The organism is Kribbella sp. DT2, assembly GCF_049844575.1.
GTDB lineage: Bacteria > Actinomycetota > Actinomycetes > Propionibacteriales > Kribbellaceae > Kribbella.
The window spans coordinates 1,552,221-1,606,931 of record NZ_JBNCLH010000001.1 but is presented as its reverse complement, the minus strand read 5'-3'; the positions used below and the strand labels follow the sequence as shown (position 1 = coordinate 1,606,931).

At 70.0% G+C, this 54,711-nt stretch carries 58 protein-coding genes and 1 pseudogene (2 of these 59 running past the window's edge); 29 read left to right on the top strand and 30 right to left on the bottom strand.

From position 1 onward, the window contains the following. The 10 genes and pseudogenes from ACLQ2O_RS07610 to ACLQ2O_RS07565 form a co-directional block, all read right to left on the bottom strand. Positions 1 to 768 carry the start of a complex I subunit 4 family protein gene (locus tag ACLQ2O_RS07610; protein ID WP_425828624.1) on the bottom strand. 783 nt of this gene lie to the left of the window's left edge, so the window shows 768 of its 1,551 coding nt (coding positions 1-768); the start codon lies at positions 766 to 768; the stop codon falls past the left edge of the window. Next, complete coding sequence (locus tag ACLQ2O_RS07605) at positions 765 to 2,528, bottom strand: NADH-quinone oxidoreductase subunit L (RefSeq protein WP_425828622.1); 1,764 nt, start codon at positions 2,526 to 2,528, stop codon at positions 765 to 767. The genes ACLQ2O_RS07610 and ACLQ2O_RS07605 overlap by 4 nt, the downstream gene beginning before the upstream one ends. Next, on the bottom strand, positions 2,525 to 2,842 hold the full coding sequence (gene nuoK / locus ACLQ2O_RS07600; RefSeq protein ID WP_425828620.1) for an NADH-quinone oxidoreductase subunit NuoK: 318 nt from the start codon (positions 2,840 to 2,842) through the stop codon (positions 2,525 to 2,527). The genes ACLQ2O_RS07605 and nuoK (ACLQ2O_RS07600) overlap by 4 nt, the downstream gene beginning before the upstream one ends. Beyond that, on the bottom strand, positions 2,842 to 3,342 hold the full coding sequence (locus tag ACLQ2O_RS07595) for an NADH-quinone oxidoreductase subunit J family protein (RefSeq protein ID WP_425828618.1): 501 nt from the start codon (positions 3,340 to 3,342) through the stop codon (positions 2,842 to 2,844). Before ACLQ2O_RS07595 ends, nuoK (ACLQ2O_RS07600) begins: the two co-directional genes overlap by 1 nt. Before the next feature lie 149 nt (positions 3,343 to 3,491). Next, positions 3,492 to 3,707, bottom strand: a pseudogene (locus ACLQ2O_RS07590) (4Fe-4S binding protein); the annotation flags it as partial. A gap of 209 nt (positions 3,708 to 3,916) precedes the next feature. Continuing rightward, positions 3,917 to 4,429: a hypothetical protein gene (locus tag ACLQ2O_RS07585; protein ID WP_425828616.1), complete on the bottom strand. Its 513-nt coding sequence runs from the start codon at positions 4,427 to 4,429 to the stop codon at positions 3,917 to 3,919. An 87-nt stretch (positions 4,430 to 4,516) separates the two neighbouring features. After that, positions 4,517 to 5,704 (bottom strand): RNA polymerase sigma factor, encoded by a 1,188-nt coding sequence (locus ACLQ2O_RS07580; RefSeq protein ID WP_425828614.1) that lies wholly within the window; start codon positions 5,702 to 5,704, stop codon positions 4,517 to 4,519. Continuing rightward, positions 5,694 to 6,038, bottom strand: a complete 345-nt coding sequence (locus ACLQ2O_RS07575; RefSeq protein WP_425828612.1) for a YciI family protein — start codon at positions 6,036 to 6,038, stop codon at positions 5,694 to 5,696. The genes ACLQ2O_RS07580 and ACLQ2O_RS07575 overlap by 11 nt, the downstream gene beginning before the upstream one ends. A gap of 42 nt (positions 6,039 to 6,080) precedes the next feature. Further along, positions 6,081 to 7,244, bottom strand: coding sequence for a sensor histidine kinase (locus ACLQ2O_RS07570; protein ID WP_425828610.1), 1,164 nt, complete (start codon positions 7,242 to 7,244; stop codon positions 6,081 to 6,083). Next, positions 7,241 to 7,897, bottom strand: coding sequence for a response regulator transcription factor (locus tag ACLQ2O_RS07565; RefSeq protein WP_425828608.1), 657 nt, complete (start codon positions 7,895 to 7,897; stop codon positions 7,241 to 7,243). The genes ACLQ2O_RS07570 and ACLQ2O_RS07565 overlap by 4 nt, the downstream gene beginning before the upstream one ends. Before the next feature lie 131 nt (positions 7,898 to 8,028). On the opposite strand from ACLQ2O_RS07565, the gene ACLQ2O_RS07560 reads away from it, so the two are divergent. Genes ACLQ2O_RS07560 through ACLQ2O_RS07545 form a run of 4 tightly spaced genes read left to right on the top strand, consistent with a single transcriptional unit; the run spans position 8,029 to position 11,451 of the window. Next, positions 8,029 to 8,544 (top strand): hypothetical protein, encoded by a 516-nt coding sequence (locus tag ACLQ2O_RS07560; RefSeq protein WP_425828606.1) that lies wholly within the window; start codon positions 8,029 to 8,031, stop codon positions 8,542 to 8,544. After that, a complete protein-coding gene (locus tag ACLQ2O_RS07555) occupies positions 8,541 to 9,590 on the top strand; it encodes an efflux RND transporter periplasmic adaptor subunit (protein WP_425828604.1) in 1,050 nt (349 codons plus the stop codon). The genes ACLQ2O_RS07560 and ACLQ2O_RS07555 overlap by 4 nt, the downstream gene beginning before the upstream one ends. Then, positions 9,587 to 10,252 (top strand): ABC transporter ATP-binding protein, encoded by a 666-nt coding sequence (locus tag ACLQ2O_RS07550; protein WP_425828602.1) that lies wholly within the window; start codon positions 9,587 to 9,589, stop codon positions 10,250 to 10,252. Before ACLQ2O_RS07555 ends, ACLQ2O_RS07550 begins: the two co-directional genes overlap by 4 nt. Next, complete coding sequence (locus ACLQ2O_RS07545) at positions 10,249 to 11,451, top strand: ABC transporter permease (RefSeq protein WP_425828600.1); 1,203 nt, start codon at positions 10,249 to 10,251, stop codon at positions 11,449 to 11,451. Before ACLQ2O_RS07550 ends, ACLQ2O_RS07545 begins: the two co-directional genes overlap by 4 nt. Before the next feature lie 23 nt (positions 11,452 to 11,474). On the opposite strand, the gene ACLQ2O_RS07540 is transcribed toward ACLQ2O_RS07545, so the two are convergent. After that, entirely contained in the window at positions 11,475 to 12,425 is a 951-nt protein-coding gene (locus ACLQ2O_RS07540) for a complex I subunit 1/NuoH family protein (protein ID WP_425828598.1), read from the bottom strand. A gap of 80 nt (positions 12,426 to 12,505) precedes the next feature. On the opposite strand from ACLQ2O_RS07540, the gene ACLQ2O_RS07535 reads away from it, so the two are divergent. The 3 genes from ACLQ2O_RS07535 to ACLQ2O_RS07525 are packed head-to-tail and all read left to right on the top strand — an operon-like array spanning position 12,506 to position 14,364. Then, positions 12,506 to 13,696 carry an NAD(P)H-binding protein gene (locus tag ACLQ2O_RS07535; RefSeq protein WP_425828596.1) on the top strand — a complete coding sequence of 397 codons (1,191 nt, stop codon included), beginning with the start codon at positions 12,506 to 12,508 and terminating at the stop codon, positions 13,694 to 13,696. A gap of 36 nt (positions 13,697 to 13,732) precedes the next feature. Further along, positions 13,733 to 13,954, top strand: a complete 222-nt coding sequence (locus ACLQ2O_RS07530) for a FitA-like ribbon-helix-helix domain-containing protein (protein WP_425828594.1) — start codon at positions 13,733 to 13,735, stop codon at positions 13,952 to 13,954. After that, a complete protein-coding gene (locus ACLQ2O_RS07525; protein ID WP_425828592.1) occupies positions 13,951 to 14,364 on the top strand; it encodes a PIN domain nuclease in 414 nt (137 codons plus the stop codon). Before ACLQ2O_RS07530 ends, ACLQ2O_RS07525 begins: the two co-directional genes overlap by 4 nt. Here the strand turns inward: ACLQ2O_RS07525 and ACLQ2O_RS07520 are convergent. From ACLQ2O_RS07520 to ACLQ2O_RS07510, 3 genes are all read right to left on the bottom strand, one after another. Then, complete coding sequence (locus ACLQ2O_RS07520; RefSeq protein WP_425828590.1) at positions 14,355 to 15,299, bottom strand: NADH-quinone oxidoreductase subunit C; 945 nt, start codon at positions 15,297 to 15,299, stop codon at positions 14,355 to 14,357. The two genes, ACLQ2O_RS07525 and ACLQ2O_RS07520, sit on opposite strands and share 10 nt — an antisense overlap. Continuing rightward, entirely contained in the window at positions 15,296 to 15,859 is a 564-nt protein-coding gene (locus ACLQ2O_RS07515; protein ID WP_425828589.1) for an NADH-quinone oxidoreductase subunit B, read from the bottom strand. The genes ACLQ2O_RS07520 and ACLQ2O_RS07515 overlap by 4 nt, the downstream gene beginning before the upstream one ends. A gap of 208 nt (positions 15,860 to 16,067) precedes the next feature. Then, positions 16,068 to 16,814, bottom strand: a complete 747-nt coding sequence (locus ACLQ2O_RS07510) for an SDR family NAD(P)-dependent oxidoreductase (RefSeq protein ID WP_425828588.1) — start codon at positions 16,812 to 16,814, stop codon at positions 16,068 to 16,070. A 134-nt stretch (positions 16,815 to 16,948) separates the two neighbouring features. Here ACLQ2O_RS07510 and ACLQ2O_RS07505 point away from each other — a divergent pair, with 134 nt between their 5' ends. The 10 genes from ACLQ2O_RS07505 (at position 16,949) to ACLQ2O_RS07460 (ending at position 25,954) form a co-directional block, all read left to right on the top strand. After that, on the top strand, positions 16,949 to 17,287 hold the full coding sequence (locus tag ACLQ2O_RS07505) for a hypothetical protein (RefSeq protein ID WP_425828586.1): 339 nt from the start codon (positions 16,949 to 16,951) through the stop codon (positions 17,285 to 17,287). Between the two features lie 69 nt (positions 17,288 to 17,356). After that, positions 17,357 to 18,823: a purine-cytosine permease family protein gene (locus ACLQ2O_RS07500; protein ID WP_425828584.1), complete on the top strand. Its 1,467-nt coding sequence runs from the start codon at positions 17,357 to 17,359 to the stop codon at positions 18,821 to 18,823. Between the two features lies 1 nt (position 18,824). Further along, positions 18,825 to 19,370 carry a cysteine hydrolase family protein gene (locus ACLQ2O_RS07495; RefSeq protein ID WP_425828582.1) on the top strand — a complete coding sequence of 182 codons (546 nt, stop codon included), beginning with the start codon at positions 18,825 to 18,827 and terminating at the stop codon, positions 19,368 to 19,370. Then, positions 19,367 to 20,086, top strand: coding sequence for a GntR family transcriptional regulator (locus ACLQ2O_RS07490; protein WP_425828580.1), 720 nt, complete (start codon positions 19,367 to 19,369; stop codon positions 20,084 to 20,086). The genes ACLQ2O_RS07495 and ACLQ2O_RS07490 overlap by 4 nt, the downstream gene beginning before the upstream one ends. Then, on the top strand, positions 20,083 to 21,081 hold the full coding sequence (locus ACLQ2O_RS07485; RefSeq protein ID WP_425828578.1) for an ADP-ribosylglycohydrolase family protein: 999 nt from the start codon (positions 20,083 to 20,085) through the stop codon (positions 21,079 to 21,081). Before ACLQ2O_RS07490 ends, ACLQ2O_RS07485 begins: the two co-directional genes overlap by 4 nt. Further along, positions 21,078 to 21,932 (top strand): PfkB family carbohydrate kinase, encoded by an 855-nt coding sequence (locus tag ACLQ2O_RS07480; protein WP_425828576.1) that lies wholly within the window; start codon positions 21,078 to 21,080, stop codon positions 21,930 to 21,932. Before ACLQ2O_RS07485 ends, ACLQ2O_RS07480 begins: the two co-directional genes overlap by 4 nt. Before the next feature lie 208 nt (positions 21,933 to 22,140). Further along, positions 22,141 to 22,296 carry a hypothetical protein gene (locus ACLQ2O_RS07475; RefSeq protein WP_425828574.1) on the top strand — a complete coding sequence of 52 codons (156 nt, stop codon included), beginning with the start codon at positions 22,141 to 22,143 and terminating at the stop codon, positions 22,294 to 22,296. 246 nt (positions 22,297 to 22,542) lie between these two features. Then, entirely contained in the window at positions 22,543 to 22,674 is a 132-nt protein-coding gene (locus ACLQ2O_RS07470) for a hypothetical protein (RefSeq protein WP_425828572.1), read from the top strand. A 14-nt stretch (positions 22,675 to 22,688) separates the two neighbouring features. Further along, on the top strand, positions 22,689 to 22,856 hold the full coding sequence (locus ACLQ2O_RS07465; RefSeq protein ID WP_425828570.1) for a hypothetical protein: 168 nt from the start codon (positions 22,689 to 22,691) through the stop codon (positions 22,854 to 22,856). A 182-nt stretch (positions 22,857 to 23,038) separates the two neighbouring features. Beyond that, a complete protein-coding gene (locus ACLQ2O_RS07460; protein ID WP_425828568.1) occupies positions 23,039 to 25,954 on the top strand; it encodes a helix-turn-helix transcriptional regulator in 2,916 nt (971 codons plus the stop codon). Positions 25,955 to 25,967: 13 nt separating this feature from the next. Here ACLQ2O_RS07460 and ACLQ2O_RS07455 read toward each other — a convergent pair whose 3' ends face one another. Further along, positions 25,968 to 26,240: a hypothetical protein gene (locus tag ACLQ2O_RS07455; protein ID WP_425828566.1), complete on the bottom strand. Its 273-nt coding sequence runs from the start codon at positions 26,238 to 26,240 to the stop codon at positions 25,968 to 25,970. A 338-nt stretch (positions 26,241 to 26,578) separates the two neighbouring features. On the opposite strand from ACLQ2O_RS07455, the gene ACLQ2O_RS07450 reads away from it, so the two are divergent. Next, entirely contained in the window at positions 26,579 to 27,529 is a 951-nt protein-coding gene (locus ACLQ2O_RS07450) for an ornithine cyclodeaminase family protein (protein ID WP_425828564.1), read from the top strand. 405 nt (positions 27,530 to 27,934) lie between these two features. Here ACLQ2O_RS07450 and ACLQ2O_RS07445 read toward each other — a convergent pair whose 3' ends face one another. Together ACLQ2O_RS07445 and ACLQ2O_RS07440 are read right to left on the bottom strand one after the other, a co-directional pair. Further along, the gene (locus tag ACLQ2O_RS07445) at positions 27,935 to 28,291 is read right to left on the bottom strand and encodes an NADH-quinone oxidoreductase subunit A (protein WP_425828562.1); all 357 of its coding nucleotides are present in this window, start codon (positions 28,289 to 28,291) and stop codon (positions 27,935 to 27,937) included. 10 nt (positions 28,292 to 28,301) lie between these two features. Then, the gene (locus ACLQ2O_RS07440; RefSeq protein ID WP_425828561.1) at positions 28,302 to 29,120 is read right to left on the bottom strand and encodes a hypothetical protein; all 819 of its coding nucleotides are present in this window, start codon (positions 29,118 to 29,120) and stop codon (positions 28,302 to 28,304) included. A gap of 276 nt (positions 29,121 to 29,396) precedes the next feature. Here ACLQ2O_RS07440 and ACLQ2O_RS07435 point away from each other — a divergent pair, with 276 nt between their 5' ends. Together ACLQ2O_RS07435 and ACLQ2O_RS07430 are read left to right on the top strand one after the other, a co-directional pair. Then, positions 29,397 to 31,340 carry a 2-oxoacid:acceptor oxidoreductase subunit alpha gene (locus ACLQ2O_RS07435; protein ID WP_425829091.1) on the top strand — a complete coding sequence of 648 codons (1,944 nt, stop codon included), beginning with the start codon at positions 29,397 to 29,399 and terminating at the stop codon, positions 31,338 to 31,340. 94 nt (positions 31,341 to 31,434) lie between these two features. Continuing rightward, positions 31,435 to 32,514: a 2-oxoacid:ferredoxin oxidoreductase subunit beta gene (locus tag ACLQ2O_RS07430; protein ID WP_425828559.1), complete on the top strand. Its 1,080-nt coding sequence runs from the start codon at positions 31,435 to 31,437 to the stop codon at positions 32,512 to 32,514. On the opposite strand, the gene ACLQ2O_RS07425 is transcribed toward ACLQ2O_RS07430, so the two are convergent. From ACLQ2O_RS07425 to ACLQ2O_RS07410, 4 genes are read right to left on the bottom strand one after another with little or no spacing between them, the layout of a single operon-like run. Continuing rightward, a complete protein-coding gene (locus tag ACLQ2O_RS07425) occupies positions 32,511 to 32,717 on the bottom strand; it encodes a hypothetical protein (RefSeq protein ID WP_425828557.1) in 207 nt (68 codons plus the stop codon). The genes ACLQ2O_RS07430 and ACLQ2O_RS07425 overlap by 4 nt on opposite strands. Before the next feature lie 8 nt (positions 32,718 to 32,725). Beyond that, positions 32,726 to 33,973 (bottom strand): DUF445 domain-containing protein, encoded by a 1,248-nt coding sequence (locus tag ACLQ2O_RS07420; protein WP_425828555.1) that lies wholly within the window; start codon positions 33,971 to 33,973, stop codon positions 32,726 to 32,728. Between the two features lie 35 nt (positions 33,974 to 34,008). After that, entirely contained in the window at positions 34,009 to 35,223 is a 1,215-nt protein-coding gene (locus ACLQ2O_RS07415; protein ID WP_425828553.1) for an MFS transporter, read from the bottom strand. Continuing rightward, positions 35,220 to 36,185, bottom strand: a complete 966-nt coding sequence (locus ACLQ2O_RS07410) for a hypothetical protein (RefSeq protein ID WP_425828551.1) — start codon at positions 36,183 to 36,185, stop codon at positions 35,220 to 35,222. Before ACLQ2O_RS07410 ends, ACLQ2O_RS07415 begins: the two co-directional genes overlap by 4 nt. A gap of 93 nt (positions 36,186 to 36,278) precedes the next feature. On the opposite strand from ACLQ2O_RS07410, the gene ACLQ2O_RS07405 reads away from it, so the two are divergent. Further along, the gene (locus ACLQ2O_RS07405) at positions 36,279 to 37,430 is read left to right on the top strand and encodes an alpha-hydroxy-acid oxidizing protein (RefSeq protein ID WP_425828549.1); all 1,152 of its coding nucleotides are present in this window, start codon (positions 36,279 to 36,281) and stop codon (positions 37,428 to 37,430) included. Then, positions 37,427 to 38,083 carry an HAD family hydrolase gene (locus ACLQ2O_RS07400; protein WP_425828547.1) on the top strand — a complete coding sequence of 219 codons (657 nt, stop codon included), beginning with the start codon at positions 37,427 to 37,429 and terminating at the stop codon, positions 38,081 to 38,083. The genes ACLQ2O_RS07405 and ACLQ2O_RS07400 overlap by 4 nt, the downstream gene beginning before the upstream one ends. On the opposite strand, the gene ACLQ2O_RS07395 is transcribed toward ACLQ2O_RS07400, so the two are convergent. Next, positions 38,084 to 38,851 carry a D-Ala-D-Ala carboxypeptidase family metallohydrolase gene (locus ACLQ2O_RS07395; protein ID WP_425828545.1) on the bottom strand — a complete coding sequence of 256 codons (768 nt, stop codon included), beginning with the start codon at positions 38,849 to 38,851 and terminating at the stop codon, positions 38,084 to 38,086. Positions 38,852 to 39,062: 211 nt separating this feature from the next. Here ACLQ2O_RS07395 and ACLQ2O_RS07390 point away from each other — a divergent pair, with 211 nt between their 5' ends. Both ACLQ2O_RS07390 and ACLQ2O_RS07385 read left to right on the top strand, forming a co-directional pair. After that, positions 39,063 to 39,593 carry a SigE family RNA polymerase sigma factor gene (locus ACLQ2O_RS07390; RefSeq protein WP_425828543.1) on the top strand — a complete coding sequence of 177 codons (531 nt, stop codon included), beginning with the start codon at positions 39,063 to 39,065 and terminating at the stop codon, positions 39,591 to 39,593. Next, positions 39,590 to 41,005 (top strand): hypothetical protein, encoded by a 1,416-nt coding sequence (locus ACLQ2O_RS07385; RefSeq protein ID WP_425828541.1) that lies wholly within the window; start codon positions 39,590 to 39,592, stop codon positions 41,003 to 41,005. The genes ACLQ2O_RS07390 and ACLQ2O_RS07385 overlap by 4 nt, the downstream gene beginning before the upstream one ends. 2 nt (positions 41,006 to 41,007) lie before the next feature. Here the strand turns inward: ACLQ2O_RS07385 and ACLQ2O_RS07380 are convergent, their stop codons facing one another. Continuing rightward, positions 41,008 to 41,760, bottom strand: coding sequence for a sugar phosphate isomerase/epimerase family protein (locus tag ACLQ2O_RS07380; RefSeq protein WP_425828539.1), 753 nt, complete (start codon positions 41,758 to 41,760; stop codon positions 41,008 to 41,010). Positions 41,761 to 41,877: 117 nt separating this feature from the next. Here ACLQ2O_RS07380 and rarD point away from each other — a divergent pair, with 117 nt between their 5' ends. Together rarD and ACLQ2O_RS07370 are read left to right on the top strand one after the other, a co-directional pair. Further along, positions 41,878 to 42,786 carry an EamA family transporter RarD gene (gene rarD / locus ACLQ2O_RS07375; protein WP_425828537.1) on the top strand — a complete coding sequence of 303 codons (909 nt, stop codon included), beginning with the start codon at positions 41,878 to 41,880 and terminating at the stop codon, positions 42,784 to 42,786. An 86-nt stretch (positions 42,787 to 42,872) separates the two neighbouring features. Continuing rightward, positions 42,873 to 44,942 carry a PhoX family protein gene (locus ACLQ2O_RS07370; RefSeq protein ID WP_425828535.1) on the top strand — a complete coding sequence of 690 codons (2,070 nt, stop codon included), beginning with the start codon at positions 42,873 to 42,875 and terminating at the stop codon, positions 44,940 to 44,942. Positions 44,943 to 45,218: 276 nt separating this feature from the next. Here the strand turns inward: ACLQ2O_RS07370 and ACLQ2O_RS07365 are convergent, their stop codons facing one another. Beyond that, on the bottom strand, positions 45,219 to 45,974 hold the full coding sequence (locus tag ACLQ2O_RS07365) for a DUF899 family protein (protein WP_425828533.1): 756 nt from the start codon (positions 45,972 to 45,974) through the stop codon (positions 45,219 to 45,221). Between the two features lie 45 nt (positions 45,975 to 46,019). Here ACLQ2O_RS07365 and ACLQ2O_RS07360 point away from each other — a divergent pair, with 45 nt between their 5' ends. The 3 genes from ACLQ2O_RS07360 to ACLQ2O_RS07350 all read left to right on the top strand — a co-directional run bounded on the left by ACLQ2O_RS07360 (position 46,020) and on the right by ACLQ2O_RS07350 (position 47,924). After that, entirely contained in the window at positions 46,020 to 46,502 is a 483-nt protein-coding gene (locus tag ACLQ2O_RS07360; RefSeq protein ID WP_425828531.1) for an RrF2 family transcriptional regulator, read from the top strand. A 66-nt stretch (positions 46,503 to 46,568) separates the two neighbouring features. Beyond that, on the top strand, positions 46,569 to 47,024 hold the full coding sequence (locus ACLQ2O_RS07355; RefSeq protein WP_425828529.1) for a cupin domain-containing protein: 456 nt from the start codon (positions 46,569 to 46,571) through the stop codon (positions 47,022 to 47,024). A 282-nt stretch (positions 47,025 to 47,306) separates the two neighbouring features. Beyond that, positions 47,307 to 47,924: an AAA family ATPase gene (locus tag ACLQ2O_RS07350; RefSeq protein ID WP_425828527.1), complete on the top strand. Its 618-nt coding sequence runs from the start codon at positions 47,307 to 47,309 to the stop codon at positions 47,922 to 47,924. Between the two features lie 16 nt (positions 47,925 to 47,940). Here ACLQ2O_RS07350 and ACLQ2O_RS07345 read toward each other — a convergent pair whose 3' ends face one another. The 6 genes in view from ACLQ2O_RS07345 to ACLQ2O_RS07320 are tightly spaced (at most 11 nt apart) and all read right to left on the bottom strand, a layout consistent with a single transcriptional unit that may run on beyond the window. Further along, a complete protein-coding gene (locus tag ACLQ2O_RS07345) occupies positions 47,941 to 48,963 on the bottom strand; it encodes a polyprenyl synthetase family protein (protein WP_425828525.1) in 1,023 nt (340 codons plus the stop codon). Then, positions 48,960 to 50,561, bottom strand: a complete 1,602-nt coding sequence (gene nuoN, locus ACLQ2O_RS07340; protein ID WP_425828523.1) for an NADH-quinone oxidoreductase subunit NuoN — start codon at positions 50,559 to 50,561, stop codon at positions 48,960 to 48,962. Before nuoN ends, ACLQ2O_RS07345 begins: the two co-directional genes overlap by 4 nt. Next, entirely contained in the window at positions 50,558 to 52,081 is a 1,524-nt protein-coding gene (locus tag ACLQ2O_RS07335; RefSeq protein WP_425828521.1) for an NADH-quinone oxidoreductase subunit M, read from the bottom strand. Before ACLQ2O_RS07335 ends, nuoN begins: the two co-directional genes overlap by 4 nt. After that, positions 52,078 to 53,949 carry an NADH-quinone oxidoreductase subunit L gene (gene nuoL, locus ACLQ2O_RS07330; protein WP_425828519.1) on the bottom strand — a complete coding sequence of 624 codons (1,872 nt, stop codon included), beginning with the start codon at positions 53,947 to 53,949 and terminating at the stop codon, positions 52,078 to 52,080. Before nuoL ends, ACLQ2O_RS07335 begins: the two co-directional genes overlap by 4 nt. Positions 53,950 to 53,960: 11 nt before the next feature. After that, positions 53,961 to 54,260 carry an NADH-quinone oxidoreductase subunit NuoK gene (gene nuoK, locus ACLQ2O_RS07325; protein WP_077019076.1) on the bottom strand — a complete coding sequence of 100 codons (300 nt, stop codon included), beginning with the start codon at positions 54,258 to 54,260 and terminating at the stop codon, positions 53,961 to 53,963. After that, positions 54,257 to 54,711, bottom strand: the 3' portion of a protein-coding gene (locus ACLQ2O_RS07320) for an NADH-quinone oxidoreductase subunit J (protein WP_425828517.1). The gene runs 391 nt beyond the window's last position; only the last 455 of its 846 coding nucleotides appear in the window; its start codon lies beyond the right edge, outside the window; it ends in the stop codon at positions 54,257 to 54,259. Before ACLQ2O_RS07320 ends, nuoK (ACLQ2O_RS07325) begins: the two co-directional genes overlap by 4 nt.

Here is a 54,711-nt window from a genome sequence, read left to right as displayed (position 1 = left end):
GTGCAGCGGCCAGAGCGGCATCTTCACGGCCAGGCCGAGCGTGATCAGGATCGCCGCGGCCAGCGCCGTACCGTGCCCGCCGGTGACCGGGAACTGACCGAGCAGCTCGAGGTCGAAGGTGCCCGCGGTGCGGTAGAGCAGCAGGAAGCCGACCAGCATGACGGCTGAGCCGAGCACGGTCATCAGCACGAACGTGGTCGCCGCGCGGCGCCGTCCGGCCGGGTCGTGATGGTCGCCCCAGACGTCGATGACGAGCCACATCGGGATCAGCACGACCTCGAAGAACAGGAAGAACAGGATCAGGTCGGCGGCCGCGAAGGTGCCGATCACGCCGGTCTCGATCACCAGCAGCAGCGCGATCAGCGAGCGGGTGCGGCCGACGCGTGGGGTGATCCGCAGGGAGTAGAAACAGCAGAGGAAGACCAGGAGCGCGGTCAGCATGATCAGCGGCAGCGAGATGCTGTCCACGGCGAGGTGGAAGCGCACGTCGAGCGCGGGGATCCAGGTCAGGTCGGTCTCGGCGAAGGCGTAGAGCCGGCCGGGCAGATCACCCCGGTCGTTCGGGTCGGCGAAGGTTGCCTCGAGTGTGAACGGACCGCTGGGGTTCTGGAAGTTGATCCACAGCACCACCGAACCGATCAGCACCAAACCCGAGATCACCGAACCGTACAGCGCCGCGATCCGGTCGGCGGTCGACGACGGCAGGGACCACAACGCCAGAGCCGCGAGCACCGGCAACGCCAGGATGCTCAGCAGTACGCCGTTCACGCGCCGATCACCCCCGCCAGGATCGCCAGCGCGATCACCCCGGCGACCGCCAACGTCAGGTAGGTCTGCACGTTGCCCGTCTGCAGCAACCGGAACCCCTGCGACGCGAGCGTTCCCGCCCGCCCGATCCCGCGCACGTACCCTCCGACGACGTCCCGGTCCCCCAGAACGGCGAGCTTCGCGAACCACCGCACCGGCACGACCACAGCCTTCCCGTACGCCGTGTCGACGCCGAACTCCTGCTCCAGCACCACCGGCCGCGGATCAGCTCCGCGCTGCCACAGCGAGTACGCCGGGAGCGCGCCGAACACTGCCAGCGCCGTCGTCAGTCCCGCAACCGGCCAGCTCACGTGCACGCCGTCGGCGTACCCGAGCCCGATCGCGCCGACCGCCAGCAGCACCAACGGCCCCAGCATCAGCCAGGACCCGTCACGCAGCTTCGAGGTATCGGGATCTTCCGCGTCGGCCATCGCGTCGTCGTCCTCGAACGCGCCGAGCGCACCGGCCAGCGCAGGCGTCCGGAAGAAGATCCACAGCCACAGCCGCACGCAGTAGAACGCGGTCATCGCGGCGGTCAGGCAGACCGACACCAGCACGATCCAGCCCACCGTCGACCCGTCCCGAGCGTGGTGCCAGGCGGCCTCGACCACCGAGTCCTTGGAGAAGAACCCAGCGAACCCCGGTACGCCGGCCAGCGCCGCGAGCCCGATCGTCATCGTCACGAACGTCACCGGCATCGCCTTGCGCAGCACACCGCGACGCGTGTACCTCCGCAGTACGACGAACGCCGCGCTGCCGACCTGGTGCAGCAGCACGCCGGCGCAGAGGAACAGCAGCCCCTTGAACGCGGCGTGCGTGACCAGGTGGAACAGCGCGGCGTGCCGGCCGTCCACCGTCCCGAGCGAGAGCCCGGCGAACATGATCGCGAGCTGGCTGACCGTCGACCAGGCCAGAACGCGCTTCACCTCGACCGCGGCCATCGCGCAGAGCGCCGCGAACAGCATCGTCACGCAGGCGACGACGGCCAGGATCCTCAGCGTCGTCTCGGCCGCGACGAACACGTCGTACAGGCGGGCGATCAGGAAGACACCGGCCGCGACCATGGTGGCCGCGTGGATCAGGGCGCTGACCGGGCTCGGACCGGGCATCGCGTCCGGGAGCCAGGTCTGCAGCGGGACCTGCGCCGACTTGCCGACCACGCCGACGAGCAGCAGCACGGTCCCGACCGTCAGCGCCGTCGGGGAGATCGAGCTGCCGCTGAGCTCGGAGATCCGGAAGGTCCCGGCGCCGAGGCCGAGCACGAAGATGCCGAACAGGAAGCCGACGTCGCCGAGCCGCGTGACCAGGAACGCCTTCATCGCGCCGGCGCGGGCGTCGCGGCGCTCCCAGTAGTGACTGATCAGCAGGTACGAGCAGGCGCCCATGACCTCCCAGCCGATCAGCAGCAGGAACAGGCTGTCGGAGATCACCACGGTGACCATCGCGGCGGTGAAGAGCGTGACGAGTGCCGTGTACGACGCGACGCGCTCGTGCAGGTAGCTGATCGAGTAGACCTGGACACACGTCGAGACCACACCGACGACGGCCAGCAGCAGCACGGTCAGGTCGTCGGTGCGGACGTCGAAGGTCCAGAACGCGGCGCCGACGCCGGTGCCCGGGAACGAGGTGACCTGCGGGTCGACGCCGTACAGCAGGATCGCGCTCAGGATCAACAGCAGCGAGAAGCCGACGCCGAGCACGCGCCAGGTGGTCGCGATCACTGCTCGACCCCCTCGCGCAGGTCGCGCGCGGCATCCGCGTCGACGTGCCCGTGGCCGCGGAACAGCAGCAGCACGATCGCGAGGCCCAGCCCGATCTCGGCCGCGGCGATGGTGATCACGAAGATCGCCAGCGTCTGACCGGTGGCCAGGCCGTCGAGGCGCCAGGCGTCGAAGGCGACCAAGTTGAGGTTGACGGCGTTGAGCATCAGCTCGAACGACATCAGCACGGTGATCGCGTTGCGGCGCGCGAGCACGCCGTACACGCCCAGGCAGAACAGGACGACCGCGAGCAGCAGCGGGAGAACGAGGGGCATCAGTTCTCCTTCTTGCCCGAGCGCTGCGACAGCACGATCGCGCCGATCAGAGCAGCCAGGAGGAGAACGGACAGTACTTCGAACGGCAGCACCCAGGTCCGGAACACGGCGTTCCCGATCGCTTCGGCGGATCCGTCCGGTACCGGCTTGATCTTTTCGTTGCCAAAAGCAACGACTACGCCGGCGCCGAGGACGAGCGCCAGTACGCCGGCGACGACCGCGGCGAACGGACTGCGGTGCGTGGTCAGCGCCGGCAACGGGTTGGTCGGGGCCTTGGTCAGCATCAGCGCGAAGAGGACCAGGACGACGATCGCGCCGACGTACACGAGGATCTGGACCAGTGCGACGAGCTCCGCGTGCAGTGCGCCGAAGCAGCCGGCGACGGCGCCGAGCGCGACCACCAGCCAGAGCGCTGCGTGCACGATCCGGCGCGACGTGACGACCATGATGCTCGCGAACAGCGCCACCGCCCCCGCGATGGCGAAGAGCGCTGTGGTCACTCGTCGCTCCCCGGCTCGATCACCGGCTCGACGACGCTCGGCCCCGGGTCGATCGGCTGCGGCGCGGGCACGGTCCACATCCAGTCGCGCAGCTTGTCCTTCTCGTGGGTCAGGTTGCGCAGCTCGGTCTCGGCGTACTCGAACTCCGGCGACCAGAACAGCGCGTCGAACGGGCACGCCTCGATGCAGATCCCGCAGTACATGCAGAGGCTGAAGTCGATCGCGAACCGGTCCAGCACGTTCCGGCTGCGCTCGCGGGCCTGCTCACCGACCGACGGCGCGGTCTCGGTGTGGGAGTCGATGTAGATGCACCAGCTCGGGCACTCGCGCGCGCAGAGCATGCAGGAGGTGCAGTTCTCCTCCATCAGCGCGATCACGCCCCGGCTGCGCGGCGGCAGCTCCGGCTGCACGTCCGGGTACTGCTCGGTGACGGCGCGGCGGGACAGTGTCTTCGCGGTGACCTTCAGACCGTCGATCAGACCCTTGCCAGGTACAGCCACGCCTCCTCCTCCGTCCGTAGGGTTTCTGAACGCTGACACTAACCGGTCTCAGCCGGTTACGCCGCGCGCAGCCGTCAGAGATCCCGCTCGAGCCGAGCCGCGACCTGCCGGTACCGGCTCACCGGCACCAGATGAACCCCTTCGAACGCGCCACTGTCCCGAATCCTGAGGACCTGCTCACAGGCCGCCTCGACCCCCGCGTCCGGGTCCCGGTCGACGGCCTCGACCAACGCGTCGGGGATCGCCAGCTGCGGCAGAGCGGTGAGCTGGCTCGTCCGGGCGCCCTCGCTCGGGTCGTCGCCGTGGACGAAGAGGAACTGCTCGACGCCGTACGCCGCCGCCGTCAGCAGGTCGCGGCGCAGGCCGAGCAGGTTGCGGTCGCGGGAGTTCAGGCAGGCGATGCCGCGGGCGCCCATCGCCTGGACCTCGTTCGCGACCGCGACGCTCGACACGGTCGCGCGGCCGATGTGGTTGTCGGGGATCAGGAAACCGTCGGCGATCGGGCTCATCACACCGATCTGGTGCCGGACCTTCTTCAGGTCCGGCCGGGTCGGCGGCTCCACCTCGCAGATCAGCTCGAAGCTCATAGCCGCCGACCCTACTGGCTCGGCCCTTGGTGAAGGCCGGGTTGTCCACAGCTCAGTACCAGTCGTTGTCGCCGTTCATGAGGCCACTCATCGGGCGGCCAGGCGGTACCGGAGGAACGCTTGCTCGGCCGCGTTGCCGGTCAGGTCGAGGGCGGCCTGCCAGGCGGCTCTGGCCTCGGCCGGGCGCTGGAGGCGCTGGAGGAGGTCGGCGCGGATGGCGTGGAAGAGGTAGAAGCCGCTGAGGTCCAGAGCGTCGACCAGGGCGAGTGCCTCGGCTGGGCCGTTCAGCTCGGCTACGGCGACCGCCCTGTTGAGCGCCACGACCGGTGTGGGGGCCAGGGTCAGCAGGTGGTCGTAGAGCTGGACGATCTGGGACCAGTCCGTCGGCGGGTCGCTGTGGACGGCGTTGATGGCTGCCTGGAGCTGGTAGGGACCTGGTTGGTCGCGGCGCAGGCAACGGCGTACCAGGTCTTGGCCCTCGGCTATGAGCTGCTGGTCCCACAGCCGGCGGTCCTGCTCGGGCAGGGGGATCAGTCGGCCGTCCACCTGTCGGGCCGGCGTGCGGGAGTGCTGGAGGAGCATCAGGGCCAGCAGGCCGGCCGCCTCGGGCTCGTCGGGCATCAGCTCGACCAGGAGCCGGCCGAGCCGGATCGCCTCGGTGCAGAGGTCGGTGCGGATCAGGTCGTCGCCGGACGAGGCGGCGTACCCCTCGTTGAAGACCAGGTAGACCACGGCTAGGACGCCGCGGACCCGCTCGGGCAGGTCGGCGTCGTACGGGATCCGGTACGGGATGCCGGCCGTGCGGATCTTCGCCTTCGCCCTGACGAGTCGCTGGGCCATCGTTGGCTCCGGGACGAGGAAGGCGTGGGCGATCTCCGCCGTACTGAGTCCACCGAGCAGGCGAAGCGTCAGCGCGACCCTGACGTTCAAGGCGAGCGCCGGGTGGCAGCAGGTGAAGATGAGCCGCAGGCGGTCGTCGTGCACCGGGCCCTCCTCCACTGGTTCGGCCTGGGCATGCAGCAGCGCCGCCTGGGCGTACTTGTCCTCGCGCGCCGCCTCCCGGCGGAGGCGGTCGATCGCGCGGTTGCGGGCGGTCGTGATGATCCACCCGGCCGGGCTGGGCGGCAGGCCCTGCTCCGGCCAGCGCTCGAGCGCGGTGGTGAACGCCTCCTGAACGGCGTCCTCGGCGATGTCCAGGTCCCCGAACGAGCGCGCCAGTACGGCGACCGCCCGCCCGTGCTCGCGCCGGAACACCGCGGCGACGTCAACCGGCAAAGGGACGGACCTCCACCGGAAGGGCGATCAGGATCTTCGCCAGCCGGCGCGCCCAGACCAGTGCGGCATCCAGGTCCTCCACGTCGATCACCGTGAACCCCCCGACGTGTTCCTTGCCTTCGGTGAACGGCCCGTCGGTCACCAGCAGCTCGTCGCCCTGCTGCTGCACCACGGTCGAGGACTCCGGCGGGTGCAGCCCCGCGCTGAAGACCCAGGCGCCTGCAGTGCGCAGGTCGTCGTTCCACACCGACAGCTGTTCCATCACCGGCGCCAGAAACTCGTCGTCCGGCACCACGCCGTCCGGCTGGTAGATGCTGAGCAGGTACTGCGTCATCTCGACCTCCTGGTGAGTGCTGTACCCACTACACGAACAGCATCAGCCCGGATCGACAGGTAGCGACACCACGATCTTCAGCCCTCCGCCGTCGCGCGGAGCGGCCTGCACAGTCCCACCGTGCGCCTCCGCCACCGACCGCACGATCGACAGCCCCAGCCCGGCCCCCTGCGCCCCGACCATCCTGTCCGCCCCCAGCCGCCGGAACGGCGTGAACAGCCCCTCCACCTCGTACGGCGGAACGTCCGGCCCGGTGTTGCTCACCTCCACCTCGACCCGCCCGCCCGCCGCTTCCCTGCTGGTCACCCGCACCCACCCGTCCTCCACGTTGTGCCGGACCGCGTTCTCCACCAGGTTGTGCACCAGCCGCTCGAGCAGCAACGCGTCACCGACCGTCGGAGCATCGTCCGCCTCGGCAGTCACCCGTACGCCGGCCGCAGTCGCCTCACGCGTCAGCTGCGCGACGACGTGGCTGATCACGTCGGCCAGGTTGACCGGGTACACCGCGGCCAGCTGCTTCTCCGAGTCGGCCAGCACCAGCAGCCCGCTGATCAGCTGCTCGTGCCGGGCGTTGAGCTCCAACAGGCTCTCGCCGAGCTGCTGCACGTCGGCCGAGGCCGTCTTGCGGTGCATCGCGATCTCGACCAGCGCGCGGCCGAGCGTGAGCGGCGTACGGAGCTCGTGGGAGGCGTTCGCGACGAAGCGGCGCTGGCCGTCGAAGGACTGGTCCAGCCGCTCGACCATGGTGTCGAAGGCGTCGGCGAGGTTCTTCACCTCGTCGTCAGGGCCGTCGAGAGCGATCCGTTCGTGCAGGCCGCGACCCGCTGCGGGCGCCGCGGCGATCCGGCGGGCGGTGTCCGTGACCCGGTGCAGCGGGGCGAGGACGCGCCCCGCGACGATCCAGCCGAAGCCGGCTGCCAGGCTGCCGACGAGGACCAGCGCGATGCTGCCCTGGACCAGCAGGGACTGCGTGGCCGCGGCCTTCACGTCCCGGCGCTGCTCGTCCACCAGCCGCTCGATCTCCGGACTGTCCAGCGCGCCGCCTGGCGTCGTACTGGCACCAGACTGGAAGGTGCCCTTGATCAGCACCCGCTGGTCCTTGCCGAGCTCCTGGCTGAACAGCAGGTAGGTCACCCCCAGCAGCAGCACCCCGGCGACCATGAACAGCCCGCCGTAGATCAGCGTCAGCCGCGTCCGCAGCCTCATGGGATCCGGTACCCGACGCCGGTCACGGTCTCCACCACACCGGGCTCCCCCAGCTTCCGCCGGAGCTTGAGGATCGTCAGCCGCACCGCTCCGGTGAACGGGTCCACGTGCTCGTCCCACGCCTTCTCCAGCAGTTGCTCGGCCGACACCGTCGCTCCATCCGCTCTGAGCAGCTCAGCCAGTACGGCGAACTCCTTCTTCGACAGCGGGACGTAGCGGCCGTCCCGGAACACCTCATGGCGTGCCGGGTCCAGCGTCAGCCCGGCTCTCCGTAGTACTGGCGGGTCAGCCGGTCTGCTGCGACGCCCTAGCGCCAGCACCCGGGCTGCCAGCTCGGTGAAGGCGAACGGCTTGGTCAGGTAGTCGTCGGCGCCCAGACCGAGCCCTTCGACCCGGTCGGTGACAGCTGCTGCTGCCGTGAGCATCAGGACCCGGGTCGGCGAGCCGGACTCGACCAGCTGGCGGCAGACGTCGTCGCCGTGCACGACCGGGATGTCCCGGTCCAGCACCAGTACGTCGTACTCGTTGATGCCCAGGCGCTCCAGCGCGGCAGCGCCGTCCCCGGCGACATCGACCGCGTGGGTCTCGTCGCGCAGCCACTCGGCGATCGCTGCCGCCAGCAACGGTTCGTCCTCGACCACCAGTACCCGCACGCCTCGCCGCCTTCCGTTCTCGCCATCATCCCCGACCGCGTGTTTCCTCCGCGTTGGCGGACGCGGAAACGGTCGGGAAACGGGCTGCTGGCTTGGCTGGTGGAGACCGAACCACCTGTTGAGGAGAACTCATGAAACGACTGTCTGTGCTGGCTGCTCTGCTGGTACTCGCCCTGACCGGCTGCGGATCCGATCCGGAGACCGGCGAGGTCGCATCCGGCGGGACCTCCTCCTCGGAGCCGAGCACCAGTGCCGGCGCCGAGGCCGCGCCGGAGAACCTGAGCCAGGACGAGAAGGGTGTGAAGTTCGCCCAGTGCCTGCGCGAGCACGGCCTCGACATCGCCGACCCCGAACCGGGCAAGGGGATCCAGCTCAAGGTCGGGCCCGAGTCCGGGCTGAGCCGCGAGCAGGTCGATCAGGCGATGGAGGACTGCCGCAAGTACAACCCGCAGGGCGAGAGCGGGCCGAACCCGCAGCAGGAGGAGAACGGCCGCAAGTTCGCCGAGTGCATGCGCAAGAACGGCGTCGAGAAGTTCCCGGACCCCAAGCCCGGGCAGCGCGGCATCATGATCGACCAGGAGACCGGCAGCGACCCGGACCTCGAGAAGGCGCAGGCCGCCTGCCAGAGCATCCTGGCCGGCAAATGAGGGCTCGGACGACCTGGACGGCGGCCGCCGTACTGGCTGCTGGTGGGGTGCTCAGCGCCTTACTGCTCACCAGGACCGACAGCAGCCAGGCCGCTGACCAGGCTGAGCCGCTGAGCACGGCCAAGGTCACTCAGCAGACGTTGAAGGACACGGAGTCCGCCGATGGTGAGCTGGGCTACGGGACGGCGAGCACTGCGGTGGGGCGGCGCGCTGGGACGGTGACCGCGTTGCCGGAGAGCGGGCAGCTGCTCCACCGGGGGCAGACGCTCTACTCGGTCGACAACTCGCCTACGTCGTTGATGTACGGCGCGCTGCCGGCGTACCGGCGGCTCGGTGTCGACAGTGAGGGGCAGGACGTGCTGCAGCTCGAGCAGAACCTTGCGGCTCTTGGGTACGACGGGTTCACGGTGGACGACGAGTACACCGCCAACACTGCCGAGGCTGTCGAGGAGTGGCAGGAGGACCGGGGGCTGTCGGAGACGGGGGCTGTTGAGCTGGGGCAGGTGGTGTTTGCTGCCGGGCCGGTACGGGTGGACAGCGTCACCGCTCGGGTGGGTGCTCCGATCGGGCCCGGGCAGACCGTGCTCACCTACACCGGGACGCGGAAGGCTGTGACCGTCCGGCTGGAGGCTGCTGACCTGCGGCTGGCCAAGAAGGGCGCTGCGGTGAGTGTTTCGCTGCCGGACGACAGCGCGGTGCCGGGCAAGGTCGAGAAGGTGTCGAGGGTGATCGTGCCGGCCACCGGGCAGGACCAGGAGCCGACCACCGAGCTCGAGGTGATCGTTGCCATCGACAACCAGAAGGCGCTGGCCGCGTACCCGACGGCGGCCGTCGACGTGAGCTTCGTCGCCTCGGAACGCCGGAACGTGCTGACCGTGCCGGTCGCTGCGCTGCTCGCGTTGAGCGAGGGCGGGTTCGGGGTGGAGGTGAGCGACGCCTCCGGTTCGCGCTACGTGCCGGTGAAGACGGGGTTGTTCGCCGGCGGCCGGGTGGAGATCTCCGGTGGCGGGATCAAGGCCGGGGACGCCGTGGGGGTGCCGAAGTGATCGCGCTCGACGAGGTGACGAAGGTCTACCCGGGCGGCGTCACGGCGCTCGGCGGGGTGACGCTGCGGATCGCCCCCGGCGAACTGGTCGCGATCGTCGGGCCGTCCGGGTCCGGCAAGTCGACGATGCTCAACGTGCTCGGCACGCTCGACCGGCCGACCTCGGGATCTGTCCGGCTCGACTCGTACGACGTCGCGCAGCTGTCCGACGCCGGCTTGTCGGCGCTGCGGGCGAGCCGGATCGGTTTCGTGTTCCAGCAGTTCCACCTGGCGTCCGGCGTACGGGCGATCGACAACGTCGCCGACGGGCTGCTCTACTCCGGCCTCCGCTCCCGCGAACGCCGCCACCGAGCCGCCGCCGCGCTGGACCGCGTCGGCCTCTCCCACCGCGTCGACCACGAGCCCCACGAGCTCTCCGGCGGCGAGCGCCAACGAGTAGCCATCGCCCGAGCCGTCGCCGGCGACCCCGCGATCCTCCTCGCCGACGAGCCCACCGGCGCTCTCGACTCCCACTCCGGCGCCGGCGTCATGCACCTCTTCCACACCCTCAACCAGGCCGGCACCACGGTCGTCGTCATCACCCACGACCGAGACATCGCAGCCTCTCTCCCCCGCCAGATCCACATGCGGGACGGCCACATCACCGAGGAGGTGAACCGATGAGGGAGGTACTTCGGCCGGCCCGGTTGTGGCCTGGGGACGTGCTGAAGGTGGGAGCTGTCGGGTTGAGGACCCGGCCGCTGCGGGCGTTCCTCTCCGCGCTCGGGATCGCGATCGGGATTGCCGCGATGGTTTCCGTGGTGGGGATCTCCTCGTCGTCGCGGGCCGAGCTGGATGCGACGTTGGACGCTCTCGGCACCAACCTGCTGACCGTAGAGCCGGGGACGCGGTTGACCGGTGAGCAGGCGGAGCTGCCGATGGCGGCCGAGGGGATGGTCGGGCGGATCGGACCGGTCAGGGCGCAGTCGGCGATCGGGCGGGTGGACGACGCGAACGTGTACCGGACCGGGAAGATCCCCGTCGTCGAGACCAACGGCATCGTCCCGTACGCCACCCGCACGGATCTGCTCGACACCATCGGCGGCACGATCCGCAGCGGCAGGTGGCTCGACGCCGCGACCGGCGCCTACCCGGCGACCGTGCTCGGCGCGGCGGCGGCCGAGCGGCTCGGGATCACCCGTGCGGGACCGGACACCCAGATCCTGATCGGCGACGAGTGGTTCACCGTGCTCGGCGTACTGGCTCCGGCCGCGCTCGCTCCTGAGCTCGACTCGGCGGCGCTGATCGGCTGGCCGGCGGCGGGCAGCACGCTCGGCTTCGACGGGCACCCGACGAAGATCTACACCCGCTCGGCCGAGCAGCAGGTGGAGGCCGTTCGCGAGGTCCTCGGCGCCACCGCCAACCCCGAGGCGCCGAACGAGGTCCAGGTCTCCCGCCCTTCAGACGCACTCGCCGCGCAGCAGGCCGCGGGCGAAGCGTTCACCGGGCTCCTGCTGGGGCTCGGCGCGGTTGCACTGCTCGTCGGCGGGGTCGGCGTCGCCAACATCATGGTGATCTCGGTGCTCGAACGCCGCGCGGAGATCGGCCTGCGCCGTTCGCTCGGCGCGACCCGCGGGCAGGTGCGGACCCAGTTCCTCACCGAGTCCCTGCTGCTGTCCGCCCTCGGTGGACTCGGCGGCGCCGCGCTCGGCAGCGGAGTCACCGCCGTCTACGCGGCGTACCAGGGCTGGCTGACGGTAATCCCCCTGTGGGCAGTCACCGGCGGCATCGCGGCCACGCTCGTGATCGGTGGGGTCGCCGGCCTCTACCCGGCGATCCGGGCGTCGAGGCTCTCCCCGACGGAGGCACTCGCCACACCCTGAAGCCAGTACGCCGTACGCCCGACTCAGAGGAAGACGACGACGCCGATGCCGGTGAGTGCGAGCTGGATCAGCGCCACCGGCACCAGGCCCTGCCAGGCCAGCTTCTGCAGCTGGTCGGCGCGCAGCCGCGGGAACGCGACGCGCACCCAGATCACCACCAGCGAGACGATCGCGATCTTCAGCAGCGCCCAGATCCAGCCGATCGAGTCCGGCCCGGGGCCGCTCCAGCCGCCGAGGAACAGCACGGTCGTCAGCGCCGCGAGCACCACGATCCCGGCGTACTCGGCGAGCAGGAACAGCGCAAAGCGGAGACCGGTGTACTCCGTGTAGGGCCCGAAGATCACCTCGGAGTCCGCGACCGGCATGTCGAACGGCGGCCGCTGCAGCTCGGCGAGCCCGGCGATGAAGAAGACGACGAGACCGGGCAGCTGCCAGAGCAGCCACAACGGGTTCCACTCCTCGACGATCCCGGTGAAGCTCAACGTCCCGGCCGCGACCGCGACGCTCGCGGCCGACAGCACGAACGGCAGCTCGTAGCTCATCAGCTGCGCCGCGACCCGCAGGCCGCCGAGCAGGCTGTACTTGTTGCCGCTGGCCCAGCCGGCCATCAGCGAACCCAGGACGCCGATGCTCATCACCGCGAGCACGAAGAACAGGCCGGCGTCGAGATCGGCGCCGACGATGCCCGGCGCGATCGGGATCGCGGCAAAAGCCGCCATGTACGGCAGGATCGCGACGACCGGCGCCCACTCGAAGACGTGCTTGTCCGCGGCGGCCGGGGTGACGCTCTCCTTCTGGACGAACTTGACCCCGTCGGCGACCAGCTGCGCCCAGCCGTGGAAGCCGCCGGCGTACATCGGCCCGAGCCGCGACTGCATGTGCGCCATCACCTTGTGCTCGGCCTGACCGACCACCAGCGGCGCGACGAGGAACGCGACCAGTACGCCGACGACCCTCAGTACGAACTCGAGCATGTGCGCACCCTATCGACTCCGACTTGACCTCAACCATCGTTCAGGTCCGAGGCTGGGGGAAACCAAGCGAAGGAGTGGACATGATTCTGGTCACCGGAGCCACCGGGAACACGGGACGGCACGTCATCGACGGGCTGCTGGCAGCGGGCGCCGACGTCCGGGCGCTGGTCCGGCAGCCGTTGCTGGCCGGACTGCCCGCGGGGGTCGAACTGGCGGTGGGCGACATCACCGACCCGGAGGCCGTACGGAAGGCCGCGGCGGGAGCCGAGGTGGCGTTCCTGCTGTGGCCGTCGTACAGCGCGGAGGGTGCGGCGCCGGTTGTCGCGGCGTTGACCGAGCAGGTTTCGCGGGTGGTCTACCTGTCGGCGCTGAACGTGGACGACGACCAGCCGGCCGAGCAGAACGGGGTGTGGGGTCAGGTCGAGGAACTGATCGTCGAGTCGGGGGCCGACTGGACGTTCGTGCGGCCGGGCGGGTTCGCGGCGAACACGCGGGAGTGGGCCGAGGAGATCCGGTCGGGCGGGGTCGTCACGATGCCGTCACCGAAGGCCGGGCGGTCGCTGATCCACGAGCGGGACATCGCGGACGTGGCGGTGCTCGCGTTGCTCGACGCGGCCCACAGCGGGAAGAAGTACGTGCTGACCGGGCCGGAGGTGCTGACGCAGGAGGAGCAGGTCGCGGCGATCGGCGCGGTGATCGGGAAGGAGCTCCGGGTCGAGGAGCAGTCGGCCGAGCAGGCCCGCGAGGCCATGTTCGCGGCCGGCGCGGATCCGGTGTTCGTCGACTCGGGTCTGCGGTACTGGGAGTCGCTGGTCGACACACCTGAGCCGGTGCACTCGACGTACCGCGAACTGACCGGACGCCCCGGCCGGACCTACCAGGAATGGGTCCGCGAGCACGCGGACGAGTTCCGGGTGCTGTCGACGGAGGAGGTCGCGGAGGAGTTCGTCGGGGCGTTCCGGAGCGGCGAGTTCGCGCGGGCGGGCAAGGTGCAGGCGGCGGACGTCGTACGGGTGTCGCCTTCGGAGTACGAGGGTGAGCTGGTCGGGCAGCTCGCGATCATGGAGAACGCGGTGCGGACGCTGGAGGGACACGAGATCAGCCGGGTCGACATCCTCGGCCCGCTGGTGTCGCCCGATCACTTCGCGGCGCGGTTCACGTTCCACTTCGCCGGCGACGAGCCGGAGACGACGAAGCTGTCGCTGTACACGGTCACTGCCGGGAAGATCACCCGCGAGGAGGTCTTCTACTTCACCGAACCGGTCAGCTGAGCTGGTGATATCATCAGATATCAAAAGGAGGTCTCCATGAGTGATGTTCTGATTCGGGACGTACCGGACGACGTACTGGCGGCGATCGACAGCCGGGCTCATCACCTGGGCATGTCGCGCAACGAGTACCTGCGGCGTCGGCTCAGCCAGGAGGCCGTCCGGACCGATGAGACGGTGACCGCGGCACACCTGCGCCGGTTCGCCCACTCCGTTCGGGATCTCGGCGACCGTGAGGTCATGGATCAGGCCTGGTCGTGACTGACACACGGTGGCTGATCGACAAGTCTGCGCTGGTACGGCTCGGCGACGGACCACAGATCGAGCAGTGGGCGAACCGGATCGATCGCGGACTCGTGCACATCGCCACGGTGACGCTGCTCGAGGTGGGCTTCTCGACCCGCTCGACCGAGGAGCACCGGCTGACGCTGCGGCACCCACCGATCTCGTCGATGCCCGTCGAGAATTCCACACCTGCCATCGAGGCACGGGCGGTCGCCGTTCAGGCGTTGCTCGCCGCGGACGGACAGCACAGGGCTCCGTCGGTTCCTGACCTGTTGATCGCGGCGACCGCCGAGCTCGCCGGCTTGACCGTCTTGCATCTCGACAAGGACTTCGAGCTGATCGCCGGTGTCACCGGCCAGCCGGTCGAGCGACTTCCTCAGGCTTGACCGTCGGCCCGGTCCGAGCTTTTCCCTTCGGCCGGATCGGCGTCCGCGGGCGCCTCTGTCCGCACCGCAGGCTCCGCTGGCTCGGCCTGCGGGGTCGGCTCGACTGCGGCTGCCGGTTCGGCCCGAGGTGCCGGCTCGGCGGCGGGTGCTGGTTCGGCGGCCGGAGTCGCGTCCGCGGGCGGAGCAGGCGTCGCGTCCGTGGGCAGGGTGGGCTCGGCGGGCGGGGCTGGCTCTGCTTGTTTGCGGGCTCGGCGTTCGCCGGGGGCTCCTCGGCGGGGGCGGGCCGGGGTAGCCGCCGCTTGGGCGGGGGCCAGGGGGTCCGGGTCGGGGGAACCGGGAGGGCGCGGGCCCCAGGTCTCGGGGTCGGGGACGCCCGGCGGGAGCGTGCGGCGGCGGGAGGGGGCTCCGGTCTTGGGAGCGGCGTGGTCGGACTCGCCGGGTTCCTTGGCGCCGGGCCAGGGCTTGGCGACGCGCGACGCCAGGACGAACTCCTTGCGCAGCGGGTTGCCCTCGAACTCGTCGGGCAGCAGCAGCGGGACGAGGTTCGGGTGCCCGGCGAAGTCGATGCCGAACATCTCGTGGGTCTCGCGCTCGTGCCAGTTCGCGCCGGCGTACACCTCGGACAGCGTCGGCAGCGCGGCGTCCGCGCGCGGGATCAGCGTCCGGACGAGCAGGTGGTCGACGTGCGCCCCGCCCCAGAAGTCGGCCAGGTGCGTCACCAGCCGGAACCCGTCGGTCAGCTCGTCGCTCGCGGTGAGGAAGTCGAAGAAGATCAGCCCGACCTCGTCGCGCAGCAGCTCGTGCGCGGCGACCCACGCCTCAGCCGGTACGTCGACCGTCGGTACGCCGAAACTGTCCGACCCGGTCGCCGCGATCCCGGCCTCGGTCAGCGCGGTCAGCACATGGTCTGGCGCCTTGCCCGACTGATCACTCACTGAGGCTCCACCAGCCCGCGGGTCAGCACCTGCGCGTTCGGCTCGTACCGGCTGGTGACGTTCTCCCCCGCGATCTTCTCCTGCAGCTTCAGGATCCCCTGCAGCAACGCCTCCGGCCGCGGCGGGCAGCCGGGCACGTACACGTCCACCGGGATGATCTGGTCGACGCCCTTGGTCACGCAGTACGAGTCCCAGTACGGGCCGCCGGAGTTCGAGCAGGAACCGAAGGAGATCACGTACTTCGGCTCCGGCATCTGGTCGTACAGGCGCTTGATCGCCGGCGCCATCTTGTCCGTGACCGTGCCCGAAACGACCATCAGGTCGGCCTGCCGCGGACCGGGCGCGAACGGGATCACGCCGAGCCGGATGAAGTCGTGCCGTCCCATCGACGCCGCGATGAACTCGATCGCGCAGCAGGCGAGCCCGAAGTTGAACACCCAGAGCGAGTACTTGCGGCCCCAGTTCAGCAGGTACCGCACCGGCTCGGGCGCCAGCCTCGCGAGCGCACCCACAGCCGGCCGCACCGTCGGCATCGGCAGGTGGACCGCTTCATCAGCCATGGCGTCAGCCTAGTCTCAGAATCCTTTCGGCGAGCACCCCGACGGTCGGCATCGATCCGTACGACGGCTCGCCCGGGCCGGCGACGGCGCGACCCCGCCACCACCACGTCAGCCGATCAGCGGCGCGGCCCCGCCACCGCGTCAGCCACTCAGCGGCGCGGCCCCGCCACCGCGTCAGCCGATCAGCGGCGCGGCCCGGCCGCCGCCATCAGCCGATCAGGTGCCCCGGTCCGGTCGTGAGGCCGCCCTCGACCGGCAGCGTGATCCCGGTGATCCAGCCCGCGTCGGCCGACGCGAGGAAGGCGACCGCGGCGGCGACGTCCTCCGGCTGCCCGACCCGGCGCAGCGGGTAGATCGACTTCAGCTCCTCGAGCACCCGCGGGTCCTTGAAGGCCCGCGTGGCGATCGTCGCGGGCGCGACGACGTTGAATCGCACCCCGGTCGGCCCGTGCTCGGCCGCGAGGTTGGCGACCAGGCTGATCAGTCCCGCCTTCGCCGCGGCGTACGGATTGGTGCCCATGGCCACAACTCCGCTGATCGACCCGACCAGGACGACGGCACCCTCGGTGGACACGAGATGCGGCAGCGCGGCCTCGATGCACCGCACCGCGCCCGTGAACGTGAAGTCGTACTGCCGGGCCCACTGTGCGTCGCCCGGCTCGACCGCCTCCCGGTTCGCCAGGTTGTGCCCGGCGACCTGCGCCAGTACGTCGAGCCGCCCGAACCGCTCGACCGTCGCCGCGACCGCCGCGTCCACGGACGCCCGGCTGGTGATGTCGCACTCGACCGCGATCCCCGGCGTACCCAACTCACCGACCACCTGCTCGGCCGCCGCCAGGTCGACATCCGCCACAGCAACCGACGCACCCTCCGCCGCCAGTCGCACGGCCGTCGCCCGCCCGATCCCGTGCGCGGCACCGGTGACGATCGCAACCTTGCCCTCGAACCGATCCACAGCAACTCCCTCTCCAGCGTCCGACCCCAGACGCTAGGAGCTAGACCCCGCTCCAGGTCAAGCAAGAGCCCGGCGGATTGCCCGTTTCGTGCCAGGGCGATCACCACCGCCCGACAGCTTCGACGATGACCGGCATGAGCACCGTCCGCCGGCTCAGCCCGGCGATCTTCGCGCTCCTGCTCACCCTCGGAGCAGGCGCCTGCACTGTCGACCGCCCACAAGCCCGCCCGTCGGCGACGCCGAGCGCGTCCCCAGGACCACCCGCCGCACCCTGTGCGGAGCTCACCCGGCTGAACGCGGCGCTGGAGGCCTACCAGCGCGACACGCTCGAGGCCTGGGAACCGGCGTTGCCGGGCGAGGTCGAGGACGCGGTCGACGCGACGCTGAACAGCGAGGCCTCAGCGGCGGGGCGGGCCGCGCTCGAGCTCCGGCCGAAGCTGTCGGCGACAGGCGCCGTACGCCTGATTCCTTGACCGCGCCCACCCGTCGACCTAGCCTCGACTGGACAGGACTGGACAGGTTCACTCAGGTGGGAGACGGCTGTGGCCGAGCAGGTGGACGTGGGGGTTGAGCCGAGGGCGCTCGCGGTGGAGAGCAACGGGCTGAACGTGATCGACGACGCCGAGCGGAAGGGGCGGCCGAGTCAGCTGTTCTGGCCGTGGTTCGGGGCGAACGTGTCGGTGCTGGGGCTGAGCTACGGCGCGTTCGCGCTCGGGTTCGGGATCTCGTTCTGGCAGGCGGTGGTCGCGGGCGTGGTCGGGATCGTGTTCTCGTTCCTGCTCTGCGGCCTGGTCGCGCTGGCCGGCAAGCGCGGGTCGGCGCCGACGCTCGTGCTCAGTCGGGCGGCGTTCGGGGTCCGGGGCAACAAGCTCCCGTCGCTGGTGTCCTGGCTGCTGACCGTCGGCTGGGAGACCGTGCTGACGATCCTCGCCACGCTCGCGACGGCGACGGTGTTCGAGCGTCTCGGCTGGGGCGGCGGCGCGGTCACCAAGGTGATCGCGCTGGTTGTCGTCGGCACCTTGATCGTTGCCTGCGGCGTCCTCGGCTTCGACCTGATCATGCGGATGCAGACGATCATCACGGTCGTCACCGGCGTACTCACGGTCGTCTACATCGCCCTGGTCGCCGATCAGGTCAGCTGGACCACCGTCTCGGCACTGCCCGGCGGATCGAGCCAGGAACTGATCGGTGCCCTGGTCTTCCTGATGACCGGCTTCGGCCTCGGCTGGGTGAACGCCGCGGCCGACTACTCCCGCTACCTTCCCCGTACGGCGTCCAGCCGCGGCGTCGTCGGCTGGACCACCTTCGGCGCGGCACTCGCGCCGATCGTCCTGCTGATCTTCGGTCTGCTGCTGGCCGGCTCGTCCACCGACCTGAGCGCGGCGATCGCCGGCGACCCGATCGGAGCGCTCGCCGAGGCGCTGCCGACCTGGTTCCTGGTCCCGTTCGTCATCGTCGCGGTGCTCGGCCTGGTCGGCGGCGCGGTGCTCGACATCTACTCGTCCGGCCTGGCCCTGCTGTCGCTCGGCGTACCGGTCCCCCGGTACGTCGCGGCGTTCATCGACGGGCTCGTGATGATCGCCGGCACGATCTACGTGGTCTTCTTCGGCGACCAGTTCCTGCTCGAGTTCCAGGGGTTCCTGATCACGCTCGGCGTCCCGGTCGCGGCCTGGTGCGGCATCATGCTCGCCGACGTCGCGACCCGGCGCGGCGACTACGCCGAGGCCGACCTGTTCGACCGGCGCGGCCGGTACGGCGACGTCCGGTGGTTGCCGATCGCCACCATGATCGTTGCCACCGGCATCGGCTGGGGCCTGGTCACGAACGGCAACGCGAGCTGGCTGACCTGGCAGGGCTACCTGCTCGACCCGTTCGGCCTCGGCGGCAAGCAGGGCTCGTGGGCGTTCGCGAACCTCGGCGTCCTGGTCGCGCTGGCCGGCTCCTTCGTCGTCGCGCTGATCGGCTGGTCCGTCGGCCGGCGTCGCGCCGTACGGGCGGAGGTGGACTGAGATGGTGCTCGCGCTCATCGACCTGCAGAAGATCTTCGCCGAGCCGGAGAGCGGCTGGGCGACACCGGACTTCCAGCGGGTGATCAAGCCGACGCAGGAACTGGTCGAGCTGTTCGCGCCGCAGGTGATCTTCACGCGTTTCGTCGCGCCGGTCGGGGAACCGACCGGTTCCTGGATTCCGTACTACGAGCAGTGGCCGTTCGCGCTGCAGCCGCCGGACTCGTACGCGTACCAGCTGGTGGACGAGTTCCGCGGAGCACCGACGCTCGACAAGCCGACGTTCAGCAAGTGGGGGCGCGAGCTCGCGGATGCCGTCGCGCCAGACGGGCGGCTGGTGCTCGCCGGCGTGACGACCGACTGCTGCGTGCTCACGACGGCACTCGCGGCTGTGGATGGCGGGGCGCGGGTGCAGGTGGTCGAGGACGCCTGTGCCGGTGTCGACGAGGAGAGTCATCGGAAGGCGCTCGACATCATGCGGCTGTACGCGCCGATGCTGGAGATCGTCACCGTCGACCAACTGCGCTCCGCGGGCGGTCTCGGCCAGTGAGTCCGGGCGTCACCCTCAAGCACGAGCGGATCGCGGCGATCCTGGCCCGGGAGATCAAGTCCGGCCGGGTCGGACACGGCCAGCAGTTGCCCGGCGAGGTCGAGCTGGCCCGGCGGTTCGCCGTCAGCCGGAACACGGTCCGCTCGGCACTCGCCGTACTGACCGCGGACGGGCTGATCACGACGCGGACCGGGAAGGGCTCGTTCGTGCTGTTCGACGGGCGGCCGCTCGACGATCCGCTCGGCTGGACGCACGCGCTGGCCGAGCAGGGGGTCGAGACCCAGGTCCGGATCCTCCGGCTGGAGCTGGACCAGGACCCGGAGCTGGCGGAGCAGCTGGAGCTGGGCTCGCCGGACGTGATCGTCGTCGAGCGGATCCGGTCGCTGGTCGACGGCGAGGCGATCTCGCTGGAACGGAGCCTGCTGCCGGCGATCGAGCAGCTCCGCGATCTGCCTTCGCGCGGGCTGGACGACGGCTCGATCATCTCGACGCTGACGCGGGCCGGGCTGCACCTGACGCAGGGCGAGCAGAGGCTACGGGCGCGGATGCTCTCGCCGGACGAGGCAGCGCTGCTGGGGCGACCGGAGAACACTTGGTTTCTGCACAGCCGGCGTACGAGCTGGACGGCGGACAACCAGTTTGCCGAACAGGTGGACAGTTTGCTGGATCCGCGGCACTTCGAGCTGAACCTGACCTACAGCGAGACGCCGCGATGACTTCGACGGAGTCGCGAGCGGTGGGGGCCCTGTACGGGCTCGCGATCGGGGACGCGCTCGGGATGCCGACGCAATCGTTGCCCAGGGCCCGCATTGTCGCGCTGTACGGCGAGGTGGTGGACGGGCTGCACCCCGCGCCCGACGACCAACCACTGGCCGCGGGGATGCCGGCCGGAGCGATCACCGACGACACCGAGCAGGCGATCCTGCTGGGTCGCTTGGTGGTCGAGGGCAACGGCCTGGTGGACGGGCACGAGCTCGCCCGCCGCCTGCTCGCGTGGGAGGACGACATGCGAGCGCGGGGTTCGCTGGATCTGCTCGGCCCGTCGACCAAGCGCGCCCTCGACGCCCTGCTGGCCGGCGGGGACATCAAGGAGACCGGCCGCTACGGCACCACCAACGGCGCCGCCATGCGCATCACGCCGGTCGGCATCGCTTCGACCCCGGACCTGCTGCTCGACCGAGTGATCGCCGCCAGCGCGCCTACGCACAACACCGGCCTGGCCCTGGCCGCCGCAGCCGCAGTCGCCGCAGCCGTCAGCGCTGGAGTCGACGGGGCCACGGTCCGCGAAGCAACCAGCGCCGCCGCCGTCGCCGCCCGCGAGGCCGCCGCATACGGCTACTGGGTAGCCGGCGGAGACGTCTCGCGCCGCATCGAGTGGGCAGTCACCGCGCTCGCCGCACACGGGGAGGCTGCACCGGGGCCGGGGGCCGCGGCTGAGTTGGTGTACGAGCTGGTGGGGACGAGTTTGGCTGCTCAGGAGTCGGTGCCGGCGGCGTTTGCTGTGGCCAACGGGTTCGGGGATCCGTGGGACGTTGTGCGGGTGGCCGCCTCGGTGGGTGGTGACACCGACACGATCGCGGCGATCGCGGGGGCTGTGGTCGGGGCGTGTCACGGGGTCGATGCGTTTCCGGCCGACGTACGCCGTACGGTCTCCGAGGTCAACCGGCTTGACCTCGAGGGCCTGGCCGTTGAGCTGCTGATGGTCCGATGAGGCTGCTGCACCTGGGCAACGTCGTGGTCGATCTCGTGCTGACCGTCGACGCGCTGCCCGAACGCGGCGGGGACGTGCTCGCGGGGTCGTCGATGCGGGCGACCGGCGGCGGGTTCAACGTGATGGCCGCGGCAAGCCGGTTGGGGCTGGCGACGTCGTACGGCGGTGTGCTCGGGACCGGACCGTACGGCGACCAGGCGCGCGACGACCTGCGGCGCGAGGGGATCGACTTTCCTCAACCGCCACATCCGGAGCTGGACACCGGTTTCGTCGTCGCGCTTGTCGACGCCGGCGGTGAGCGCACGTTCGTCACCAGTCCCGGCGCCGAGGCGACGCTGACCACCATCCCCGAGACAACCGACGACGACCTCGTCTACGTCTCCGGCTACAGCCTCCTCCACGAACTCAACCGCGCCACGCTCGTACAGCACCTCCCCCACCTCCGCGGCACTGTCTTCTTCGACCCCGGCCCGCTGGTCAGACAGATCCCGCCCGCAGCACTCCAGACAGCCCTCACCCGAGCCGACTGGCTCAGCTGCAACGCGAGAGAGGCAGCAGCCCTCGAGGACCTGCCGGGCCGCACGCACGTGCTCGTACGCCGAGGAGCCGACGGCTGCTCGCTTAACAACCAACTGGTTGGTGGCTTCCGGGTCGATGCGGTGGACCTCAACGGCGCCGGCGACGCGCACTCGGGAGCGTTCCTCGCCGCACTCGCCGCCGGGATCGACCCGCTGGACGCAGCCCGCCGCGCGAACGCGGCCGCTGCCCTCGCCGTCACCCGCCGCGGCCCGGCGACCGGCCCGACCCAGGCCGAGCTCGACGCCTTCCTCACCCGCCCGACCGACGCCTGAGCGCCGCCTTCCCGGCGCCGAGGCGACGAGTTGCCCGGGGGCGACGGCTGAGCGGCACCCGAGCGCCCGGTGTGGCGCCTGAGCGGCGTACTAAGGCACCCGAGCGCGGCCTAAGGGTCCCGGGCGCCTCGCCTAGGGAGTAGTGCGGATGTGCGGTCGGTCCTCAGAGGCGGAGTGTCGGGGTATCGACGAACCCCGGAGGACCAGCATGTACAGCACCGACTTCGTACGAGCTCAGATCTCCTACCGCCAGGAGTTGCTGCGGCGGGAGTACCAGCGGCCCAGCCTGTTCCGGCGCCTACGCCGTACGCCGGTGGCGCCCGTGCCGCGGGCGCGGTTGGTGCGGGCCCGGCACGCGATGTGAGGGCACGGTCCCCGCCTGACCACCCCTTCGACCCCAGCGCGACCGAGGTTCTCCGGAACCCGGTCGCGCTGGTGCGTTCCCGGCCCGGTTTCCGCCCTCTAGGGATCCCGTACGGGATCCCTACGCCCGCCTAGGGACCCCCACCCCCAGGGATAGGGAGGAAGCCCGATGTGCCGGGTCTCCTCAGACGCGCAGATTAGGGCCATCAACAACGAGTCGAGGAAGCAACAGCCCAGGAGGCACCCGATGTACACCACCGAGTCGGTCAAGGCAGAGGTCAGCTACCGCAAGGAGCGCCTCACCCGCGACTTCCGCCGCGCGAACCGGAGCACCCGGGCCCGCCGGCACCTCGCCCACCTGTTCACCCGAAACGTCTGAGAGGAGGAGACACCATGTTGTTCACGACTCAGCAGTCCGTCCAGGCGGAGACCGCCTACCGGCAGGAGCGCCTCAAGCGCGACTTCCAGGCGACCAGCCGCAAGCACCGCAAGGCCCCGGCCCAGCAGAAGCAGACCTCGCGGAACGCGCGCCGCTTCCTGCGACCCACTCCGGCCGCATGACCGCCGCGCACGCCGTCCCTGACCCGCAATCCGCGGTCAGGGACGGCGTTTCACTTTCCGGCGAAAGCAGCGCTGGTACGGCGTACAAGAACCGCACGGACGGTCACCGCGCGGAGATTCTGCGCTCAGGCGACGGTCGTGGGCCGGGCTGCCGTCGATTTGTGTCGGCTCCAGGGGCGAAGATGGACGACGTGCCCTGGACCTCGACACCTCTCGTCGGCCGCTCGACCGAGATGGCCGCCATGCTCAGCGCCGTCGACGACGCGAAAACGCGGCGTGCCGGCGCCATTCTGCTGTCCGGTGACGCCGGCGTCGGCAAGACCCGGCTGCTGGACGAGGTGGCCACCGGCGCGCACGAGCGCGGGTTCGGCGTGCTCGTCGGGCACTGCACCGACTTCGGCGACGCCGGCCTGCCGTACCTGCCGTTCAGCGAGATCTTCGGTCGGCTCGCGGGCGAGCGCCCCGACCTGGTCGAGAGCGTGCTCACCAACTTTCCGGCGATCGGCCGGCTGCTGCCGACGCACCGGCTGATCGGCGCGCAGCCGGTCCCGCAGGACGGGCCGCTCGACCGCGCCGCGCTCTTCGACGCCGTACTGGGCGCCCTGACCGCGCTGTCGACCAGCGAGCCGCTGCTGGTGATCGTCGAGGACACCCACTGGGCCGACGACTCGACCCGGGACCTGATCGGTTTCCTGCTCACCCGCCTGACCTCGCAGCGGCTCGCGCTGATCGTGTCGTACCGCAGCGACGACCTGCACCGCCGTCATCCGCTGCGCCGCCCGATCGCCGAGTGGTCGCGCAACCCTCGCGTACGACGGGTCAGCCTCAACCCGCTCGACGCGACCGAGTCCCGCGCCCTCCTGAACGCGCTGGTCACCGAGCGCCTGCCGGAGGACGAGGAGCGGCGCATCCTGGACCGTGCGGGCGGCAACGCCTTCTTCACCGAGGAGCTGGTCGCCGCGGCCTCGATGGGCGACGGCAGCGCCGTACCGCCTGACCTGGCCGACCTGCTGCTCGTCCGGCTCGACCCGCTGTCCGAGGACGCCCGCCAGGTCGCCCGGGTGATCGCTGTCGCCAGCCGCCGCGTCTCGCACCAGCTGCTCACGGCGGTCGCAGGGCTGCCCGACCGCGAGCTGGAGACCGCGCTGCGCGAGCTGATCGACGCGCACATCATCGAGCACCCCGGCAACGCGAACTACTACTTCCGCCACGCCCTGCTGGCCGAGGCCGTGTACGACGACCTCCTGCCGGGCGAGCGGGTCCGCCAGCACTCGGCGTACGCGAAGGCCCTGCAAGACCAGACCGTCGCCGGTACGGCGGCCGAGCTGGCCGGGCACGCGACCCGCTCCCACGACCTGGTCACCGCGTTCGAGGCGCGGGTCCGGGCCGGGCAGGAGGCGATCTCGGTCGCCGCGCCGCAGGAGGCGCTGAAGCACTACGAGATGGCGCTCGAGCTGTTCCCGAGCGACTCGGCGCTGAGCTCGATCGACAAGACCTGGCTGATCGTGGAGACCGCGCTGGCCGCGACCCTCTCCTCGCAGCACCTGCGCGGGCTGAAGCTGCTGCGCAAGGCGCTGGCCGACCTGCCGCCGGACGCCCCGAAGCTGCAGCGGGCCGAGCTGCTGCTGCCGCTGACCGACATCGCGCTGGTGATCGACCAGGACCAGGAGGCCAACGAGGCGATCGCGCAGGCGTTCCGGCTGGTCGCCGACGAGCCGTCCAGTGTCTTCAAGGCCCAGGTGATCGCGCTGTACGCCCGGGTCTCGGACGCGCTCGGCCGCCCGATGGAGGCGGAGCGCTGGGCCCGTGAGGCGCTGCAGATCGCCCGCGAGGTCGGGCAGGAGTCCGCCGCGGGCGATGCCGGGATCACGCTGGCCCAGCTGCGCAAGCGCGCCGGCGACCCGGTCGCCGCGGCGAAGCAGCTGGAGGAGGCCGCCGTACGGGCTCAGCTGGCGGGTGACGCGGCCGCGGAGGTCCGCAGCCGGTACCTGCTGGGCGCGAACCACTTCGACCTCGGCGACCTGACCAACGCCAAGTCCGCCTTCCTGTTCGCCGCGCAGCGCGCCCGCGAGCTCGGGCGGCAGTGGGCGGCGTACGGGTTCGACGCGCGGCGGATGCTGGCGTTGACCCAGTTCACGCTCGGCGAGTGGGACGACATGCTGGAGACGGTGCGGACCGACTCGATGACCCCGGCCGCTGCGGGTGCCGCGCTGAAGTCGCTCGGTCTGTCGGTGCGGGGCGCACGCGGGGACACCACGGTTGCCGAGGACCTGCAGCGGATGCGCAACTGGTGGGCGCTGGACGTCATGCAGCCGCTGAGCGGCCTGCAGCCCGCAGTGGACGCGTACCTGCAGCTCGGACAGGTCACCGAGGCGGAGAAGCTGATCGCAGACGTGTCGTCGATGCTGGCCGACGTCTTTCAGACCGAGTGGCCCCTGGCGAAGATCCGGATCTCGGCGCTCGGACTGCAGCTGCTGTGCCATCGGGTGGTGAGCGAGCCGACGGCGGCGGCGGAGTTGGTCGCGCGTGGCGCCGAGCTGCTCGCCGACGGGCATGCGACCGCGGAGAAGGGTCTGCCGCCGGGACGCGTGCTCGGGGTCGAAGGGATCGCCTGGCTCGCGCGGCTGGAGGCGGAGTGGGAGCGGCTGCGGTGGCTGGCCGACGTCGACCCGCCGACCGCCGAGGAGCATGTGGCGACCTGGCAGCGGACTGCCGACGCGTTCGGGTACGGGTTCGTCATCGAGCAGGCGTGGTCGCGGGTCCGGCTGTCGTCGGCGCTGCGGGCCGCCGGGCGGGTCGCGGATGCGAACGAACAGGCGCAGCTCGCTGCCGAGGTCGGGCGCCGGCTGGGTGCCCAGCCGCTGCTGGACGAGCTCGGCAGTGCGGCCGACCCGGTCGGCTCTGCCGCACTCACCGCCCGCGAGACCGAGGTGCTCGCGCTGCTGGCCGAAGGTCGCACCAACCGCCAGCTGGCCCGGGAGCTCTACATCAGCGAGAAGACCGTCAGCGTGCACGTCTCCAACATCCTCGCCAAGCTCGGCGTCCGCTCCCGCACCGAAGCTGCCGCAGTAGCCCGCCGCGACGGGCTACTGGACTGACCTGCTCCTGGTCCTAGTGCCGGCTGCGCTGGCTGTGTGCCGTGCGCGGTACGAACGTCGTCCGGAGGTGATGCCGGCTGCGGTGCCGCGCCAGGTCGTCGACGTGCTTCGCGGCGACCTCGGGCCGGTGCTCGACCTTGGGTGGCTCAGCCACCTCGCCCGCTCGCGGTTCCACCGACTGGATCAGCTCATCCAGAACTTGTTGAGCGCTCCGGAAACGCGCTGTGACCAGTACGACGACACCGATCGCTGCTGCCGCCACCAATACCCAGAGTTGCCAACTCATATCCCCACCGTCCTGCAATCGCCCCGTTCCCCCTGGTAATCACCATAGACCCGACTTGACCAGAAGGCGATAGCTCCATCGCAATCCGTTACGAAGCGACGCTTTGGAACCTTAAAACGTTGTCACAAGCAAGCAATTCGAGGTGATCAGGCAACGAATCCGGACGGCAACCGGTTGTGACGTTCCGTGATATTCGGGCAAATTGTATCGGTGAGTAATCTCCAGGGCTCTCCAGGTTCCGGCCAACAACTTACGCACAGTGAGATCAGACGCCTCGCGCCCGAGCAGTGCCTTGACCACGAGCGACCTGCCGGCGAGGTCGCACTAGGGTGCTCGGAATGAAGATCTTCAGTGGGGACGACGTGCGTCGTACGGTGTCGATGGCGGCGGCTGTGGGCGCGGTGCGGGCGGCGTTCGGAGAGCTGCGGGCGGGGAACTTCGTACTGCCGGCGCGGCAGGTGTTCGGCGACGGCGCGGTGCTGGTGATGTCGGCGTACCACCCGCCGACGGGCACCGCGGTGGTGAAGAAGATCGGGATCGCGCTCGACCAGGTGCCGGCGATCCGGGCCACGCTGATCTGGACCGGTTCCGGCGAGCAGATCGTTGCCGACGGCACCTCGATCACGACGCTCCGGACCGGCGCGGTCGTCGGCGTCGCCACCGAGCTGCTGGCCGATCCGGACGCGACGCGGCTGACCGTGATCGGTACCGGCGCGCAGTCGGCCGACCAGGTGCGCGCGGTGCTCGCCGTACGGCGAATCGCCGAAGTCACCTTGGTGGGAAGGGATGCCGGACGGGCCGCGGCGCTGGCCGCGACGCTGGGCGAGGAGTTCCCGGAGGTGAAGTTCACGTCCGGGACCGACATCGAGGCGAGCGTCGCCGACGCCGAGGTGATCTGCTGCGCGACGTCGTCCAGTACGCCGCTCTTCCGCGCGGACGCGCTGCCCGAGCGGGTCCACGTCAACGCGATCGGCGCCTTCCGCCCGACGATGCGCGAGCTCCCCCGCGACCTGCTCGCCACGGCGACGCTGGTCGTCGTCGACCAGGAGGAGGCCGCGCTGGAGGAGTCCGGCGAGATCATCGACGCCATCGAGGCGGGCGTGCTCGCGCGATCTGGTGCGTCGCACGGCGGATCACCGGCTTCGACGACCGCGACTTCTCGCCCCTCGCTCCTCGACCTCGGCGATGCGCTCGCCGACCCACCGGCGGTCTCCGGCCGCACGGTCTTCAAGTCGGTCGGCGTCGGCCCCCAGGACTGGGCCATCGCGAAGCTGCTCTCAGAGAGCTGACCTGCGCGTGGAAGCGCAGCCGGCTCCGGCGGGGCTGTTCCTGGGGTGCACAGCCGACCCCGGCCGCTCGACGGCGGGCGGGGTGTCGCCGAGTCAGGGCGCGCTGGTGAGCCGCTGATGCAGACCGTCGAGCGTGTGCTCGTCGTACCGGGACTTGCCGGGGCCGTAGAGCAGGTGCCCGGCGAGCGCCTGGACCAGCCAGGGTGGCGGGTCATCATCGCGTGCAGCCCGGTCGCGAGATCCGTAGCCGCCATCCGCCAGTCGAGCTGGGTGAGGTCAGGCAGCGGAACCTCCTGCCAGACCTGGTCGGCGGCCAGGCGGACGAGGTTGTCCTTGCTCTCGACGTGCCAGTAAGCAGGTGCCGTGCCGAGTGCCGCGCAGTAGGCGGGAATTGTCAGACACACCCTAGGCCCAGGTGAGGACCTTCTTGCGGCACGCGTACAGCAGGCCGACGGTGACGAAGGCCAGGAAGACGAACATCTCGATCAGGGACGAGACGCCGACGGAGGCGAAGACCGTGGCCCACGGGAAGAGGTAGACGGCGTCGACGGCGAAGATCACGTAGAGGTAGGCGAACAGGTAGTACCGGATGTGGATCTGCGCCCAGCCTTCGCCGACCGGGTCGACGCCGGACTCGTACGTCGTGAGCTTCGCGGGCGTCGAGTACGTGATCGTCAGGGCGCGGTTCAGGGCGAACGCGCCGACCAGGCCGCCCAGGCCCAGCAGGACGATTGCAACGACGACACCGTAGCCCTCCGACACGGGGGCAACTCTAGTTGGTGCAGAGCAGCATCGAGTCGAGCGCGACCTGCGGGCCGTAGCCGGACTTCAGGTCGGCGACCTGGACGCGGAGGCGGTTGACGCCGGGGATCTGCCGGTTGAGCCAGGTCTCGGACTCCTGGGTCTGGTCGACCGAGCCGACCACGGCGGCGCCGTTCAGCAGCGAGACGCGGACCGTGCCGTCGGTGATGTTGCCGAGCCAGTTCTTCACCCAGGAGCAGCCGGCCGAGTTCACGTCGCCCCAGACCGCGCCGCCCTTGTCGGCGAGCAGCTCGGCCTCGGCCCGTCGCGGCGACTCCGCCGCCGTGACCACGGTGAACGCCGGGTGCCCCTTGCCGCCCGAGGCGAGCAGCGGCTTGGCGAAGATGCCGCGCCACTTGAAGTGCGAGTACCCGTACGCCGCCGAGGCGGCCGCCGCGTACGGCGCCTGCGGGCCGATCGCCAGCCGGTAGGTCCGGATCGATCCGGGCTGCTTCGACGAGATCGTCACGGTCGCGCCCGAGGACTTCCCGTTCCCGATCTCCTGCCAGCCCTTCGCCGCGTCCCACCGCTGCAGCGCGACCCGCGAACCGGCGGCCGGCGCCGGCGTCAACGTCCCGGCGACAGTCAGTACGCCGGCCGTGTAGTCCGTCGTCCGCACGCTGGTGATCTTCACCGTCCGAGCCGGCGCGGCCTGGGCCGTCTCCGCGGCGCGAGTGGTGTCGGAGTCGACCATCGCGCTCTGGGCCGGAGCGATCACGCCCGCGCACCCGGCCAGCGCCAGGGCCGCCGTCAGCGTCGTACCGCAGAACAGAAAGGCACGAACGCCCATGGTCAAGCTCCCTCGAGACCGGGCGGTGCCCGGCTGGATCGTTGCAAGTCGACTGACACACTGCCTGCTGCGGCAACAGATGGCAAGCGGGCGACTGCTCTACGTCACCCCGGGCGGTTTCGCTACCACCCGTCCCAGGCTGTGGACCGGCGGGGCCGACCACTGGTTCGCGGCAAAAGCCGAACTAACATTGGGTTATCGCCCTGACCGGGGGGATCGGCGGTCCGCTCACGAGCGTCCGCCGGGCCCAAGCTCGACTTGGAGATGACAGAACAGATGGCCATCGAGGTCAAGCAGCTGGACCGCGTGGTGATCCGCTTCGCCGGTGACTCCGGTGACGGGATGCAGCTCACGGGGGACCGGTTCACCGCGGAAACGGCATCGTTCGGCAACGACCTGTCGACCCTGCCCAACTTCCCCGCCGAGATCCGGGCACCTGCCGGAACCCTGCCGGGAGTCTCCTCCTTCCAGCTGCACTTCGCCGACCACGACATCCTCACCCCGGGTGACGCGCCGGACGTGCTGATCGCGATGAACCCGGCGGCGCTGAAGGCCAACCTGAGCGACGTGCCGCGCGGCGCCACGCTGATCGTCGACACCGCCGACTTCACCGCCCGCAACCTGAAGCGGATCGGGTACGACGCGAACCCGCTGGAGACCGGCGAGCTCGAGGCCTACCACGTGGTCGCGCTGAACCTGACCGGCATGACGGTGGAGTCGGTCAAGGAGTTCGGGCTGTCCCGCAAGGACGCCTCCCGGGCCAAGAACATGTACGCGCTCGGCCTGGTCTCCTGGCTGTTCCAGCGCCCGGTCGAGTCGACCATCGAGTTCCTGCAGACCAAGTTCGCCGGCAAGCCGGACATCCGCGACGCCAACATCGCGGCCTTCCGGGCCGGCTTCAACTTCGGCGAGACCGCCGAGGAGTTCTCGGTCCGGTACGAGGTGAAGCCGGCCAAGATGGCGACCGGCACGTACCGCAACATCTCCGGCAACCTCGCACTGGCGTACGGCCTGGTGGCCGGCGCGCAGCGGGCCGGGCTGCCGCTGGTGCTCGGTGCCTACCCGATCACCCCGGCGTCCGACGTACTGCACGAGCTGTCGAAGCTGAAGCGGTTCGATGTGACGACGATCCAGGCCGAGGACGAGATCGCGGGCGTCGGCGCGGCGCTCGGTGCGTCGTTCGCGGGCGCGCTCGGCGTGACCACGTCGTCCGGTCCGGGGATCAGCCTGAAGTCCGAGACGATCGGTCTCGGCGTGATGCTCGAGCTGCCGCTGGTGGTCTGCGACATCCAGCGCGCGGGCCCGTCGACCGGGATGCCGACCAAGACCGAGCAGGCCGACCTGCTGCAGGTGATGTTCGGCCGCAACGGCGAGGCGCCGCTGCCGGTGCTGGCCGCGCAGTCCCCCGCGGACTGCTTCGCGATCGCCGTCGAGGCGGCCCGGATCGCGGTCACCTACCGGACGCCGGTCTTCGTGCTCTCCGACGGGTACCTGGCCAACGGCTCCGAGCCGTGGCAGATCCCGCAGGTCGAGGACCTGGTGAAGATCGACCCGAACTTCACCACCGAGCCGAACGCGACGACCGGCGACGGCAAGCCGACGTACCTCCCCTACTTGCGTGACCCGGAGACGCTCGCCCGTGCCTGGGCGACCCCCGGGACGGCGGGGCTGGACCACCGGATCGGTGGGCTGGAGAAGGAGGACAAGACCGGCAACATCTCCTACGACCCGGCCAACCACGACCTGATGATCCGGACCCGGCAGGCCAAGATCGACGGGATCGCCCGGAGCATCGACCCGCTCGTGGTCGACGACCCGGACGGCGCGAAGGTGCTGGTGCTCGGCTGGGGTTCGACGTACGGGCCGATCGGTGCCGGCGTACGGCGGGTGCGCAAGGTCGGCGGCAAGATCGCGCAGGCTCACCTGCGGCACCTCAACCCGTTCCCGGCGAACCTGGGCGACGTGCTGAAGTCGTACGACAAGGTGCTCGTCCCGGAGATGAACCTGGGTCAGCTGGCGATGCTGCTGCGCGCCAAGTACCTGGTCGACGTCGTGTCGTACGCGCAGGTCCGCGGCATGCCGCTCGGCGCCGCGGAGCTGGCCGAGGTGATCGGCAACCTGGTCGAGGAGACCGCGGGCATCGACGACGACGCGCGGCACCTGGGGCTCGCCGCGGCCAGCCTGAAGCACGGCGAACAACTGGAGCAGACGGCACAGTGAGCACGATGAGCACCGTCGACCTCAGCGCACCTGCACTTGGACAGCGTCAGCAAGCCAAGGCGAAAATGGAGCATTCCCTATCGGAGGGAGCACGATGAGCACCGTCGACCTTGGACTGCCCGGTCTGCCGGGTGGGCTTCGCGGCGTACCGGCGGCGACCGAGCCGCAGAACCGCAAGGAGTACGTGTCGGACCAGGAGGTCCGCTGGTGCCCTGGGTGCGGCGACTACGCCGTACTGGCTGCTTTTCAGGGGTTCCTGCCGGAGCTCGGGATCAAGCGCGAGAACGTCGCGATGGTGTCCGGGATCGGCTGCTCCTCGCGCTTCCCGTACTACCTGTCGACGTACGGCATGCACTCGATCCACGGGCGCGCGCCGGCGATCGCGACCGGGCTCGCGGTGGCGCGGCCGGACCTGAGCGTTTGGGTGGTGACCGGCGACGGCGACGCGCTGTCGATCGGCGGCAACCACCTGATCCACACCCTGCGGCGCAACGTGAACCTGAAGATCCTGCTGTTCAACAACCGGATCTACGGGCTGACCAAGGGCCAGTACTCGCCGACGTCGGAGCCCGGCAAGGTGACCAAGTCGACGCCGATGGGCTCGGTCGACAACCCGTTCAACCCGGTCTCGCTGGCGCTCGGCGCGGAGGCGACGTTCGTGGCGCGCACGGTCGACTCCGACCGCAAGCACCTCACGTCGGTACTGAAGGCGGCCGCGGAGCACCGCGGGACGGCGTTCGTGGAGATCTACCAGAACTGCCCGATCTTCAACGACCACGCCTTCGACGCGATCAAGGACCCCGAGACCCGCGACGACGCGATCATCCCGCTCAAGCACGGCGAACCGATCCGCTTCGGCACCGACGGCCACCTCGGCGTCGTCCGCGACGGCTTCGCTTCCCTCGCGGTCCGCGAGGTCGCCGACCTTCCCGGCGGCGAGGCCGACCTGGTCGTGCACGACGCGCACACCGACGACCCGGCGTACGCGTTCGCGCTGTCCCGGCTGACCGACGCCGGCGTCCTGCACCAGGCACCGATCGGTGTCTTCCGCCAGGTCGACCGCCCGGCGTACGACGACCTGGTCCGCCAGCAGGTCGACACCGCCAAGGAAACCAGCGGCACCGGCGACCTCCAGTCCCTGATCACCGGCTCCGACACCTGGACCGTCGCTTAAGGCTTAAAGGCCAACCCCAGGGCGGTCAGCTCTTCCTCGAGGATCCTGACCGCCTTGGGTCCGACCCCGTGAATCGCCAGTAGTTCCTCCGGGCTGACCCCGGTCAACTGCTCGTACGTCGTGTAGCCATTGAGCGCGAGCTCACGGTTGGCAACCTTGCCGATCCGCCGGGTGAACTGAGTGGCGGGGATCTCGTCGGTCATCGGGTCTCCTAGAGCCACTGGCTGGCGGTGTGGATGATCAGGCCCACCAAAGCTCCCACCACCGTGCCGTTGATGCGGATGAACTGGAGGTCTCGGCCGACGTGGAGCTCGATGCGGGCCGACGCTTCGTGGCCGTCCCAGCGTTCGATGGTGTCGGAGATGACCGAGACGATCTCGCTGCCGTAGGTGCGGACGACGTACGCGACGGCCTCGGTGGCTCGGGCGTCGACCTTCGCGCGCAGCGGGTCGTCGGTCTGGAGGCGGGCGCCCAGGTCCTTGATCGCCTGGACGGCGCGGGTCTGCAGGGGGCTGGTGGGGTCGGCGATCGCGCCGATCAGCGCCGTCCGGACCGCGTCCCAGACGGCGGTGAGGCTGGGGGCGAGGTCGGGGTGGTCGAGCATCCGGCGCTTGAAGCTCTCGAAGCGTTCCATCATCTCGGGGTCGCGCTGCAGGTCGGTGGCGAACTTGCCGAGCAGGCGGTCGACGGCCTGGCGGGCCGGGTGCTGCTGGTCGTCCCGTACGCCGGCCAGCCAGGTCAGCGCCTCGCGGTGGATGCGGTCGACGACCAGCGAGTCGACCCAGCGCGGCGACCAGCGCGGGGCGCGGGGGCCGACGACCTCGGCCAGTACGTCGCGATTGTCGCGCAGCCAGTCGTACGCCTCGTCGAAGACCAGGTCGAGCAGCGCGTGGTGCGCGCCGTCGTCGACGACCGACTCCAGGAAGTGCCCGGCGATCGGGCTCAGCGGTTCCTCGGCGAAGCGCGGGAGCAGAGAGCCGCGGACGAAAGCGGTGACGTCGGAGTCGCCGAGCTTGGGCAGTACGACGCCGACCGTGCGGGCGCCCTCGGCAACGATCCGTTCGGCGTGATTGCCGTCGGCCAGCCACTCCCCGGCCCGCTTGCTCACCTCGGCCGACGCCATCTTGCCGGCGACGACGTCCTCGGACAGGAAGTTCTCGGTGACGAACTGCTCCAGGCTCTCGGCCAGGCTGTCCTTGCGGGTCGGCACGATCGCCGTGTGCGGGATCGGCAGCCCGAGCGGGTGCCGGAACAGCGCGGTCACCGCGAACCAGTCCGCCAGCGCGCCCACCATCGCCGCCTCGGACGCCGCGTTGACGTACCCCCAGGCGCCCTCGCGGTGCAGCGTGACGATGTAGACGATCGCCGCCAGCACCAGCAAGGAGAGTGCCACCAACCGCATCTGCCGCAGCCCACGCCGCCGTACCAGATCGGGCCCACTCAGGGTCATCGTCGCCATACCCCCATCCAACCAACCAGGTGGTGAGGACGGCGTCAGGAAACCGCCGGGTTCTCCCCTGAAGTGGCGACCCGGCGATCCATCAGGCCGGAGGTCAGCGCGAGGACCAGGCCGAGGATCGCCAGGCCCGCGCCCAGACGGCTCGGCCATTCGTAGCCGTAGCCGGCGCCGAGGACCAGCGAGCCGAGCCAGGCGCCGAGCGCGTTGGCGATGTTCAACGTCGAGTGGTTCAGGGACGCGGCCAGGGACTGCCCCTCGTGCGCGACGTCCATCAGGCGGGTCTGCAGGGCCGGGATCAGGATGCTGGAGGAGAAGCCGAGCAGGAAAACGGCGAGCAGCGCGGTCGGCTTGGTGTGGGCGAGCCAGCCGAAGGTGGTGAGCATGATCGTGATCGCCACCAGGCCGCCGTACAGGCTGGGCATCAGTGCGCGGTCGGCGAGCCGGCCGCCGACGAGCGTGCCGCCGGTCATCCCGACGCCGAAGACCGCGAGCACGATCGTCACCGCGCCCTCGCTGAACCCGGCCAGCTCGGTCATCGTCGGCGTGATGAACGTGTACGTCGCGAACATCCCGCCGAAGCCGACCATCCCGACCAGCAGCGCCATCCACACCTGCGGCCGGGCCAGCGCGCTCAGCTCGCTGCGCACGTTCACCTCGCTGCCGACCGGCTGCGGCGCCACCCAGAACCACACCGCGACGAGCGTCAGCAACCCCAGTACGCCGACCAGCAGGAACGGCAGCTGCCACCCGAACCGCTGCCCGAGCAGCGTCGACGCGGGCACGCCCACGATGTTCGCGATCGGCAGCCCGACCATGATCATCGACACCGCCCAGGCCCGCCGGTTGGCCGGCACCAGCGACGCGCTGACGACCGCGCCGATCCCGAAGAACGCGCCGTGCGGCAGCCCGGACAGGAACCGCGCCGCCATCAGCATTTCGTAGCTGCTGGCAACGGCCGACAGCACGTTGCCGAGCACGAAGAGCCCCATCAGCCCGAGCAGCAGCCGCTTCCGCCCGGTCCGCGCGCCCAGCGCGGCGATCACCGGCGCCCCGACCACCACCCCGATCGCGTACGCCGAGATGACGTGCCCGGCGGTCGGGATCGAGATGTCGACCCCCTCCGCGATCTGCGGCAGCAGCCCCATCGTGACGAACTCCGTCGTCCCGATCGCGAACCCGCCCGTGGCCAGCGCGAACAACGCCAGCCCGACGTGCCGGTAGCGCGTGTCAGGAGTAACTGAAGTTGTCACACCTGAATTGTCGCACCGACCAACCGGCCCGACCGAATCCAGCAGAACACCACCAGCCCCACCGCCAGCGCGGCGAACACCATGTTCCCCGCCAGATCGACCCCCTTCGAGGCGGTCGCGACCGGCTGCTCCGGAAACGCGTGCCACGCGTACGTGAGCAACGTCCCACCCGCCAGCGCCATCGAGTGCCGAGCCGTCCACGTCGTACGCCGCGACCACCCCCGTACGACGACCAGCGCGACCGCGAACAGCACGAGCATCGCCCCCACCCGCACCCACGCACCGAGGCCGACGTCGTCCACCACCATGAACGCCGACGACACCACCAGCCCGAACACCCCGACGACCCAGTCCGCGGGCACCCCTCCGGCCCCGCGCACCACCGGTCGCCGCCCCACCCGCACAGCCAGCGCGACCAGGACGACAATCGCCACCGCCACCCCCACGAACTGCCCCGGCGACGCCACGAACGAGTCGCTCTGCAGCTGGAACGCGGTCGTCACCACCACCCCGAACGCGAAGATCACCCCGAACACCACCAACCCCTTCCGCCCGAACCACGGCCGCCGCGACGACGCAGACTCCACCAGCACGATCGGCACCGTCACACTCCACACCGTGTGCAGCGTCAGCACGAACAGCGTCCACGGCGCCCCCATCCCCAACCACGAGACGTGCCCCGGATCAAGCAGCCGTAGGTCCGCGTAGTTCGGGTTGAACAGCGACTGCGTCGTCACCCCTTCCTCCAGTACGCCGTACGCCAGCGCGAGCAGCACCACGCTCGGATACCCCCACCCGCGGCGCCTCACGAGCTCGCGGATCAGCACCGCTCCCCCGCCGTACAGGGGAGCCAGCGCGAACAACGCGAACAACGACGTGACCGGCAGGTTCCCCAGCAGGAACTCCGCCACCAGCGGGGACAGGAGGAACAGCCCGAGGGCCGGAAGGATTCGTCGAGTCACCTTGTCAGCATCACGCCGGACAGCGGAACAGACAGGTGCCGGATGGCCGGATCAGGCGCTGACGGATGTCATGCGTCTGTGAAAACATCCGGCATGGCCAACTTCGGTGATCATCAGCTGGCGATCTACGTGCAGGGCATGTTCCAGGACACCAAGCCGGAGATCACCACTGATCTGTCCCGGCTCGAGGCGCAGGCGGCGGCGAACCTGTCGGCGGAGGCGATGGGCTACATCGTGCCCAGCGCCGGCAGCGGGTCGACCGCGCGGGCGAACCTGGCCGCGTTCGAGCGCTGGCGGCTGGTGCCGCGGATGCTGCGCGGGTCGAACGAACGCGACCTGTCCTGCACGATCCTCGGGACGAAGATGCCGGCGCCGGTGCTGGTCGCGCCGATCGGCGTCCAGACGCTGGCCCACCCCGAGGGCGAGCTGGCGACCGCGCGGGCCGCGAGCGCGCTCGGGCTGACCTACACGCACTCGACCCAGGCGAGTCACGCGTTCGAGCAGATCGAGGCCGACAGCAAGTGGTACCAGCTGTACTGGCCGACCGATCGCGACGTCTGCCTGAGCTTCCTGCAGCGAGCCAAGGACAGCGGGTACGGCGTACTGGTGGTGACGCTGGACACCGGCACGATCGGCTGGCGCCCGGCCGACCTCGACCGCGGCTTCCTGCCGTTCCTCAAGGGTGAAGGGCTCGCGAACTACTTCAGCGACCCGGCGTTCCAGGCGAAGCTGGCCAAGCCGGTCGCCGAGGACCCGACCGCGGCGGTGATGCACTGGGCGCAGATGTTCCCGAACGTCGGCCTCGGCTGGGAGGAACTGTCCTTTCTGCGCGACAACTGGGACGGCCCGATCGTGCTGAAGGGCATCACGTCGGTCGACGACGCGAAGCTGGCCGCCGAGCACGGTGTGGACGGCCTGGTCGTGTCGAACCACGGCGGTCGCCAGGTCGACGGCGCGATCGCCTCGCTCGACGCGCTGCCCGCGATCGCGGATGCGGTCGGCGAGCAGCTCACGGTGCTGTTCGACTCCGGCGTACGGACCGGGTCGGACGCCGCGAAGGCGCTCGCGCTGGGGGCGAAGGCCGTGCTGCTCGGGCGGCCGCTCCTGTACGGACTGGCGCTGGCCGGTCAGGCCGGGGTCGAGCACGTGCTGCGCTGCTTCCTGGCCGAGCTGGATCTGACGCTGGCGCTGTCCGGGTACGCCAACCACCGCGAGCTCAACCGCGACTCGGTGACGCAGGGATGAAGGCGATCATCTTCGACCTCGACGACACGCTGTTCGACCACACGACCTCCGCGGTCACCGGGCTCGGCAAGTGGCTTCCGGAGCTGGGGCTGGAGTTGTCCGACGCGCTGGTCGCCGAGTGGTTCGCGATCGAGCAGGTCAGCTACGCCGCCTGGCTCGACGGCCGGCTGACTCATCAAGGCCAGCGCCGCGCCCGGTTGCAGAGCTTCCTGCCCGTGCTGGGCAAGCCGGTACCGACCGAGGACGCCGAGCTGGACGAGGTCTTCGAGGGCTACCTGAAGCACTACCGCGCGAGCTGGTCGGCCTTCCCCGACGCGCAACCCGCCCTGGAGGTTGCCCAGGGCAACGGCTGGCGGATCGGTGTGCTGACCAACGGCAGCACGCTCCAGCAGAACCGCAAGCTCGACGCGATCGGCCTGGCGCCGTACGTCGAGGTCGTGGCGACGACGGAGACCCTCGGCTGCAGCAAGCCGGTCGCCGAGGCCTACCTGAGCACGTGCCGCCAGCTCGGCGTGGAGCCGGCCGACGCGTTGATGATCGGAGACAACTTCGAGCTGGACGTGCTCGGCGCTCGAGCCGCTGGGCTGAGCGCCGAGCACCTTGATCGCCCGGCGGGGATCACACTGGCTCAGCTGGTGAAACCGGTGCGCTGATCAGATCCCGCAGTTCGGCGCGGACCAGAAGTTGCTGGTCCGGATGTCGAGGTGGGTGTGGTCGTTGTGGTCCGGGTACCCCGGGCCGAGGATGCCGCCGAAGCCGTGGTTGCGGGCCTGCTGCGCCATCTTGCAGAACGAGTGCACGCCGGTCAGGTCGGCCGAGCGCCCGTACAGGTGCTCGCTGTTGCTGGCACCGCCGACCTGCGCGTTGCACGGGATGCTGCGGAAGCCGCTGCTGATGTTGAGCGGCTGGTCACCCAGCGCGTGCCGCAGGGCCTCCAGCTGCCACATCGTCCGCAGCGCGTTGGACTTGGTCGCCGCCTCGGACAACGGCCCGCCGTCGTAGCCGGAGCCGCCGCAGACGTCGTCGAGCTCGGTGTAGGCGAAGTGGATCGGGGTGCAGTCGTCGTCCTGCAGCGAGTAGAGCTTCGTGTACGTCGCCGTACCGGCAACGCCGTCGGCTCCGAGCCCGTACGCCGACTGGAAGCGCGTGAGCGCCGCCTTGGTGCCGGGGCCGAAGACCCCGTCGATGGCGAGGTGGGCGCCGTAGCCGGGGTAGCCGGCGATGCGGATCTGCAGCTGGCGGACGTCCTCACCGCTGGTGCCCTGGCTGAGCGGGCGGCTCCAGTTGTAGCAGCCGTCGGCGTGGGCCTTGGTCGCGGTGACGACCTGGGTGGTGACCGCCGTACCGGCGACGGCGGCGAACAGGGCCAGGATCGCGAGGATCCGGGGCAGTGGTCTGGACAGGAAGGTGCGAAGGGACATCGGAGAACCTCCAGAACGCGTGGGGGCGGATCGCGCTGGTCCCGACCCAGTTTCGCGCCACTATCTGCCGTTGGCCAGCCGTTGGCGGAAACTTTTCGACGTACAGGCAACCAACTGTGGCCCTCACCTGGTCAGCCATGATGTGACCATCGATGAGAGCACGCTCACTCTGCGTGCCGGCGCTGTGTCGACTTGCGAGGGGGAGCGATCGGTGACTGCTGCGGACAGCTTCGACGCGTTCGTGCTCGCACGGTCTGGCAGACTGCTGCGGACCGCCTACCTGCTGACCCAGGACCACGCCCTGGCCGAGGACCTGCTGCAGACAACACTGGCCAAGGCCTGGTTCGCGTGGTCCAGGATCGAAGGTGGGGATCCCGAGCCGTACGTGCGCAAAGTGCTGGTGAACACCTACTCGACCTGGTGGCGGCGCCGCTGGAACGGCGAGCAACCGACCGACGAGCTGCCCGAGCCGGCGGGGCCGGAAGGCACCGGCGCGGCCGAGCGGACGGATCTGTGGCGCGCGCTGCAGCAGCTGCCGCGCCGGCAGCGGGCGGTCGTCGTACTGCGGTACTACGAGGACCTGAGCGAGGCCGAGACGGCACGCATCCTCGGCTGCAGCACCGGCACCGTGAAGAGCCAGGCCAGCAAGGCCTTCGCCAAGCTCCGCCTCGACCCGAACCTGGTCGCCGACCCCGTCACCGCCGACCCGGCCGATCTCGCCGACAAGGAGACCTCGCGATGAATCTCACCACCCTGCGCGACGAGCTCTCCCGGCGCGCCGACTCCGTCGAGACCCCCGACCTGCTGCCCGGCGTCCAGCGCCGCATCCGCACCACCAAGCGCCGCCGGGTCGCCGGCTCGATCACCGCCGTCGCGGCGGTCGTTGCCCTCGGCATCGCTGTCGCGCCGGCCCTGACCAGCAGCGCACCCGACCCGGCCGACAACGCGCCGGCCGACTACGTCAAGGACTCCGTCACGATCAGCGGCGTCGTCGGCAAGGACCGGCTGGACAAGGCCTGGATCGGCAACGTCGGCGAGACCCGCGGCAGCTTCAGCTGGACCCCGACCGCCCAGGACGTCGCGGTCTACGCCTACTGCGCCGCACCGGGCGAGACCCGGTACGTCGTCCAGGTCGGCGGCTTCTCCGCTGCATCCGGCCCGTGCAACGTAGCCCGGAGCACTCCGGACGACGCCGGCCGGATCCTGCCGGACGACGCGCTGTGGCTCGACGTACCGCTGAACCAGGCGACCACCGTGAACGTGCAACTGGTGGACAACGACGGCCGGCTGATCGAGTCGAGCAGCGCACAGGTCGGCATCGGCATGTACCGGGCCGGCCAGCGCGACCCGCTCCCCGGCGCGACCGGGCAGACTCCCGCCCCGGGACCGGGCGATCGTGAGGAGAACGGCCTCCGGTTCCGCGGCACGGTCGGCGGCGACACCTTGCTCGCGGGTGTGGCCGGCAAGCCCGGGACCGGCACCGTCACCGCGACGTACACCGCGACCGGCAGGCCCGTGATGCTGCACTACTTCTGCACCGCGAACTCCCTGGACCCCCAGCAACCGTACGAGATGCGCGTCTACGTCAACGGCGTCGAGCGGTCCAGCGGGTGCGTGTCCCTGTCGGTCGATCTCGCCCAAGGCTTCGGCACGGTCCTGTCCGACGTCGGCGCCCCCGGGGACGAGGTTCGCGTCACGGCCGTGCTCACCGACAAGTCCAACAGTGCCGTCACCGTTCCGCGCGCGCGGCTCGGCCTCTCGGTCTACGAGAAGGGCCCGCAGCGGGTCTACGACGACGTGGCCCTGGACGAACGCACCGAGTACCTCGGGACTCCGTACCAGCTCACCGACATCCGGGCCGTCGACGCGGCCACCGCCCGCACGACGTCGCTCCGCACGCCGGAGGGCAGCCCTTTCCTGGTCGCCTACGGCAGCTCGGACCTCGGCGGGAAGGGAGTCGTCACCGGCACTCTCGACGGTCTCTCCGGCCAAGGCATGCTCAGCACCGAGCTCGGCGGAACCGCCAAGCCGGGCTGGGGCATGGCCACCGACGGCCACCGGGCAGGACCGAGCACCACCGTCACCCTGAAGGTCACCACGGGCACCCCCACCAAGGGCAAGCTGATCCTCGCGATCTACACGCCCGTGAAGTGACGTCAGACCCAGGCGTGCAGGCTGGCGGCGTCGGTGGTGAGCTGGGTGATCGAGTCGTCGGCGACGAACTCGAGCAGGGCGTTGATCTCGCGATCCTCGGTCGCCAGCCGCTGCAGGACCGGGCGCCACAGGGACTCGCGGCCGGTGAGCGGGAGGCGGGTGTTCGACGGCCACCAGGAGAAGACGTGGACGGTGCTGAGCCACGGCATCAGCGCCTCCAGCTGCTCCAGGCAGGCGGCGTCGTCGAGGTCGACCGGCGGTTGCCAGTACGTCGTGAGGTTGGGCGCGCCGACGTCCAGCAGCAGGGTGATCGTGGAGTCGACCTCGTCGGTGAGCGTGCCGCGGTGGAACTCCATCGCGATCTCGATCCCCGCGCTCGCGGCGACGTCGGCCAGCTCGGCCAGGCCGCGGGTGACCGCCATCCGGTCCCCGACCCCGGCGTCCGCCGTACCGACGGTGCCGGCCCAGACCCTGATCCGGGGTGCGCCGAGCTCGGCCGCCGTGTTCACCGCGGTCCGGATCTCCTCGCGGTCGACACTGCCGGCCCGCAGGTAGGAGCCGTACGCCGCGATCGCCAGTCCGCGCTCCTCGCAGAGCGCCCGCGCCTTCCGGGCGGCGGGCAGGTCACCGAGCGGGACATGGACGTCACCACCCCACTCGATCGCCGCGAGGCCCGCCTGCGCGGCGACGTCGACGACCTCCTCGACAGCCAACTGGCGGAACGTCACCGAGACCAGACCGGTCCTCACACCCACTAGCGCCTCCTGTGCTCTCCTCCATCCAACAGCACCGCACCAACGCCGGTCCGGCCTCGATCTCACGTCATGAGCAAAGTCTTTGTACGACCCTGACTCAGGGCATAAGCTCACGCCGTGTCCGAGCAGCGCAAAGGTTTCCTCCAGGGCTTCGCCGCGTACCTGCTGTGGGGACTCTTCCCGCTGTTCTGGCGCGAGCTCGACCACTCCGGCGCGATCGAGCTGCTCGCGCACCGCATCGTCTGGTCGCTGGTCTCGATCGCGCTGCTGGTCGTCGTACTGCGGCACCACCGGCAGGTCCGCGCGCTGATCGCCGAGCCGCGGCGCCGCTGGCCGTTGGTCGGTGGCGCGGTGCTGATCTCGGTCAACTGGGGCGTCTACATCTGGGGCGTCGAGCAGAACCGGGTCGTCGAGACCTCGCTCGGGTACTTCATCACTCCCCTGTTCACCGTGCTGCTCGGCGTCTTCGTGCTCGGCGAGAAGCTGCGGGCGATCCAGTGGACCGCGCTGGGGATCGCGTTCGCCGCGGTGGTCGGCCTGACCATCGAGGCCGGGCGGCCGCCGTGGATCGCGATCGCGCTGACCTTCTCGTTCGGGTTCTACGGGCTGCTCAAGAAGAAGGCCGGCGCCGGCGCGCTGGAGGGGATGGCGGTCGAGTCGGCGACGATGGCGCCGGTCGCGGTGATCGCGATCGTGGTGATGTCGCTGCAGGGCCACTCGACGGTGACCGAGCACGGCGGCGGGTACCTGGCACTGGTGCTGCTGAGCGGGCCGATCACCGCCGTACCGCTGCTGCTGTTCGGGTCCGCGGCGACGCGGGTCTCGATGACGACGCTCGGGCTGCTGAACTACATCGCGCCGATCATGCAGTTCGCGGTCGGAGTGACGCTGTTCCACGAGCACATGTCGTCGATGCGCTGGGCCGGGTTCGGGCTGGTCTGGATCGCGCTGGTGCTGTTCACCTGGGACGGGCTGGTGCGGCGCCGGCGGACACCCGTACTCGACGTTGCCGCCTCCGCCGCATAACTGTTCATCTTTGCTTCACTTGACTTCTGTCTGGGCTCCCTAGGCTCGCGGCCACATCCCCTTGTGAGAACCGGAGAGCCGCCGACGTGAGCCCCAAGTTCCTGCCGCTGATCAGCCAGATCGGCACCCGTCACGGGTCGCGCACCTACCGCACCTGCGCGCTGAAGTGCGCCAACCAGTGCGACCACGCGACGCCGAACACCTCGGACAACACCGACTTCCAGACCGTTGCCCGTAGCACCTTCTCCCGCCGCGGCCTGCTGAAGCTCGGCGCGGCCGGTGTGGCCGGCGCCGGGGTCGCTACGCTCGCGGCCAACCTGCCTGCCGCGGCGAACTTCTCCTCGGCGCTGAGCGGCGACCGCGGCAACGGGGCCTTCCCCGGCTTCGGCGGTCCGCACGGCGAACTCAGCCACAGCGTCGTCCCGCCGAACCGCAAGGACGACATCGTCGTGCCGAAGGGCTACGACCAGGCCGTCGTGATCGCGTGGGGCGACCCGGTCGAGCACAACGCGCCGAAGTTCGACGTCAGGAAGCAGACGCCCGAGGCGCAGGCCAAGCAGTTCGGCTACAACAACGACTACACGATGATCGTGCCGCTCAAGGACGAGCGGAAGGCGCTGCTGGTCTGCAACCACGAGTACACCGACGAGTACCTGATGTTCCCGACCGGCAAGTACGACGCCAGGACGGTCGCGAAGATCGGCCTGGCCGCGCACGGCATGTCGGTGGTCCAGATCGAGCGCGTCGGCCGCGGCGGCCAGTGGCGCCGCGACAAGGACGGCAGCCGCTACAACCGCCGGATCACCGCGAACACCAAGTTCGAGGTCACCGGCCCGGCCGCCGCCGACGCCCGCGTCGGAAAGGTTGCCTACGGCACCTTCGGGAACTGCTCCGGCGGCGTCACGCCGTGGGGCACGATCCTGTCCGGCGAGGAGAACTTCAACGGGTACTACGACGTCACCGGCGCGATCCCGGCCGAGTACACCGACAGCTACCAGCGGTACGGCGTACCGACGACGGTGACCAGGTCCGAGCGTGAGTGGAGCATCGTCGACCCCCGCTGGGACCTGACCAAGACCCCGACCGAGGTGTTCCGGGCCGGCTGGGTGGTCGAGGTCGACCCGTACGACCCGAAGGCCGCGCCGAAGAAGCGGACCATGCTCGGCCGGCTCAAGCACGAGGGCGCGACCACCACGATCACCGCCGACGGGCGGATCGCGGTGTACCTCGGCGACGACGAGAAGGGCGAGTACATCTACAAGTTCGTCTCGGCCGGCAAGTACGACGCGGACAACCGCAAGCGCAACTTCGGCCTGCTCGACGAGGGCACCCTGTACGTCGCCCGCTTCGCCGGTGACGGTGCCGACGACGGCCTGTACGACGGCACCGGCCGCTGGCTGCCGCTGACCACGGACAAGAAGTCGTTCGTCGAGGGCATGTCGGTGGCCGACGTCCTGATCAACACCCGGATCGCCGCCGACAAGGTGGGCCCGACCCGGATGGACCGGCCCGAGGACGTCGAGCGCAACCCCGTGAACGGGCGGGTCTACGCGGCGCTGACCAACAACGACGCCCGCGGCGCCAAGTTCCCCGGCGACGAGCCGAACCCGGTGGTCAAGTCGCACACCCGCGAGACCCTCGGCGGCCCGCTGGTCGAGCAGGCCGGCAACCGCAACGGGTACATCCTGGAGCTGACCGAGGAGGGCGACGACGCGGCCAAGACCGGCTTCTTCTGGACCCTGTTCCTGGTCTGCGGCGACCCGGCCGCGCAGGAGACCTACTTCGGCGGCTACGACAAGTCGAAGGTCAGCCCGATCTCCTGTCCCGACAACGTCGCGTTCGACGGGTCGGGCAACCTGTGGATCTCCACCGACGGCAACGTGCTCGGCTCCAACGACGGCATCTTCACCGTCCCGGTCGCGGGCCCGAAGCGCGGCCAGGTCAAGCAGTTCCTGTCCGTGCCGTTCGCGTCGGAAGCCTGCGGCCCGCTGGTCAGCGAGGACGACAAGACCGCGTTCGTCGCCGTCCAGCACCCGGGCGAGACCGACGACGCGACCTTCGAGAAGCCGGCCTCGACCTGGCCGCACACCCACAACTACCCGCGCCCCGCGATCTCCTGCGTCTGGCGCAAGGACAACGGCCGCGTCGGCAGCTGATCGTTCACGAGGCCGGCCGACGTCGGCGTTCCCGCCCGCGCCGGCCGGCCTCGGCGTTCCCGCCCACGCCGGCCGACCTCGGCGTTCCCGCCCACGCCGGCCGACCTCGGCGTTCCCGCCCGCACCGGCCGACCTCGGCGTTCCCGCCCGCACCGGCCGACCTCGGCGTTCCCGCCCGCACCGGCCGGCCTCGGCGTCCCCCCGCGCCGGCGGCGTCGGGGTGCCCGGCTCCTCCCCCGTTCTTTCCCCTGGTACGAGGTTGCCGAAGGCAACGAGTCAGTCCGCGAGGACGTCGGAGCGACCCGCTTCCACGCGGGACCACTGGGCGATCGGGCGGCCGTCGACCTCGTTGTAGTGCGGCCGCTCCTCGCTCCCCCACACCTGCGGCCAGCCCTCGGGTGAGTCCTCGTGCTGCTCCTGCCGCCCGTACACGGTGAGGTCCATCAGCGAGTAGCTGTTGTCCATCACCTCCACGCCACGGTTGGTGGTCCACCAGGTCTCGAAGACCCGGTCGCCGTCGCGCACGTAGCAGACCAGGTGCATCATCCCGACCGTCCGGCCGACGAGCAGCTCGGCCTTCGACGGGTCGGCTGAGTACCACGGCATCGTCCAGCCCATGAAGTCGCGGTAGCGCCGGCTCTCGTCGTACGGGCCCTGCGCGAAAACCGCGAACGTGATGTCGCGCGAGTGCAGGTACCCCAGTTCCGCGACGTGCGTCGTGCACCACGTGCAGCCCTCGCACTGCTCGGCCGCGGGATGGCCGCGATGCCACATGAAGAAGTACGCGATCAGCTGGCTACGACCCTCGAAGGCGTCGAGCAGAGTGGTCGGGCCGTCGGGGCCGGTCAGCTCGAGGCCCGGATCGACCTCGACCATCGGCAACCGCCGCCGCGCGGCAGCGATCGCGTCGCCCTCCCGCGTGTGCGCCTTCTCGCGCGCCCGCAGCTCGTCCACCTGCTCCTGGAAGGTGGCCCGGTCGACCACCCGCGGAAACCTCGTCTGTGCGTTCATACCTGCTACGTCGGAGTCCATGGATCGATCTTGACATGCCTATTCTGGACATTTAGGATCTAGGTTATGAAGATGAACGAGGGCGTCGAGTGGGCCCTGCACAGCTGCGTGAACCTGTGCTGGATCCCGGGGGAGACCGTCACCGCGAAGAAGCTCGCCGCCTTCTACGAGCTCCCCACGGCGTACCTGAACAAGCAGCTCCAGGCACTCTCCCGGGCCGGCATCATGTCGTCGACGTCCGGACCGAAGGGCGGGTTCCAGCTGGCCAAGCGGCCGGAGGACGTCACGCTGCTGGACGTGGTCGTCGCGATCGACGGCCCCGAGGACGCCTTCCGCTGCACCGAGATCCTCAAGGCGGGCCCCGGCGCGGACCCGAAGGCCGACTACCGCAAGACCTGCCTGGTCTCGAGCTCGATGCGCCGGGCCGAGGTCGTCTACCGCCGCGAGCTCGCGGCCCGCACGATCGCCGACATCGTCGCCGATGTCGAGCACAGCTTCCCCCAGACGCCGGAGAGCACCCGGGCCTGGTTCGCCAATCTCAAGTCCTGAGCTCTGCACGCCGGCCCTCAGTCATCGTCCAATTCTGGACATTAGGCATCTAGATTAGGAGTCACCATGACCATCCTCGTTCGCAGCACCGACGCCGAGGTCCTGTCCGCCAGCGGTGTCACCCTGCTCGCCGACACTCCCGCCACCAACGGTCACCTGACCAGCCACCGCTCGATCTTCCAGCCCGGCAAGGAAGGCGCTCCCCCACACCTGCACCGCGAGGCCTCCGAGCTCTTCTACGTGCTCACCGGCAGCCTCCGGGTCCTCATCGACGACACCCTGATCACCTTGCACGGCGGCGACTTCCTCGTCGTACCGCCGAACACTCCGCACGCCTTCGAGGCCGCCGGCGACTCCGCGACGGAAGTCCTCTTCGTCCTCACCCACGCCAAACCCCGCTTCGACTACTACCGCCTGCTCGAAGGCGTCTACCGCGGCGACACCGACCCTGCCGTCCTGGCCACCACCAGCGACACCTACGACAACCACTACGTCGAGAGCCCGGTCTGGATCGGCCGGTAGCCCCACGACCACCCCACCCAAAGCCCACTTTGAGAGTCAGGGGCGCGGGTGGGTCGAGGCCGGCGGCCGGCGGGTACCGACCGACAGGAGGTGTGGATCGCGAGGCCGGTTGGTTGAGCGTGGGCAGGCGGTGCCGGCCGGCCCGAGAAGCGGATACGTCCTGTCGGCCGGTACCGAGACGTGCCGGCGAAAGGCACTCTCAGTCGATTCCAAGGAAGTTCTCAGCACTGTGCGTCACCATCGTGCAAAGCGGCGAGGGGAGACACGGTGGCTGGTACGGCGATGGCGACTGGGGTGTTGGCCTACCCAGCGGAGTCGGTGGTGGTGCTGGCGGGGATTCCGGGCGCCGGGAAGAGCACGTTGTTGCGGCGGGTGTTCCCGCCGGGCAGCTCGGTGCGGGTGCTGGATTCGGCGACCACGCGCGATGAGTGGCGGCCGGTGCTCGGGAGTGTGCCGTACGGCGTGTGGCGGCCGCTCGTCCATCTGACCTACTACGTGCGGGTCGTCCGGGCGATCCGGCGCGGCGGCCCGCTGGTGATCCACGACTGCGCGACCCGGCCGGTCGCGCGACGGCTGATCGGATGGGCAGCCCGTACGGCGGGACTGCCGGTGCACCTGATCATGCTCGACGTACCGGAGGAGGTCGCCCGGCGCGGGCAGGAGGACCGGAAGCGCGTGGTCCGCGAGGCGAGCATGGCCAACCACAGCAGGCGTTGGCCGGAGCTGGTCGAGCAAGCGGCCGAGGATCCAGGGCTGGTGGTGCCGGGGGCGCTGACCGCCGTGGTGCTGAGCAGGGGACAAGCCGATCAGCTGGAGGAGATCGTCTTCGCCGGGACAGACTTGAAGTGCGCCGGGTTGCAGCGGGAACTGGTCAGCCCCGGCAGTGCCGGGGTGAGCTGATCACCCCGGCAGAGCGTCAGACCGAGCGGGTGACGACCAGGTCGCAGAGGGACTCGAGGGCCGAGCGGGCGACGCCTTCCGGCAGGTCGGCGAGCAGCTTGCGGGCGTCGTCGGCGCGACGCCGTACGTCGTCCTCGGCCTGCTGCAGGGCCGGGTGTGCCCGTAGGGCGGACAGCGCCTCGGCCAGGCGGGCGTCGTCGGTGAGGTCCGCGTCGAGGAGCTCGAGCAGGCGGGCGTCCTCGGGCTTCGACGGGTCGGCCTGGGCGCGGAAGATCAGGACCGGCAGCGTGGGCACGCCCTCGCGGAGATCCGTGCCGGGGGTCTTGCCGGACTGGCCCGACTCCGACGTGATGTCGAGGATGTCGTCGGCCAGCTGGAACGCCGCGCCGATCACCTCGCCGAACGCGCGCAGCGCCTCCTGCACCTCGTCCGACGCACCGGCGAACCGGGCCCCGAACAGCGCCGAGGTCGCGATCAGCGAGCCGGTCTTGTCGGCGACGACCGACAGGTAGTGCGCGAGCGGGTCCTGTCCCTCGCCGACGCCGAGCGTCTCCCGGATCTGCCCCTCGACCAAGCGGCCGAACGTACGGGCCTGGATCCGAACGGCCTCGGGTCCGAGCGACGCGACCAGGTCCGAGGCCCGGGCGAACAGCCAGTCCCCGGCCAGGATCGCGACCGAGTTGTCCCAGGCCGCGTTGGCGGTGGAGGAACCGCGGCGCAGCGCGGCCTCGTCCATCACGTCGTCGTGGTGCAGCGTCGCGACGTGGGTCAGCTCGACCACGACGGCCGAGTCGACCACGTCGGAGGCCTCAGGGTGAGGCCCGAACTCCGCGGCCAGCAGGACCAGCAGCGGCCGGAAGCGCTTGCCCCCGGCCACCATGACGTGCTGGGCCGCCTGGGTGACGAACGGCGCCTCGGACTGGGTGGAGTCGCGCAGCGCCTGCTCGACCCGTTCCAGCCCGGCACGAACCCGGGACTCGAGCGCCTCGTCGGCGAACGCGAATCCCAGGCTCTCGGCCGGCAGCGGAGTCGGACTCAACGGATGAACTCACCCGCACGGGCCGCCAGGTCGAGCATCGGTCCGGGAACCAGACCGAGCACCACCGTGGCGGCGAGACCCAGGGCGACGGCGGCCGTGGTCTGCCACCCGGGCAGCACCACGTCCGGAGCGTCGTCCGGCAGGTCGGAGAAGAACATCAGCACGATCACGCGGACGTAGAAGAACGCGGCGACCAGGCTGCAGAGCACGGCGATCAGGACCAGCGGCCACGCGCCACCGGTCCAGGCCGCGGTGAACACGGCCCACTTGCCGGTGAAGCCCGCGGTCAGCGGGATGCCGGCGAAGGAGAGCAGGAAGAAGGCGAAGATGCCGCCGAGCAGCGGCGACTTCTTGCCCAGTCCGGCCCACCGCGACAGGTGGGTCGCCTCGCCGCCCGCGTCCCGCACCAGCGTGACGACGGCGAAAGCACCGATGGTCGGGAAGCCGTAGGTGACCAGGTAGAACAGCACCGCCTGGGTCGAGGTGATCCCGTTCAGCACGCCGCTGCCGGCCTGGGCCAGCCCGATGAACGCGGTCAGCAGGAAGCCCGCGTGCGCGATCGAGGAGTAGGCGAGCATCCGCTTCACGTCGGTCTGGGTGATCGCGACGATCGAACCGACCACCATGGTGAGGATCGCGATGACCCACATCATCGGCGCCCAGTCCCAGCGGGTCCCACCGAGCGCGACGTAGAAGACGCGCATCAGGCCGACGAACGCGGCGATCTTGGTGCAGGCCGCCATGAACCCGGTGACCGGCGTCGGCGCGCCCTGGTAGACGTCCGGCGTCCACGAGTGGAACGGTACGGCGCCGACCTTGAACAGCAGGCCGACCCCGAGCAGACCGGTTCCGGCCAGCAGGATCGCGTCGCCACCGGTCTGGGTGGCCAGCGCGTCGGCGATGCCGCCGAGCGACATGGTGCCGGCGTACCCGTAGAGCAGGGCGATACCGAACAGCAGGAACGCCGAGGCGAACGCGCCGAGCAGGAAGTACTTCATCGCCGCTTCCTGCGAGATGAGCCGGCGACGCCGGGCCAGACCGCAGAGCAGGTACAGCGGCAGCGAGAAGACCTCGAGCGCGACGAACAGCACCAGCAGGTCGTTGGCCGACGCGAACAGCATCATGCCGCCGACCGCGAACATCGTCAGCGGGAAGACCTCGCTGTGCTCGACCTTCGCCGCGGTGCCCTCGCGCTCCGCCTCACTGCCCGGTACGGCGGCCGCCTGGCCGGCGAACGCCGACAGGCCTCCGTCGACCGAGCGCTCGGCGAACAGCAGCAGGCTGATCAGCGTCAGCGCGAGCAGGATCACCCAGGTGTACAGCGCCGGGCCGTCCACCGAGATCGCGCCCTGCGCCGCCACCAGCTGCTTGTCGTCGGCCATCAGCAGCACGGTCAGGACGCCGGCCACCACCACCCCGACGATCGCGAGCGCGACCTGCACCAGGTGGCGCCAGGTGCGCGGGAGGAACGCCTCGGCCAGTACGCCGAGGCAGGCCGCGCCGAAGACCACGAACAACGGCATCAGCTCGTTGTACTCGATCTTGGGTGCGACGAAGTCCGCCAGCGGCAGAACCTGCGCCGTCAGCACTGCACTCACTTCTGTCCCTCCGTCACGGGGATCTCAGGGGCCTTGTCGGTGACGCCCACGATCTGCATCGTCGACTCCACCGCCGGCTTGATGATGTCGATCACCGGCTTGGGGTAGATCCCGAAGCCGACGATCAGCAGCACCAGCGGGGCGATCGCGAACACCTCGCGGAAGTTCAGGTCCTTCAGCTTCTCGATCCCGTCGCGGACCGGCCCGGTCATCAGGCGTTGGTACATGATCAGGATGTAGAGCGCGGCCAGCACGATACCGAGCACCGCGATCACGGCGATCACCTTGTGCTTGCTGAACGTTCCGGCCAGCACCATGAACTCGCTGATGAACGGCGACAGCCCCGGCAGCGCGAGGCTGGACAGGCCGGCGAACAGGAACGTCCCGGCCAGGACCGGCGCGACCTTCTCGACACCGCCGTAGTCGGCGATCCGGGCCGAACCGCGCCGCGAGATCAGGTACCCGGCGACCAGGAACAGCGCCGCCGTCGACAGGCCGTGGTTGAACATGTAGAGCGTCGACCCGGTCAGCCCCTGCGAGGTGAGCGCGAAGATGCCCATCACGATGAAGCCGAAGTGCGAGATCGAGGTGTAGGCGATCAGCCGCTTGATGTCGGTCTGCCCGATCGCCACCAGCGCGCCGTACAGGACGCTGATCAGCGCGAGCACCAGGATCACCGGGGTGGCCCACTTGGAGGCCTCCGGGAACAGGCCCAGGCAGAACCGGATCATCCCGAAGGTGCCGATCTTGTCCAGGATGCCGACCAGCAGCACCGACGTGCCCGGCGTCGCCTCGGCGGCGGCGTCCGGCAGCCAGGTGTGGAACGGCACCATCGGCGCCTTCACCGCGAAGGCGAAGAAGAAGCCGAGGAACAGCCAGCGCTCGGTGTTCTGCGACATGTCCAGCTTGATCATGTCGGTCAGCAGGTACGACGGGTCGCCGGCCTTGGCCGACACGACGTACAGGCCGATCACCGACGCCAGCATCAGCAGACCGCCGAGCAGCGAGTAGAGCAGGAACTTCACCGCGGCGTACGAGCGCTGCGCGCCGCCGAAGCCACCGATCAGGAAGTACATCGGGATCAGCGTGGCCTCGAACAGCACGTAGAAGAGGAACACGTCGGTGGCGGCGAAGACCCCCAGCGACAGCGCCTCGAGCACGAGCAGCCAGACGAAGAACGACTTCTCGCTCCAGCGACCGGACTTCGCGTCGTTCCAGGAGGCCAGCTGGACGATCGGGGTGAGCAGCGCGGTGAGCACCAGCAGCACCAGTCCGACACCGTCCAGGCCGAGCGCGAAGTGCGCGCCGAAGGCCCCGATCCAGGTGTGCGTCTCCTCGTAGTCCGCCGCGCCGTTCTGGTGGTAGCCGACGGCGATCACCAGGGTCAGCACGAGCGTCAGCACGGAGAAGACCAGCGAGACCTGCTTGGCCAGCAGGGCCTTGGTCTTGGGCACCGCCAGGGTGACCAGGGCTCCCACGAGAGGCAGGAGCAACAGATACGTCAGCCAACCGATGTTCACGACAACCTCACCGCGAGGAGGGCGACGACCACGAGAGCGGCGCCGAAGACCATGCTGAGTGCGTACGAACGGACGAAGCCCGTCTGGAACCGGCGGAGCCGGCCGGACAGACCGCCGAAGAGCGCGGCCAGACCGTTCACCGAGCCGTCCACGCCCCGGTTGTCCAGCCAGACCAGCGTCCGGGTGAGGTACTGGCCCGGGCGCATCAGGACCGCCTCGTTGAGCGCGTCGCCGTACAGGTCACGGCGGGCGAACGTGGTGACCGGCGAGACCTTGACCGGCGCCTCGCGCGGGATCTCCTGGCGGTAGCGCAGGTACCCGATGGTGGCGCCGACCAGGACCACGACGACCGTGATCAGCGTCATCACCAGCGCGCTGACCGGCGGGTGGTGCTCCTCGTGCCCGACGACCGGCTCCAGCCAGTGCACGATCCAGTCGCCGGCGAAGTACAGCGCACCGCCGCCGACCGACAGGATCGCCAGCACGATCAGCGGAATCGTCATCGCCTTGGGCGACTCGTGCGGGTGCACGTCCTCGGCCCAGCGCTTCTTGCCGAAGAAGGTCATCATCATCAGCCGGGTCATGTAGAAGGCGGTGATGCCGGCCGCCAGCAGGGCGCACAACCCGATCACGAAGTTGTCCGCGAAGGCGGCCTCGATGATCTTGTCCTTGCTCCAGAAGCCGGCGAAGCCCGGGAACCCGATGATCGCCAGGTAGCCCATCAGGAAGGTCGCGAAGGTGATCTTCATCGACGTCCGCAGGGCACCGTAGTGGCGCATGTTCACGTCGTCGTTCATGCCGTGCATCACCGAGCCGGCCCCGAGGAACATGTTGGCCTTGAAGAAGCCGTGGGTGATCAGGTGGAAGATCGCGAACACGTAGCCCGCCGGGCCGAGACCGGCGGCGAGCATCATGTAGCCGATCTGGCTCATCGTCGAACCGGCCAGCGCCTTCTTGATGTCGTCCTTGGCGCACCCGATGATCGCACCGGCCAGGACCGTCACGGTCCCGACGATGACGACCGCCGTGGAGGCGACCTCGGTCTGCTCGAAGATCGCGTGCGAGCGGGTGACCAGGTAGACGCCGGCGGTGACCATGGTCGCCGCGTGGATCAGGGCCGAGACCGGGGTCGGGCCCTCCATCGCGTCCAGCAGCCAGGACTGCAGCGGTACCTGGGCCGACTTGCCGCAGGCCGCGAGCAGCAGCATCAGGCCGACCAGCGTCGCCCACGTCGACGACATCCCCTCGGCCCCGGAGTTCACCGTGGTGAAGGCGGACGAGCCGAACAGCGCCCACATGCTCATCACGGCCAGCGACAGGCCGATGTCACCGACCCGGTTCACCACGAACGCCTTCTTGGCGGCGGTGGCGGCCGAGTGCCGGTCCTGCCAGAAGCCGATCAGCAGGTACGACGCCAGACCGACGCCTTCCCAGCCGACGAAGACGAGCAGGTAGTCCGCGGCCAGCACCAGCAGCAGCATCGCCGCGATGAACAGGTTCAGGTAGGCGAAGAAGCGGCGCCGGCGCGGGTCGTGCGACATGTAGCCGATCGAGTAGATGTGGATCAGGGATCCGACACCGGTGATCAGCAGGACGAACAGGATCGAGAGTTGGTCGACCAGCAGGGTGACGTCGACGTGCACGCTGCCGACCGAGAACCACTCGAACAGCTTGACCGTCTCGGACCGCTCCTCGGCGCCGCTGCCCTGCATCTGGACGAACAGGACAGCACCGCAGACGAAGGAGGCCAGCGACGCCGCGGTGCCGAGCAGGTGACCCCAGGCGTTGGTGGCCTTGCCACCGAGCAGGAGGATCGCCGCCGACACCGCTGGGATCGCGACCAGCAGCCACGCGAGCTCATGACTCATCGGTGATTACCTCAGTACTTGAGCAGGTTGGCGTCGTCGACCGAGGCCGAACGACGGGTGCGGAAGATGGCCATGATGATCGCCAGGCCGATCACGACCTCGGCCGCGGCCACCACCATCACGAAGAAGGCGGCGATCTGGCCGTCGAGGTTGCCGTGCTGGCGGGCGAAGCTGACGAACGCCAGGTTGCACGCGTTCAGCATCAGTTCCACACACATGAACACGACGATGGCGTTACGGCGTACGAGAACACCGAGAGCACCGATGCTGAAAAGGATCGCCGCAAGGATGATGTACGGCTCGGTGCTCACAGCTTGTCTCCTTCGCCGTAGCCGCTCAGGTCCGTGCCCTCGGGCTCGGGCGGGACCTGGTCACCGGGATCGCCTTCGCTGATCCGGCGGACCGTGTCGACCTCGTCGCGCTCCTCGGTTTCGGGGAACACGGTGCCACGGGCCTGCAGGACGCGCGAAACCGAGGTCGGTGCGATCGACCCGTCCGGCAGCAGGGCCGGGGTGTCGACGGCGTTGTGCCGGGCCAGTACGCCGGGCGTCGGCAGCGGGCCGGGGTGCACGCCGTGGTCGGCGTACTTGCGGATCCGCTCCTCGGCCAGGTCGCGCTGGGTCTTACGGCGGGTCAGCCGCTCGCGGTGGGCCAGCATCATCGCGCCCATCGCGGCGGTGATCAGCAGCGCCGAGGTCACCTCGAAGGCGAACACGTACTTGCCGAACAGCAGCTGGGCGATCCCGTGCGGGTTGCCGTCCG

Bases quoted from the DNA above. Each gene is read 5' to 3' on its own strand.
- nuoK (WP_425828620.1), bottom strand. From the start codon at position 2,842: ATGCCCCTCGTTCTCCCGCTGCTGCTCGCGGTCGTCCTGTTCTGCCTG.
- ACLQ2O_RS07585 (WP_425828616.1), bottom strand. From the start codon at position 4,429: ATGAGCTTCGAGCTGATCTGCGAGGTGGAGCCGCCGACCCGGCCGGAC.
- ACLQ2O_RS07575 (WP_425828612.1), bottom strand. From the start codon at position 6,038: ATGACGCAGTACCTGCTCAGCATCTACCAGCCGGACGGCGTGGTGCCG.
- ACLQ2O_RS07570 (WP_425828610.1), bottom strand. From the start codon at position 7,244: ATGAGGCTGCGGACGCGGCTGACGCTGATCTACGGCGGGCTGTTCATG.
- ACLQ2O_RS07560 (WP_425828606.1), top strand. From the start codon at position 8,029: ATGAAACGACTGTCTGTGCTGGCTGCTCTGCTGGTACTCGCCCTGACC.
- ACLQ2O_RS07555 (WP_425828604.1), top strand. From the start codon at position 8,541: ATGAGGGCTCGGACGACCTGGACGGCGGCCGCCGTACTGGCTGCTGGT.
- ACLQ2O_RS07545 (WP_425828600.1), top strand. From the start codon at position 10,249: ATGAGGGAGGTACTTCGGCCGGCCCGGTTGTGGCCTGGGGACGTGCTG.
- ACLQ2O_RS07540 (WP_425828598.1), bottom strand. From the start codon at position 12,425: ATGCTCGAGTTCGTACTGAGGGTCGTCGGCGTACTGGTCGCGTTCCTC.
- ACLQ2O_RS07535 (WP_425828596.1), top strand. From the start codon at position 12,506: ATGATTCTGGTCACCGGAGCCACCGGGAACACGGGACGGCACGTCATC.
- ACLQ2O_RS07530 (WP_425828594.1), top strand. From the start codon at position 13,733: ATGAGTGATGTTCTGATTCGGGACGTACCGGACGACGTACTGGCGGCG.
- ACLQ2O_RS07515 (WP_425828589.1), bottom strand. From the start codon at position 15,859: ATGGCTGATGAAGCGGTCCACCTGCCGATGCCGACGGTGCGGCCGGCT.
- ACLQ2O_RS07505 (WP_425828586.1), top strand. From the start codon at position 16,949: ATGAGCACCGTCCGCCGGCTCAGCCCGGCGATCTTCGCGCTCCTGCTC.
- ACLQ2O_RS07495 (WP_425828582.1), top strand. From the start codon at position 18,825: ATGGTGCTCGCGCTCATCGACCTGCAGAAGATCTTCGCCGAGCCGGAG.
- ACLQ2O_RS07485 (WP_425828578.1), top strand. From the start codon at position 20,083: ATGACTTCGACGGAGTCGCGAGCGGTGGGGGCCCTGTACGGGCTCGCG.
- ACLQ2O_RS07480 (WP_425828576.1), top strand. From the start codon at position 21,078: ATGAGGCTGCTGCACCTGGGCAACGTCGTGGTCGATCTCGTGCTGACC.
- ACLQ2O_RS07475 (WP_425828574.1), top strand. From the start codon at position 22,141: ATGTACAGCACCGACTTCGTACGAGCTCAGATCTCCTACCGCCAGGAG.
- ACLQ2O_RS07470 (WP_425828572.1), top strand. From the start codon at position 22,543: ATGTACACCACCGAGTCGGTCAAGGCAGAGGTCAGCTACCGCAAGGAG.
- ACLQ2O_RS07465 (WP_425828570.1), top strand. From the start codon at position 22,689: ATGTTGTTCACGACTCAGCAGTCCGTCCAGGCGGAGACCGCCTACCGG.
- ACLQ2O_RS07460 (WP_425828568.1), top strand. From the start codon at position 23,039: ATGGACGACGTGCCCTGGACCTCGACACCTCTCGTCGGCCGCTCGACC.
- ACLQ2O_RS07455 (WP_425828566.1), bottom strand. From the start codon at position 26,240: ATGAGTTGGCAACTCTGGGTATTGGTGGCGGCAGCAGCGATCGGTGTC.
- ACLQ2O_RS07450 (WP_425828564.1), top strand. From the start codon at position 26,579: ATGAAGATCTTCAGTGGGGACGACGTGCGTCGTACGGTGTCGATGGCG.
- ACLQ2O_RS07440 (WP_425828561.1), bottom strand. From the start codon at position 29,120: ATGGGCGTTCGTGCCTTTCTGTTCTGCGGTACGACGCTGACGGCGGCC.
- ACLQ2O_RS07435 (WP_425829091.1), top strand. From the start codon at position 29,397: ATGGCCATCGAGGTCAAGCAGCTGGACCGCGTGGTGATCCGCTTCGCC.
- ACLQ2O_RS07430 (WP_425828559.1), top strand. From the start codon at position 31,435: ATGAGCACCGTCGACCTTGGACTGCCCGGTCTGCCGGGTGGGCTTCGC.
- ACLQ2O_RS07425 (WP_425828557.1), bottom strand. From the start codon at position 32,717: ATGACCGACGAGATCCCCGCCACTCAGTTCACCCGGCGGATCGGCAAG.
- ACLQ2O_RS07420 (WP_425828555.1), bottom strand. From the start codon at position 33,973: ATGGCGACGATGACCCTGAGTGGGCCCGATCTGGTACGGCGGCGTGGG.
- ACLQ2O_RS07405 (WP_425828549.1), top strand. From the start codon at position 36,279: ATGGCCAACTTCGGTGATCATCAGCTGGCGATCTACGTGCAGGGCATG.
- ACLQ2O_RS07400 (WP_425828547.1), top strand. From the start codon at position 37,427: ATGAAGGCGATCATCTTCGACCTCGACGACACGCTGTTCGACCACACG.
- ACLQ2O_RS07395 (WP_425828545.1), bottom strand. From the start codon at position 38,851: ATGTCCCTTCGCACCTTCCTGTCCAGACCACTGCCCCGGATCCTCGCG.
- ACLQ2O_RS07385 (WP_425828541.1), top strand. From the start codon at position 39,590: ATGAATCTCACCACCCTGCGCGACGAGCTCTCCCGGCGCGCCGACTCC.
- ACLQ2O_RS07365 (WP_425828533.1), bottom strand. From the start codon at position 45,974: ATGGACTCCGACGTAGCAGGTATGAACGCACAGACGAGGTTTCCGCGG.
- ACLQ2O_RS07360 (WP_425828531.1), top strand. From the start codon at position 46,020: ATGAAGATGAACGAGGGCGTCGAGTGGGCCCTGCACAGCTGCGTGAAC.
- ACLQ2O_RS07355 (WP_425828529.1), top strand. From the start codon at position 46,569: ATGACCATCCTCGTTCGCAGCACCGACGCCGAGGTCCTGTCCGCCAGC.
- ACLQ2O_RS07350 (WP_425828527.1), top strand. From the start codon at position 47,307: ATGGCGACTGGGGTGTTGGCCTACCCAGCGGAGTCGGTGGTGGTGCTG.
- nuoL (WP_425828519.1), bottom strand. From the start codon at position 53,949: ATGAGTCATGAGCTCGCGTGGCTGCTGGTCGCGATCCCAGCGGTGTCG.